Consider the following 55837-nt stretch of genomic DNA (forward strand, 5'->3'; position numbering starts at 1 on the left):
CAGCGAGTTGACGACCTGTCCCATGGTCTGCTGCATGGACTGGCTGATGTTGTCGATGTCGTTGGTGACCCGGCTGAGCACCTCGCCGCGCGGCTGCTTGTCGAAGTAACTGAGCGGCAGCCGGGCGAGTTTGGCCTCGACGTCCTGGCGCAGCCGGTAGCCGGCCCGCTGGATCGCCGCGGTGGCCAGCCGGCCCTGGACGATGCCGAACAGGGCGGAGGCGAGGTAGATGACCAGCACCCAGAGCAGCACGGTGCCGATGGCGCCGAAGTCCATGCCCTGGCCGGGGGTGAAGTCCACCGAGGAGAGCAGGCCGGCGACGCCGCCCTCGCCGTGGGCGCGCAGCCCCTCGACGATCTGCGCCTTGGAGGTGCCGGGTTCGAAGCGGGCGCCGACGACGCCGGCGAAGATCAGGTCGGTGGCGTTGCCGAGGACCTTGGGGCCGGTGACGGCGCAGCCGATGCTGAGCACGCCGAGGGCCAGCACGCCGGAGATCAGGTTGCGTTCGGGGCGCAGCAGGGCGAGCAGTCGCTTGCCGGAGCCCTTGAAGTCCATGGACTTCTCGGTGCCCTGGCCGCCCATGAAGCGGCCCGGTCCGGCGGGGCCGCGGCGGGCGGCGGCGGCCTGCGAGTCGCTGGGCAGTTCGTCGGCGGGGTCCGCGGCCTTGGTGTCCGGGTCGGGCTTTGCGGGGTCAGCGGCCTCGGGGTCCACGGTTCTGGTGTCCGTGGTCTCGGTGTCCGCGGTCCTGGTGTCCGCGTCGGGCTTGCCGGGGGTGGTCACGCCGCCTCCTGCTCGGTGAGCTGGGAGAGCACGATCTCCCGGTATGTCGGGTTGTCGGCCATCAGTTCGTGGTGGGTGCCGGTGCCGACGACCGCGCCTTCGTCGAGGACGATGATCCGGTCGGCGTCGCGGATGGTGGAGACGCGCTGGGCGACGATCAGCACGGTGGCGTCGGAGGTCTCGCGGGCGAGGGCCTTGCGCAGCCTGGCGTCGGTGGCGTAGTCGAGCGCCGAGAAGGAGTCGTCGAACAGGTAGACGTCGGGCTGGCGGACCAGGGCCCGGGCGATGGCCAGGCGCTGGCGCTGGCCGCCGGAGACGTTGCCGCCGCCCTGGGCGATCGGGGCGTCCAGGCCTTCGGTCAGTTCCGCGACGAAGTCCTTGGCCTGGGCGATCTCCAGGGCGTGCCAGAGTTCCTCGTCGGTGGCGTCGGGCCGGCCGTAGCGGAGGTTGCTGGCGACGGTGCCGGAGAACAGGTAGGGCTTCTGCGGGACGAGGCCGACGCTCTCGGCGATCGCCTCGGGGGCGAGTTCGCGCACGTCGACGCCGTCGAGCAGGACCTGGCCGGAGGTGGCGTCGAACAGCCGGGGCACGAGCCCGAGCAGGGTGGACTTGCCGCTGCCGGTGGAGCCGATGACGGCGGTGGTCTCGCCGGGGCGGGCGGTGATGGCGATGCCGCGCAGCACCGAGGCCTCGGCGCCGGGGTAGCGGAAGTCGACGTCGCGCAGTTCCAGGTTGCCGCGGCGCAGCACCTCGGTGATCGGCGCGGCGGGCGGGACGACGCTGGAGGAGGTGCCGAGGACCTCCTCGATGCGCTCGGCGCAGACCTCGGCGCGCGGCACCATCATGAACATGAAGGTGGCCATCATGACGCTCATGAGGATCTGCATCAGGTAGGAGAGGAAGGCGGTGAGCGCGCCGATCTGCATGCCGCCGTTGTCGATCCGGTGGGCGCCGAACCAGAGCACGGCGACGCTGGAGACGTTCACGACCAGCATCACGGCCGGGAACATGAACGACATCAGCCGGCCGACCTGGAGGGCGGTGTCGGTGAGGTCCCCGTTGGCCTTGGCGAAGCGGGCCTGCTCGTGGTCGTCCTTGACGAAGGCGCGGATGACCCGGATGCCGGTGATCTGCTCGCGCAGGACCCGGTTCACCGTGTCGATCCGGGTCTGCATGCTGCGGAACTTGGGGCGCAGCGAGCGGACGAGGAGGACGACGACGGCGCCGAGCAGCGGGATGACCGCGAGCAGCAGGCCGGACAGCGGCACGTCCTGGTTGAGGGCCATGATGATGCCGCCGACGCACATGATGGGGGCGGCCACCATGAGCGTGAAGCTCATCAGGGCCAGCATCTGGACCTGTTGGACGTCGTTGGTGGTGCGGGTGATCAGCGAGGGGGCGCCGAACTGGCCGACCTCGCGGGCGGAGAAGCTCTGCACCTGGTCGAAGACGGCGGCGCGGACGTCCCGGCCGAAGGCCATGGCGGTCTTGGAGCCGTAGTAGACGGCGCCGATCGAGCAGAGCGCCTGGACCAGGGTGATGCCGATCATCACCCCGCCCACCTGCAGGATGTAGCCGGTGTCGCCCTTGACCACGCCGTCGTCGATGATGTCGGCGTTGAGCGTCGGCAGGTAGAGCGCCGCCAGGGTGGACACCAGTTGGAGCCCCACGAGCAGCGCGATCGGTCGGGAGTACGGGCGCAGGTACGCCCTGAGAAGTCTGATCAGCACTGGCACACTCTTGTCGTCGACGGGTGGATTCGCATCCCGATTCTCGTTCTTTGGTGGACTCGTACAGGCGATTCACGAGTTGTGGATCGCAGGTTTGCCCAGTCCTTTGCCGAACCGTACGGCGGGCCCGATTGCACGGGTTCACCGGGGCGCGGGCGGAGTCGTCGTCGGGCACCGGCGGCGCGGCGGTGTGCCGGCCGGGCCCCGCCCTCTTACGGAATGACCGGTTTCCCCCTAGGCTGCTGATTGCCCCCTTGTTACTCGCCGGTATCGCCCGGGTTGACCGGGGGCCCGGCGGCCGCCCCCCACGGGCGCCGAGACCATCCCTCAGACGGCCACCCGCCCCCGGAGGTCCTCGTTGAGTTCCGCGCAGTCCCTGATCGACTCCGGCAGTGCCGACTTGGTCGCCGGGCGTCCCGCCTCCGTCGCCCACCTCTTCCTGGAGCGGGTCGCCGCCACCCCGAACGCCGAGGCCTACCGCTACCCGGCCCCGGTCGACGAGCACGCCGCGGACAGCGCCCCCGGCGCCGAGCAGTGGCGCTCGCTCACCTGGGCGCAGACCGCGGCCCGGGTCAAGGCGGTGGCCGCCGGCCTGATGGCGCTCGGCATCCAGCCGGAGGACCGGGTGGCCCTCGCCTCCTCCACCCGGCTCGAATGGATCATCGCCGACCTCGGGAACATGTGCGCGGGTGCCGCCACGACGACCGTCTATCCCAGCACCAACGCCGATGAGACCGCGTTCATCCTCTCCAACTCCGGTTCCAGGGCGCTGTTCGCGGAGAACTCCGCCCAACTCGCCAAGGCCGTCGGCCAGCTCGGACAGCTGCCCGAGCTGCGGACCGTCATCCTCTTCGACGCCCCCGAGGCCGACGCCCCCGAGGCCGACGCCCCCGAGGCCGACGCCCCACAGGCCAGTACCCCCGGGGCCGACGGCCTGAACGCCCTCACGGTGCTCACCCTCGCCGAGCTGGAGCAGCGCGGCGCCGAGTACCTGGAGCAGCACCCGGACGCGGTCGAGAAGGCCGTCGCCGCGCTCGACAAGGAACAGCTGGCCACCCTCATCTACACCTCCGGCACCACCGGCCGCCCCAAGGGCGTGCGCCTGGTGCACGACTGCTGGGCGTACGAGGCCCGGGCCCAGGAGGCCAGCGGACTGCTGCGCTCCGACGACGTCCAGTTCATGTGGCTGCCGCTGTCGCACGTGTTCGGCAAGACGCTGATCTCCGGCCAGATCGCCACCGGCCACGTGATGGCCGTGGACGGCCGGGTCGACCGGATCATCCACAACCTGCCGGTCATCCGGCCGACCGTGATGGCCTCGGCGCCGCGCATCTTCGAGAAGGTCTACAACGGCATCGCCGGCCGGGCCCGGGCCGAGGGCGGCGCCAAGTACAAGATCTTCCGGTGGGCCGCCAAGGTCGCCCGCGAGCACGCCCGCGCCGTCCAGGAGAGCCGGATCGCCACCGGCGCCGGCACCGCCCCGCTGGGCCTCAGGCTGCAGCACGGCCTGGCCGACAAGCTGGTCTACGCCAAGATCCGCGCGGCCTTCGGCGGCCGGCTGCGCGGCGCCGTCTCCGGCAGCGCCGCGCTCGCGCCCGAGATCGGCTACTTCTTCCTCGGCGCCGGCGTGCCGATCCTGGAGGGCTACGGCCTCAGCGAGACCAGTGCCGGCTCCTGCGTCAACCGTGAGGAGGACGTCCGGATCGGCACCGTGGGCCGCCCGCTGCCCGGCACCGAGGTCCGGATCGCCGAGGACGGCGAGATCCTGCTGCGCGGCCCCGGCGTCATGCGCGGCTACCACGACCTGCCCGAGAAGACCGCCGAGGTGCTGGAGGCCGACGGCTGGTTCCACACCGAGGACATCGGCGAGCTCGGCCCCGACGGCTTCCTGCGGATCACCGACCGCAAGAAGGACCTGTTCAAGACCTCCGGCGGCAAGTACGTCGCGCCCAGCGAGGTCGAGGGCAGGTTCAAGGCGGTCTGCCCGTTCGTCAGCAACATCCTCGTGATCGGCAACGGCCGCAACTTCTGCACCGCGCTGATCGGCCTGGACGAGGCGGTCATCATGCCGTGGGCCGCCGCGCACGGGCTGAAGGACAAGTCCTACGCCGAGGTGGTCGCCGACCCGCAGGTGCACCAGCTGATCGAGGGCTTCGTCAAGCGGCTCAACGCCGACCTCCAGCGCTGGCAGACGATCAAGAAGTTCCACCTGCTGCCACGCGACCTCGACATCGAGCACGGCGAGCTCACCCCGAGCCTGAAGATCAAGCGCCCGGTGGTCGAGCGGACCTACGCGGACGCCGTCACCGCGATGTACGCGGGCGCCAACGAGGCCTGATCGGCCCCGACCCCGTACGGCTCACCGGTTCGGGTGAGCCGTACGGGACAATGGGGTCATGCCCTCCGCACTCCCCGACGGTGAACCGGTGCCGTCCGACGGTTCCCTGCCCGCATCCGCCCGCACCGGTCTCGGGCAGCGGCCGTTCGGCTTCTACCTGCACGTGCCCTACTGCGCCAGCCGCTGCGGCTACTGCGACTTCAACACCTACACCGCGACCGAGCTGCGCTCCTCCGGGGCCGTCGCCTCCCAGGAGACCTACGCGGACAACGTGGTCGCCGAGATCCGGCTGGCCCGCCAGGTCCTCGGCCAGGTCGACCTGCCGGTCCAGACCGTCTTCCTCGGCGGCGGCACCCCCACCCTGCTGCCCGCTCGCGACCTGGTGAAGATGCTCGCCGCGCTGCGCGAGGAGTTCGGGCTCGCCGAGGGCGCCGAGGTCACCACCGAGGCCAACCCGGAGTCCGTCGACCCGGCCTACCTGGCCGAACTGCGCGAGGGCGGCTACAACCGGGTCTCCTTCGGCATGCAGAGCGCCCGCCCGCACGTCCTGAAGCTGCTCGACCGCCACCACACCCCGGGCCGCCCCGAGGCCTGCGTCGCCGAGGCCCGCGCCGCCGGCTTCGACCACGTCAACCTGGACCTCATCTACGGCACCCCCGGCGAGTCCGACGACGACTGGCGCGCCTCCCTGGACGCCGCCATCGGCGCCGGGCCCGACCACGTCTCGGCGTACTCCCTGATCGTCGAGGACGGCACCAAGCTCGCCGCCCGGGTCAAGCGCGGCGAACTGCCGATGATCGACGACGACGTGCACGCCGACCGCTACCTCATCGCCGAACAGGCCCTCAGCGCCGCCGGCTACACCTGGTACGAGGTCTCCAACTGGGCCACCACCCCGGAGGGCCGCTGCCGCCACAACGAGCTGTACTGGACCGGCGCCGACTGGTGGGGCGCCGGCCCGGGCGCGCACAGCCACGTCGGCGGCGTCCGCTGGTGGAACGCCAAGCACCCCGCCGCCTACGCCCAGGCCCTCGCCGAGGGCCGCACCCCGGCCCTGGGCCGCGAGGTGCTCGCCGAGGAGGACCGCCGGGTCGAGCGCATCCTGCTGGAACTGCGCCTCGCCGAGGGCATCCCGCTCACCCTCCTCACCGACACCGGCCGTCACGCCGCCGCCCGCCACCTCGCCGACGGCCTCCTCGCCGCCGAGCCGTACGCCCAGGGCCGCGCCGTCCTCACCCTCCAGGGCCGGCTGCTCGCCGACGCGGTCGTACGTGACCTGGTGGACTGACATTCGTTAACGTGGGTGTCAGCCGTCGGAGGGAGCGTGCGATGACCGCCATCGATGATCGGATGACCGGGATCTTCGAGAACCTGGAGGTGCCGGAGGGCATCAAGGCCGAACTCATCAGGGGGGAAATCGTGATGATGGCGGGGCCTGACATGGTCCACAATCTCATCGTCCTGGCGATTCAGCACCAGCTTCCGTACGGTCGGTGGCGTCCACTCACGACCCAGGACCTGGGGATCCCCGGCCAGGCGAGCGAACCCCAGCCCGACCTGGTCGTCTTCGAACGCGGGGCGGTCCAGGAGCACGGACGACTGCTGCCGTCGCCCGCCGTCACCCTGGTGGTCGAGGTGGTGTCGAAGACCAGTGTCGATCGTGATTACCGGACCAAGCGGGAGCTCTACGCCGAGGGCTCCGTCCCCGCGTACCTGATCGTGGACCCGATCAAGGGGGTCTGCGTGCTGCTGACCGAGTTGGGTAGGGATCCCGGGTCCGGCCTCCCGAGGTACATGTCCGAGCGGACCAGCAAGTTCGGCGAGCCCGTCCCCGTCAGCCTGCTTGAGATCGATCTGGACACCACGGACTTTCAGCAGTACGTCTGATCGGCCTCACTCCGGAACCGTCACGAAGTCGATCAACTCCTCGACCTTGCCCAGCAGTTCCGGCTCCAGGTCCTTGTAGCTGTCCACCGTGGAGAGGATCCGCTTCCAGGCGGCGGGGGTGTTCACCGGCCAGCCGAGGCGGCGGCAGACGCCCTCCTTCCACTCCTCGCCGCGCGGGACGGCGGGCCAGCCGGCGATGCCGACGGAGGCGGGCTTCACGGCCTGCCAGATGTCGATGTAGGGGTGGCCGACGACCAGGACGGCGTCGCCGGTGACCTGGGCGGCGATGCGCTGCTCCTTGGTGCCGGGGAGCAGGTGGTCGACCAGGACGCCGAGGCGCCGCCCCGGGCCGGGGGCGAAGTCGGCGACGATCGCGGGCAGGTCGTCCACGCCCTCCAGGTACTCGACGACCACGCCCTCGATCCGCAGGTCGTCGCCCCAGACCCGCTCGACCAGTTCGGCGTCGTGCCGGCCCTCGACGTAGATCCGCGACTCGCGGGCGACCCGGGCCCGGGCGCCGGGGACGGCGACGGAGCCGGAGGCGGTGCGGCCCGGCGTACGGGAGGGGGCGGGGCCGGCCGGGCGCACCAGGGTGACCGTCCGGCCCTCCAGCAGGAAGCCGCGCGGCACCAGCGGGAACACCCGGAGCTTGCCGAAGCGGTCCTCCAGGGTGACGGTGAAGCCCTCGGCGGTCTTCTCGCAGCGCACCACCGCGCCGCAGAAGCCGGTGGCGGCCTCCTCCACCACCAGGTCCCGTTCGGCGGTCACCTCCGGGGCGGGTTGCTGCTTCTTCCACGGCGGGGTCAGGTCGGGTCCGTACTGGCGGCTGCGCATGAAAGCGACTATACGGACGGACCGTCAGAGGCCCGGCGCGCCCCAGACCGGGAACCAGCGGCTGAGGTCCTTCTCCAGCCGCAGGTCGTTCCCGAGCATCGCGTTGACCTGGAGCTCCAGCGGGCTGTTGCGCCGCTCCCCGCCGCCGGGCATCGGGGCGAAGGGGTAGAAGGTGCCGCGCTTGTAGAGGTAGACCAGGGCCAGCGACTGCCCGTCCGGGTTGCGGAAGCCGACCAGCGAGCAGAGCAGCTGCGGCCCGAAGCCGTTCGCCTCCAGCTCGCTGTTGACCGCGTGCAGGTCGTTGACCAGGTCCGGCAGTTCCTCGGGGGTGTGCCGGGCGAGCAGCCAGGAGTAGCCGTAGCCGTCCTTGGAGGCCTCCACCGGGACGCCGCCGCGCTCGGTGTCGGCGTCGAGCAGCGCCCGCACCTGCTGTTCGACCTGACCGAAGGCCGCGCCCTCGACGGCGGCGAAGCAGACCGAGCCGAGCCCGGTGGGGGTGAACCCGGCCCCGGCCTCCAGGGTGAGGGCGGCGGACGGGACGCCGAACAGCTGGTCGAGGTCGGGCTTGACGGGCTTGGTGCGCCCGAACAGGGTGTCCAGGATTCCCACGGCGGTCCTTTCGGAGGAGGGAGTCGGGAGGGCGGCAGGGGGGCGGGGCCTCAGCGGCCGAGCTGCTCGGAGATCTTCGCCAGCTGCTCCAGGCGCTTCTCCAGCGTCGGGTGGGTGGAGAACAGCTGCGAGGCGGTCTCCCGGGCGCTCAGCGCGGGGGCGAAGTAGAAGGCGTTGTAGGGCTGCGCCTGGCGCAGGTCCTTGCTGGGGATGGCGGCGATCTGGCCGGTGACCTTGGTGAGCGCGGAGGCGAGGGCGCTGGGCCGGCCGGTGAGCTGGGCGGCGGCGCGGTCGGCGGCGAGTTCCCGGTAGCGGGACAGGAGCCGGGTGAGCAGGAAGCTGATGGCGTAGACGACCATCGACACCAGCGGGATGATCAGGGCGACGATGGCCGCGTTCTGGTCGTTGTTGTTGCGGTTGCCGCCCATGAACCCGCCGTACATGGCGATCCGGGTCATGGCCCCGGCGAGGACGCCGAGGAAGCCGGCGATGGTCATCACCGCGACGTCCCGGTGGGCGACGTGGGACAGCTCGTGGGCGAGGACGCCCTCCAGTTCCTCGGGCTCCAGCCGTCGCAGCAGGCCGGTGGTGACGCACACCACGGCGTTCTGCGGGTTGCGGCCGGTGGCGAAGGCGTTCGGCATGTCGTTGTCGGCGACCGCCACCCGGGGTTTGGGCATGTCGGCCAGCGCGCAGAGCCGGTCGATGGTGCCGTGCAGTTGCGGGTACTGCTCAGGGGTCACCTGGTGGGCGCCCATCGCCCGTTCGGTGATCTTGTCGCTGAACCAGAACTGGGCCACGAACAGCCCGCCGGAGATCAGGACGATCAGTGGCCAGGCGCCGCGCAGCAGCACGATCAGCAGACCGGTGAAACCGACGTACAGCAGCCCGATCACGAACATCGTCACGACCATGCGGCCGGTCAGACCGCGGTCGGGCGCGAAACGGGTGTGCTGGCCCGAGCTCGACATTGCTTGCTCCTCCATTCGCCGTCGTCTTCGATGCTGCCACCCGGACGGCCCCGCGGCACCACCCCCGCGCCGGGAACTGCGGGCAGGATCACTCCGGCCGGGCCGTTCCTGCCGTTGGGCCCGGGCCTTACACTGGCAGGTACGGTTTTGGCACTCGCAGGTTCAGAGTGCCAAAGCGGGTGCCGGAGCCGGGATCCTCCCGGAGCGGGCAGCAGCATGCGTGACACGAACGGACAACGTGCGAAGACGGAGGTGTGTGCCCCATGGCCGGTGAGGTTCGCCAGCTGGACGACCGCAAGCTCGCCGTGCTCCGCGCGATCGTCCAGGACTACGTGGGCACCGAGGAGCCGGTCGGCTCCAAGGCCCTGGTGGAGCGGCACAACCTCGGAGTCTCCCCGGCGACCGTCCGCAACGACATGGCGGCGCTGGAGGAGGAGGGCTACATCCACCAGCCGCACACCAGCGCCGGGCGCATCCCCACCGACAAGGGGTACCGCCTGTTCGTCGACAAGCTCGCCGAGGTCAAGCCGATGAGCGCCCCCGAGCGCCGGGCGATCCGGCACTTCCTGGACGGCGCCGTCGACCTGGACGACGTGGTCATGCGGACGGTGCGGCTGCTCGCCCAGCTCACCCGGCAGGTCGCGGTGGTGCAGTACCCCTCGCTGTCGCGGTCCACCGTCCGGCACATCGAGCTGGTGGCGCTGGCCCCGACCAAGGTGATGCTGGTCCTGATCACCAACACCGGCCGGGTCGAGCAGCGGATGGTCGACTGCCCGGGCCCGGTCGGCGAGACGGTCCTGGCGGACCTGCGGGCCCGGATCAACGCGCGGGCCGTCGGCCAGCGGCTGCCGGACGTGCCGGGGTTCCTGGAGGAGCTCCCGGCGGGTTTCGAGCCGCCGGACCGCCCGACCGTCAGCACGGTCCTGGCGACGCTGTTCGAAGCGCTCGCCGAGCAGAACGAGGAGCGGATCATGCTGGCCGGCACGGCCAACCTGACCCGCTTCGGGCACGACTTCCCCCTGACCATCCAGCCGGTGCTGGAAGCCCTGGAGGAGCAGGTCGTCCTGCTCCGCCTCCTGGGTGAGACGGCGGACGCCGCGATGACGGTCCGGATCGGGCGGGAGATCGCCTACGAGGGGCTGAATTCCACCTCGGTGGTGTCGGTCGGTTACGGTTCGGGCGACGAGAGCGTGGCCAAACTGGGTGTGATCGGTCCGACCCGGATGGACTATCCGGGCACAATGGGGGCGGTGCGTGCGGTGGCGCGGTACGTGGGCCAGATCCTGGCCGAGTCGTAGCACAGGCCGCCGTCGGAACCTCTGACGGCGGTGTCCAGTCGCAGCACTACTACAGGCGGAACAAGCGGAGCATTTGGTGGCCACGGACTACTACGCGGTACTCGGCGTCCGACGGGATGCGGGGCAGGACGAGATCAAGAAGGCCTTCCGGCGCCTGGCACGCGAACTGCACCCGGACGTCAACCCGGACCCGAAGACGCAGGAGCGGTTCAAGGAGATCAACGCCGCTTACGAGGTGCTCTCCGACCCGCAGAAGCGCCAGGTCTACGACCTCGGAGGTGACCCGCTCTCGCCGGGCGGCGGGGGCGCGGGCGGCTTCGGCGCGGGGGCGGCCGGCTTCGGCTTCTCCGACATCATGGACGCCTTCTTCGGCGCCGCGGCCGGCCAGCGCGGCCCGCGCTCGCGCACCCGCCGCGGCCAGGACGCCATGATCCGGCTGGAGATCACCCTGGAGGAGGCCGCCTTCGGCACCACCAAGGAACTCCAGGTCGACACCGCCGTCACCTGCACCACGTGCAGCGGCGAGGGCGCGGCCCCCGGCACCTCCGCGCAGACCTGCGACATGTGTCGCGGCAGGGGCGAGGTCTCCCAGGTCACCCGGTCGTTCCTGGGCCAGGTCATGACCTCCCGTCCCTGCCCGCAGTGCCAGGGCTTCGGCACCGTCGTGCCGACCCCGTGCCCGGAGTGCGCCGGCGACGGCAGGGTCCGCGCCCGGCGCACCCTGACCGTCAAGATCCCGGCCGGTGTCGACAACGGCACCCGGATCCAGCTGGCCGGCGAGGGCGAGGTCGGCCCCGGCGGCGGCCCGGCCGGCGACCTGTACGTCGAGATCGCCGAGACCACCCACACCGTCTTCCAGCGGCGCGGGGACGACCTGCACTGCACCGTCACCATCCCGATGACGGCCGCGTCCCTCGGCACCCAGGTGCCGCTGCAGACCCTGGACGGGCTGGAGGAGGTCGACATCCGGCCCGGCACCCAGTCCGGCCAGTCGATCCCGCTGCACGGCCGCGGCATCACGCACCTGCGCGGCGGCGGCCGGGGCGACCTGATAGTGCATGTCGAGGTGCAGACGCCCACCAAGCTCGACCCCGAGCAGGAGGAGCTGCTGCGCCGGCTCGCGGTGCTGCGCGGCGAGGAGCGGCCGTCCGGCCAGTTCGCGCCGGGCCAGCAGGGCCTGTTCTCGCGCCTCAAGGACGCGTTCAACGGCCGCTAGGCCCTAGGCCGGGGCCGCTACTGGGCCCTGGCCGTCCGCGCGGGGGTGCCGGGTTCTGCCCGGCGCCCCTTTCGCGTTCCCGATCCGCCCCACCCCCGGAGGTTCCCCGCATGACCGCCCCCGTCTTCGTCGTCGAGACCGAGCGGATCGCCGCCGCCGCGCCCGGCTCCGTGGTGCGCCTCGACGGGCCGGAGGGGCGGCACGCGGCCGCGGTGAGGCGGCTGGCGGCGGGCGAGGCGGTGACCCTCGCCGACGGGCTGGGCCTCGGGGTGGACGGGACGGTCGCCGCGGTGCTCGGCAAGGACGCGATCGACGTCACGGTGGCCGCCGTCCGCCGGGAGCCCGAGCCGGCGCCGCGGATCGTCGTCGTCCAGGCGCTGCCCAAGGGCGACCGCGGCGAGCTCGCGGTGGAGACCATGACCGAGGTCGGCGTGGACGTGATCGTCCCGTGGGCCGCCTCGCGCTGCATCACGCAGTGGAAGGGCGACCGGGGCGCCAAGGCACTCGCCAAGTGGCGGGCCACCGCCCGGGAGGCCGGCAAGCAGTCCCGCCGGCTGCGCTTCCCCGAGGTGCGCGAGCCGGCGACCACCCGGCAGCTGGCGCCGCTGCTGGCCGGGGCCGCGTTCGCCGCCGTGCTGCACGAGGAGGGCGCCGAGCCGCTGGCGCTGGCCGCGCTGCCCGCGGCCGGGGACGTGGTGCTGGTGGTCGGCCCGGAGGGCGGGGTCTCCCCGGAGGAGCTGGCCGCGTTCGCCGAGGCGGGTGCCGGGCCGTACCGGCTGGGCCCCTCGGTGCTGCGCACCTCCACCGCCGGGGTGGCCGCCGGCGCCCTGCTGCTGGGGCGCACCGGCCGCTGGTCGTAGCCGGCCCGCCCGTGCGGTCGGAGTCTGCCCGAACCGGCCCGCGCCGTGCGCGCACGTGCCTACGCTGACCGCGTGACGGAACCCCTGAGCACCTCCGCGGGCGCCTACCTGCGCCACCCCCATCTGCACGGTGACCTGGTCACCTTCGTCGCCGAGGACGACGTCTGGCTGGCCCCGCTGGACGGTGGCCGGGCCTGGCGGCTGACGGCCGATCACGTGCCCGTCCGGCACCCCCGGTTCGCCCCCGACGGGCGGCACATCGCCTTCACCTCCACCCGGGACGGCGCGCCCGAGGTGCACGTGGTGCCGGTGGACGGCGGGCCGTCCCGGCGGCTCACCCACTGGGGCAGCGAGCAGACCGAGGTGCGGGGCTGGACGGCCGACGGGCGCCCGATCGCCCTCACCACCGCCGGCGAGGCGACCCTGCGCCGCAGCTGGGCGCACGCCGTGCCGCTGGACGGCGGCGAGTCGGTGCGGCTGCCGTACGGGCCGGTCGGCGGGCTCGCCTTCGAGCCGGGCGGCGACCGCGTGCTGCTGGGCACCGTCAACAACCGCGAGCCGGCCTGGTGGAAGCGCTACCGGGGCGGCCGGGCGGGCAAGTTGTGGATCGGGCGGGACGCATTCGTCCGCGTCCACGAGGAGTTGGACGGCCAGCTCGACTCGCCGCTGTGGGTGGGGGACCGGATCGCCTTCCTCTCCGACCACGAGGGCGTCGGCGAGCTCTACTCCAGCCTCCCGGACGGCTCCGACCTGCGCCGCCACACCACCGACCCGGACGGCTTCTACGCCCGCAACGCCGGCACCGACGGCACCCGGACGGTGTTCCACCGGGCCGGCGACGTCTGGCTGCTGGACGACCTGGCGGGAGCCGCGCCCCGCCGCCTCGACATCCGGCTGGCCGGCCCGCGCAGCGGCCGTCGCCCCCGCCCGGTGCACGCCGCGCACTGGCTGGAGTCCGCCGCCCCCGACCGCACCGGCCGGGCCGGCGCCGTGGTGGTGCGCGGCGACGTGCACTGGCTGACCCACCGCGAGGGCCCGGCCCGGGTGCTGGACGAGACCCCGGGGGTGCGCGGGCGGCTGGCCCGGGTGGTGCCGGGCGAGGACGGCGCCCAGGGCGTGCTGTGGGTGTCCGACGCCGAGGGCGAGGACGCCCTGGAGTTCGCCCCCGACGCGCAGGGCGCCGAGCGCCGCCGGCTGGCCGCCGGGCGGATCGGCCGGGTCAACTCCCTGGCGGTGTCCCCGGACGGCAAGCAGGCCGCGCTCGGCGTGCACGACGGCCGGGTCCTGCTGGTCGCGCTCGCCGACGGCACCGTGCACGAGCTGGACCGCAGCGCCGACGGCGAGGTCAGTGGGCTGGCCTTCAGCCCGGACTCGGCCTGGCTGGCCTGGTCGCGGCCGGTGCACCGGCTGGGCCCGTACTCGCTGCGCCAGATCGTGCTGGCCGACCTGGTGGCCCGGACGGTCGGCGAGGTCACCCAGGAGCGCTTCATCGACACCTCGCCGGCCTTCACCGCGGACGGCCGCTACCTGGCGTTCCTGTCGGTGCGCAACCTCGACCCGGTCTACGACTCGCACGTCTTCGACCTGTCGTTCCCCAACGGCTGCCGCCCGTACCTGATCACGCTGGCCGCCGACACGCCGTCCCCGTTCGGGCCGCAGCGGGCCGGGCGCCCGCTCGGCGGGGAGGAGGACGAGCTGCGCGGCAGGAGGGCGGACGGCGAGGAGGCCGCCGGCGACGCCGCGCCGGTGACCAGGGTCGACCTGGACGGCATTGCGGACCGGATCGTCCCGTTCCCGGTCGAGGGCGGCCGGTTCGACGCGCTCAGGGCGGCCAAGGACGGCGTGCTGTGGACCCGCGCCCCGCTGCTCGGCGAACTCGGCGACGAGGCGGCCTCGCCCGAGGACGAGCGGCCCCGGCCGGTGCTGGAGCGCTTCGACCTGAAGAAGCGCCGCGTCGAGCAACTGGTGCACGGCGTGGACGGCTTCGCGGTCAGCGGGGACGGCACCCGGGTGGCCGTGCTGGACGGGGGCGAGCTGCGGATCGTCCCGGCCGAGCACAAGGCGGGTGGTGAGGACGACGAGGTGGGCGTCGACCTGGCCCGGCTGCGGGTCACCGTCGACCCGGCCGCCGAGTGGCGGCAGATGTACGCCGAGAACGGCCGCCTGATGCGCGACAACTTCTGGCGCCCCGACCTCGGCGGCGTCGACTGGGCCGGCGTGCTGGACCGCTACCGGCCGCTCGTGGAACGCCTCGGCTCGCACGACGACCTGGTCGACCTGCTCTGGGAGGTGCACGGCGAGCTCGGCACCTCGCACGCCTACGTCATCCCGTACGGCCGGTACACCGAGCCGGCCCGGCGCCAGGGCCTGCTCGGCGCGGACCTCGCCAAGGACGGCGACCGGTGGCGGATCGCCCGCATCCTGCCCGGCGAGTCCTCCGACCCCCGGGCCCGCTCGCCGCTGGCCGCGCCCGGCGCCGCGATCCGCCCGGGCGACGCGGTCCTCGCCGTCAACGGCCGCCCGGTGGACCCGGTCACCGGCCCGGCCCCGCTGCTGGCCGGCACCGCCGGGCAGCCGGTCGAGCTGACCGTGGCCGGCAAGGACGGCACCGACCGGCGCCACCCGGTGGTCGTCCCGATCGCCGACGAGGAGCCGCTGCGCTACCACGACTGGGTGGCCGGGCGGCGGGCCGCGGTGCGCGAGCTGTCCGGCGGCCGGCTCGGCTACCTGCACATCCCCGACATGCAGTCGGCCGGCTGGGCCCAGATCCACCGCGACCTGGCCGTGGAACTGGCCAGGGACGGCGTGATCGTCGACGTCCGGGAGAACCGCGGCGGCCACACCTCGCAGCTGGTGATCGAGAAGCTCGCCCGCCGGATCGTCGGCTGGAACGCCATCCGGGACACCGACCACCCGGTGCCCTACCCCCTCGACGCCCCGCGCGGGCCGGTCGTCGCGCTCGCCAACGAGTTCTCCGGCTCGGACGGCGACGTCGTCAACGCCGTCATCCAGACGCTCGGCATCGGCCCGGTGGTCGGCACCCGCACCTGGGGCGGGGTGATCGGCATCGACAGCCGCTACCACCTGGTCGACGGCACCCTGGTCACCCAGCCCAAGTACGCGTACTGGCTGGAGAACTACGGCTGGGGCGTGGAGAACCACGGCGTCGACCCGGACGTCGAGGTGCCGATGGCCCCGCACCAGTGGGCCGCCGGCGAGGACCCGCAGCTGGCCGAGGGCGTCCGGATCGCCCTCGCCGCGCTCGCCGCGGCCCCGCCCCGCACGGCCCCGCCGATGCCCTGGGCGTAGGGCGCGCCCCCGCCGCCCCGGCGGGCGGGAGAGCAGCCGAACGGGAGGTCGGCCCGGCCGACTTCCCGCTAGGCTGCGCCCGTACGGCCCCAGACCAGACACGAACCGAGGAGAAGCCGATGGCCGGCGAGCCGCAACCCGACTGCCTGTTCTGCAAGATCGTTGCGGGCGAGATCCCGGCGACCGTGGTGCGCAAGACCGAGCGCGTCCTCGCCTTCCGCGACATCGCCCCCAAGGCGCCGCTGCACGTCCTGGTCATCCCGCACGTCCACTACCCGAACGCCGCCGCGCTGGCCGCCGCCGAGCCGGAGATCGCCGGTGAACTCCTCGCCGAGGCGGGCGCGGTGGCCAGGGACGAGGGCATCGAGGACTACCGGCTGATCTTCAACACCGGCGCCGGCGCCGGCCAGACGATCTTCCACGCCCACGTCCACGTGCTCGGCGGCAAGCCGATGACCGAGAACATGGTCTGACCTACGTGTCACAGCGCGAACTCGTCGTCCTCGGCACCGCCAGCCAGGTGCCCACCCGGCACCGCAACCACAACGGCTACCTGCTCCGCTGGGACGGCGAGGGCCTGCTGTTCGACCCCGGCGAGGGCACCCAGCGGCAGATGCTGCTGGCCGGCGTCTCGGCCACCCAGATCACCCGGATCGCCGTGACGCACTTCCACGGCGACCACTGCCTGGGCCTCGCCGGGGTGATCCAGCGGATCAACCTGGACCGCGTCCCCCACCCGGTGGACGTCTACTTCCCGGCCTCCGGCGAGGTCTACTTCGAGCGGCTGCGGCACGCCACCGCCTACCACGAGACGGCCGTCCTGCGGCCCCGGCCGATCGACGAGCCGGGCCCGCTGCCCACGCCCGGTGCCCGCTTCGCGCTGGACGCCGTGCGGCTGTCGCACCCCGTGGAGTCCTTCGGCTACCGGCTGTCCGAGCCGGACGGCCGCCGCCTGGTGCCCGAACGCCTCGCCGCGCTGGGCGTCTTCGGCCCCGCGGTCGGCCGCCTCCAGCACGAGGGGGCGATCGAGGCGGACGGCCGGCGGGTCACCCTGGAGGAGGTCAGCGAGCCCCGGCCGGGCCAGCGCTTCGCCTTCGTGATGGACACCCGGCTCTGCGACGGCGTGTACGAACTCGCCGAGGGCGCCGACCTGTTGGTCGCCGAGTCGACCTTCGCCGACGCCGACGCCCGGCTCGCCGAGGAACACGGCCACCTCACCGCCGGGCAGGCCGCCAAGGCCGCCGCCGAGGCCGGTGTGCGCACCCTGGTGCTGACCCACTTCTCCCAGCGCTACCCGGACCTCGGCCAGCACCTGGCCGACGCCCGCAAACACTTCGACGGCGAGCTGGTGATCGCCGCCGACCTCACCCGGGTGCCCGTCCCCGTCCGGCGCCAGCCGTGAACCCGGCCCGCACCCCGTGAAAAGCGCTCGCGCCGCCCCCCGATCTGCCGCAGCATCGTCGGGTGCGGCCCCGCCGCCCGCCGCGGCGACCACGTGCGCGGCGTACCCTGGTGCCCCGGAGAGACCGATCGGCACACGACACCACGGATGGGATGAGGCAGGCCCAGCGCCGACCTATGAGTGACACATCGCAGACCCGTACGAACGGACAGTCGCGCCCCGAACCGGCCGACGACGGTCGCGTCAGCGCCCGGATCGTCATCCCCGAGAAGCACCCGATGGTCACCCTGCTCGGCACGGCGGACTCGCTGCTGCGCGTGATCGAGCAGGGCTTCCCCGCCGCCGACATCCACGTCCGCGGCAACGAGGTGACCGCCACCGGAGCGCGCGCCGAGGTCGCCCTCGTGCAGCGGCTCTTCACCGAGATGATGCTGGTGCTGCGCACCGGCCAGCCCTTGACGGAGGATTCCGTGGAGCGCTCCATCGCCATGCTCCGCGGTGCCGCGGAGGACCCGGACAGCCCGGCGCCGTCCAAGGTGTTCACCGCGAACATCCTGTCCAACCGGGGCCGCACGATCCGCCCCAAGACCCTCAACCAGCAGCGCTACGTCGATGCGATCGACAAGCACACGATCGTCTTCGGCCTCGGCCCGGCCGGCACCGGCAAGACCTACCTCGCGATGGCCAAGGCCGTCCAGGCCCTCCAGGCCAAGGAGGTCAACCGGATCATCCTGACCCGCCCGGCCGTCGAGGCGGGGGAGCGGCTGGGCTTCCTGCCCGGCACCCTCTACGAGAAGATCGACCCGTACCTGCGCCCGCTGTACGACGCGCTGCACGACATGATGGACCCGGACTCCATCCCGCGCCTGATGGCGGCCGGCACCATCGAGGTCGCGCCGCTGGCGTACATGCGCGGCCGCACTCTCAACGACGCCTTCATCATCCTGGACGAGGCCCAGAACACCTCGCCCGAGCAGATGAAGATGTTCCTCACCCGCCTCGGTTTCAACTCCCGGGTGGTGGTCACCGGCGACACCAGCCAGATCGACCTCCCGGGCGGCACCCGCAGCGGCCTCAAGGTCGTCCAGGACATCCTGGCCGACGTGCCCGACATCCACTTCTCCGTCCTCACCAGCACCGACGTGGTCCGCCACAAGCTGGTCGGCCGGATCGTGGACGCCTACGAACGCTGGGACGCCAAGCAGGAGGCCGAGGAGAACTCCTCGCCCGCCCGCAAGCCGGCCCAGCGGCGCGGCTCCCGCGCACCCCGTCAGTCCCATCGCACCGAAAGCTGAGTACGCAGCCCGTCATGTCGATCGACATCGCCAACGAGTCCGGTTGGGACGCCGATGAGGAAGCCATCCTCGACGTCGCCCGCTTCGCCCTGGACAAGATGCGGATCCACCCGCAGTCCGAACTGTCCGTGATCCTGGTGGACGGAGCGGCGATGGAGGAGCTGCACATCCAGTGGATGGACCTCCCCGGCCCCACCGACGTGATGTCCTTCCCGATGGACGAGCTTCGCCCCGGCAAGGAGGGCGAGGAACTGCCGCAGGGCCTGCTCGGCGACATCGTGCTCTGCCCGGAGGTCGCCGAGCAGCAGGGCAAGGCGGCCCCCTCCAAGCACTCGATGGACGAGGAGCTCCAACTGCTCACCGTCCACGGGGTGCTGCACGTCCTCGGGTACGACCACGAGGAGCCCGAGGAGGAGGAGGAGATGTTCGCCCTCCAGAAGCGCATCCTGGACGACTGGCGGGCGGGCCGGGGCCTCGGTGGTCTCTCCCCGGCCCCCACCACCCACTGAGCGCGGAGCCCGAACCCCTGTGAGTGGTGAAAGTACGAGCTTCATCCTCGGTGCCGTGCTCCTCGTCGTCCTCGGCTGGCTGGCCGCGTGCGCCGAGGCGGGCATCTCCCGGGTCTCCCGGTTCCGGGCGGAGGAGGCCGTGCGGGCCGGGCGGCGCGGCTCGGCCCGGCTGCTGACCGTCGCCTCCGACCCGATCCGCTACCTCAACCTGGCGACCCTGATCCGGGTGGCCAGCGAGATGGCGGCGGCCGTCCTGGTCACCGTGGTGTGCGTGCGCAACGTGGAGCCGATCTGGCAGGCCGTGCTGCTGGCGTTCGGCGTGATGGTGCTGGTGTCCTTCGTCGCGGTGGGGGTCTCGCCGCGCACGATCGGGCGCCAGCACCCGCTCACCACCGCGACCGCCGCCTCCTTCGTGCTGCTGCCGCTGGCCGCGGTGCTCGGCCCGATCCCGCGGCTGCTGATCCTGCTCGGCAACGCGCTGACCCCGGGCAAGGGCTACCGGGAGGGGCCGTTCGCCTCCGAGGCCGAGCTGCGGGCGCTGGTCGACCTCGCCGAGAAGGACGACCTGATCGAGGACGAGGAGCGCCGGATGGTGCACTCCGTCTTCGAGCTGGGCGACACCATCGTCCGCGAGGTGATGGTGCCGCGCACCGACCTGGTGATGATCGAGCGGCACAAGACCGTCCGGCAGGCGCTCACCCTGGCGCTGCGCTCGGGCTTCTCGCGGATCCCCGTGGTCGGGGACAGCGAGGACGACGTGGTCGGCATCGTCTACCTGAAGGACCTGGTCCGGCGTACCCACATCAACCGGGAGGCGGAGTCCGAGGAGGTCGGCGCGGTGATGCGCCCGGCCGTCTTCGTACCGGACTCCAAGCCGGCCGGCGACCTGCTGCGCGAGATGCAGCAGCGCCGCTCGCACGTGGCGATCGTGATCGACGAGTACGGCGGCACGGCCGGCCTGGTCACCATCGAGGACGTCCTGGAGGAGATCGTCGGCGAGATCACCGACGAGTACGACCGGGAGATCGCACCGGTGGAGGACCTCGGCGACGGCTCGTACCGGATCACCGCCCGGCTGCTGGTGGAGGACCTGGGCGAGCTCTTCGGCATCGAGCTGGAGGACGAGGACGTCGAGACCGTCGGCGGCCTGCTGGCCAAGCACCTCGGCCGGGTGCCGATCCCCGGCTCGGCCTGCGAGATCCCGCTGCCCGAGCCCGCGGGCACCGGGCTGACCGGCATCCTGCTGACCGCCGAGTCCTCGGCCGGGCGCCGCAACCGGATCGGCTCGATGGTCGCGACCCCGGTCCGCAAGGCCGCGGAGGCCGGGGCGGAGCCCGGCGAGTAGCGGTCGCGCCCCGGCGGAGCGACCATGGACAGCATGACGCATCAACTTCGCGCGGAGTACGGCCCGCAGGGTGCGACCGGCGGGGTCAAGGTCTGGCACGTGGTGCGCGACGGCGACCCCGCGACGGCGCTCTGCGGCCGTAGCCTGGCCGACGACGCCGAGACGCGGCCCGAGCAGGAGTGGGGCACCGGGCTGCGCTGCTGCCAGCAGTGCGGTTCGCTCTACATGCACGAGGTGCCGCACATGCAGGGGAGCCATCCCTACAGCTAGGCCGGCGTGGCCGGCAGGCCGGCCAGGCCATGGTGGAGGTCACCATGAAGCTGCAAGACGAACTGCCCGTGAACAGCCGGCTCGCCACGGTGTGGCGGATCGGGGCGGGGCTCGGGGGGATCTTCCTGATCGTGTTCGGGTGCCTGGGGCTGGCCGATCACCCGGGCTTCCTCGCCACCCACGGTGACCGGATCGCCGGGCTGTCGACCAACGGGGCGCTGAGCATCCTGTCCATCGTGGCGGGCGCGATCCTGGTGGCGGGGGCGGTGATCGGCGGCAACTTCGCGTCCAACCTGAACATGGTGGTCGGCGTGCTGTTCGTCCTGTCCGGCTTCTACGGCCTGGCGGTGCTCGGGCGGCCGGACGCCAACATCCTGAACTTCCGGATGTCGAACGTGCTGTTCGCCTTCATCTTCGGGGTGATCCTGACGACCTTCGGGATGTACGGCCGGGTGAGCAGCCACCTGCCGCACGACAACCCGTTCTGGCGCGAGCGCGCGGAGCACGAGACGGCGAGGCCGTCCGGGCCGAAGACCTTCGTCAAGGTCCTCAATCCGAACCCCGGTCCGACCCACCCGGTCGGCCACTGAGCGGCCGCGGGGGCCGCCTATGCTCGGCGGCATGAGTGACATCGTCGAGCTCGACCCCGAAGACAAGAAGATCATCACCCTGGCCCGCTCGGCCCGCGCCCGCAACGGCGTCGCCGAGGGGGCCGCGGTGCGTGACGAGACCGGCCGGACGTACGTGGCCGGGACGGTCGCGCTGGAGTCGCTCCGGCTGAGCGCGCTGCAGACGGCGGTGGCGATGGCGGTGGCCAGCGGTGCGAAGTCGCTGGAGGCGGCGGCCGTGGTGAGCGAGGCCGAGCAGCCGGCCGAGGCCGACCTGGCGGCCGTCCGGGACCTCGGCGGGGCCGGGACGCCTGTGCTGCTGGCCGGTGTGGACGGGACGCTGCGGGTGGCGGCCGAGGCCCGCTGAGGGCTGCTGGGGCCCGCCGGCCTGATGCCGCGGCCCGCTGAGGGCTGCTGGGGCCCGCTGTGGCGGGCGATGGCGGCGGCCTGGCGAACACCTGCCCGAACCGAGCCGATAGTCTCACCGGGGGAGTGAACTCGGTGAGGGGGCTGGGCACATGGGGGCGGTGGCGTTCTTCGCCGGGCTGCTGCTGTTCGTGATGGGGATGGGCAAGTGGCAGGAGACCGGCTCGCCGTACTGGCTCTGGGGTTCGGTCGCCTTCCTGGTGCTGCTGGTGGTGATGTCGGTGGTCACGCGGGGTGGCCGCAAGGGCTGATCGGGCGGTGCGGGCGGGCCCGGACAGCGCGACTCCGGTGATCAGGGAGAATGGAGCACATGAGTGCCCCTTCCTCCTCGTACCGCTCCGGCTTCGCGTGCTTCGTCGGCCGACCCAACGCGGGCAAGTCGACCCTGACCAACGCTCTGGTGGGGACGAAGGTCGCGATCACCTCCGACCGCCCGCAGACCACCCGGCACACCGTGCGCGGCATCGTGCACCGCCCGGACTCCCAGCTCGTCCTGGTCGACACCCCCGGCCTGCACAAGCCGCGCACCCTGCTCGGCGAGCGCCTCAACGACCTGGTCCGCAGCACCTGGGCCGAGGTCGACGTGATCGGCTTCTGCCTGCCCGCCGACCAGAAGCTCGGCCCCGGCGACAAGTTCATCGCCAAGGAACTCGCCGAGGTCAAGAAGACCCCCAAGGTCGCCATCGTCACCAAGACCGACCTGGTCGACTCCAAGCGGCTCGCCGAGCAGCTGATCGCCATCCACCAGCTCGGTGAGGAACTGGGCATCGAGTGGGCCGAGATCATCCCGGTCTCGGCCGTCGGCGACAAGCAGGTGGAACTGGTCGGCGACCTGATCACCAAGCTGCTGCCGGAGGGCATGCCGCTCTACCCGGACGGCGACCTCACCGACGAGCCCGAGCAGATCATGGTCGCGGAGCTGATCCGCGAGGCCGCCCTGGAGGGCGTCCGGGACGAGCTGCCGCACTCGCTGGCCGTCGTGGTCGAGGAGATGCTCCCGCGCGAGGGCCGCCCGGCGGACCGCCCGCTGCTGGACATCCACGCCAACGTCTACATCGAGCGGCAGAGCCAGAAGGCGATCGTCATCGGCGCCAAGGGCGCGCGGCTCAAGCACGTCGGCACCACCGCCCGCAAGCACATCGAGGCGCTGCTCGGCACGCCGGTCTACCTGGACCTGCACGTCAAGGTGGCCAAGGACTGGCAGCGCGACCCGAAGCAGCTGCGCAAGCTCGGCTTCTGAGCCCCGGTTCCCGCCGAAGGCCCGCCCGGATCCGTCGATCGGGCGGGCCTTCGGCGGGTCCGGGGGCCGGTGGGGCTACGCGCCCTCGCGCAGGACCAGCGACACCAGCTCGCGCTGCGAGTCGGTGAGCTTCGGGTCGGCGCAGTAGACCGTCCGGCCGTCGACGGTGATCTCGTAGTGGAAGCCGTCCGGCACCCCGTACGAGGGCGCCCGCAGCCCGCCCGCGACGGCCTCGCGGGCGAGCGCGTGGACGTGCGGGGCGTCCGTGCGGTCGACGGTGTCGAGTTCCGCATGGCGGACGATCCCCGCGAAGCCGCCGGTCCGGGTCACCTGGATACGCATGGTGTCCATGGTGCTACCAGGGGAGGGAGTTTGCCGGTCTTTTCCCGGACCGTGACCTTAAGCGCGGCTCAACCCGGTCTCAACCGGTCCTCGGTCGGGGCCGTCGTCGGGGCCGCCGCCGAGGCCTGAGGGGTTCGGCCGGGGCCGCCTGAGGGGTTCAGCCGGGGCTGACGCCCACCTGCGCCCAGGAGGCCGTCACGGTGTCCGCCACCGAGGACTGGTCGGGGTAGCGGGCCTTGGCGGCGGCCACGGTGGCCTGGGCGAAGGCGGTGAAGTCGGCGTCGGCGGCCAGCCGGCCGCCGGTCAGGGCGTCGTACCAGATCCGCCCGGCGCGGTCCCAGGCCTGGCCGCCGAGGGCGGTGGCCAGCAGGTAGAACGCGTGGTTGGGGATGCCGGAGTTGATGTGCACGCCGCCGTTGTCGTCGGTGGTGTCCACGTAGTCCCGCATGTGCGCGGGCTGCGGGTCCTTGCCGAGCCGGGGGTCGTCGTAGGCGGTGCCGGGGGCCTTCATCGAGCGCAGCGCCACGCCCTGGATGCCGGGGGCGAGCAGGCCGGCGCCGATCAGCCAGTCGGCGTGGGCGGCGTCCTGGCCCAGCGAGTGCTGCTTGACCAGCGAGCCGAAGACGTCGGAGACCGACTCGTTGAGCGCGCCGGGCTGGTCCTGGTACTGCAGGCCGGCGGTGAACTGGGTGACGCCGTGGGTGAGTTCGTGGCCGATGACGTCGACGCAGGCGGTGAAGTCGCCGAAGATCTCGCCGTCGCCGTCGCCGAAGACCATCTGGTGGCCGTTCCAGAAGGCGTTGTCGTAGTCCTGGCCGTAGTGCACGGTGGCGTCCAGGCGCAGCCCCCGGTTGTCGATCGAGCGGCGGCCGAAGACGGTGGCGTACAGGGCGAAGGTGTCGCCGAGGCCGTCGTAGGCGTGGTTGACGGACTGGTCGGCGACCGGGGCCTGGCCCTCGGTGCGGACGGTCCGGCCGGGCAGCCGCTGGCTGTGGGCGGTGTCGGCGATCAGCCGGCTGGGGGTCGGGCCGGTGCTGACGGGCGGGGGAGGGGCGAGGCGGGCCGCGCGGTGCGCGGTGTCGAGCAGGAGGGAGCGGACGGCGGGCTCGTGACCGGCCTCGGCGAGGCGGTCCAGGACGTACGGCGGGACGATCGCGCAGATCGGAACTGCTGCAGTCATGTGGCCCAGGGTGAGGCCTCGATGACCGGTTGTCACCACTCTTGGCGTGACCGGTCGGTGTCTCAAGGGGTGGAACGGTGGCCCGGATCACTTCGGGGGCGCGCGGCCCTGGGTTACGCTGGGGCCATCATGCGCAACGGGCTGCTTCTTCTTAGCTGCCGCGTCGAGGGCCTGTAGTCCACAGGGCCGGCTCCCTCGCCGCGGGGATCGAGCTGTGCGCGTCATCCGGCGATCCAACGGAGGGTCGCGAGCGGCAGCTGCCGGCCAGTCGGTGTTGACCACCCCGGCCCGCCCCCGCACCACGCATCACAGGAAGCCGAGAGTCATTCCATGACCGAGCAGAGCTCCGCCGCGCCCATCCCCGCCGGTCGCGCCTTCGTCGACCGCCCCACCCCGATCACCGCCGCGTCCGTGCGCCAGCTGCCCTCCGGCATGCGGTACGGGCGCTACCTGCCGTTCGACACCGTCGACCTGCCGGACCGCACCTGGCCGAGCAAGGTGATCACCAAGGCGCCGCGCTGGCTCTCCACCGACCTGCGGGACGGCAACCAGGCGCTGATCGACCCGATGTCCCCGGCCCGCAAGCGCAAGATGTTCGACCTGCTGGTCGCGATGGGCTACAAGGAGATCGAGGTCGGCTTCCCGTCCTCCGGCGCCACCGACCACGCCTTCGTGCGGTCGCTGATCGAGGAGGGGGCGATCCCCGAGGACGTCACCATCTCGGTGCTGACGCAGGCCCGCGAGGAGCTGATCGAGAAGACCGTCGAGTCGCTGGTCGGCGCCCCGCGCGCGACGGTCCACCTGTACAACGCGACGGCGCCGCTGTTCCGCCGGGTGGTGTTCCGCAACGACCGGGCCGCGACCAAGGCGATCGCCACCGACGGCACCCGGCTGGTGATGGAGTACGCCGAGAAGCTGCTGGGCGAGGAGACCGTCTTCGGCTACCAGTACTCGCCGGAGATCTTCGTGGACACCGAGCTGGACTTCGCGCTGGAGGTCTGCGAGGCGGTCATGGACGTCTGGCAGCCGGGCGAGGGCCGCGAGATCATCCTGAACCTGCCGGCCACCATCGAGCGGGCCACCCCGAACGTGCAGGCCGACCAGTTCGAGTGGATGTCGCGCAACCTGTCGCGCCGCGAGTTCGTCTGCCTGTCGGTGCACCCGCACAACGACCGCGGCACCGCCGTCGCCTCCGCCGAACTGGCCTACATGGCGGGCGCGGACCGCATCGAGGGCTGCCTGTTCGGCCAGGGCGAGCGGACGGGCAACGTCGACCTGGTGACCCTGGGCATGAACCTGTTCTCGCAGGGCATCGACCCGCAGATCGACTTCTCCGACATCGACGAGGTGCGCCGCACCGCCGAGTACTGCAACCAGATGGAGGTGCACCCGCGCCACCCGTACGCCGGCGACCTGGTGTACACCTCCTTCTCCGGCTCGCACCAGGACGCCATCAAGAAGGGCTTCGACGCCCTGGAGGCGGACGCCGCGGCGGCGGGCGTCCCGGTGGGGGAGCACACCTGGGGCGTGCCGTACCTGCCGATCGACCCGAAGGACGTCGGCCGCACCTACGAGGCGGTCATCCGGGTCAACAGCCAGTCCGGCAAGGGCGGTGTGGCGTACGTCCTGAAGAACGACCACAAGCTGGACCTGCCGCGCCGGATGCAGATCGAGTTCTCCCGGATCATCCAGGCCAAGACCGACGCCGAGGGCGGCGAGGTCACCCCGGCCGAGATCTGGCGGGTCTTCGAGGACGAGTACCTGCCGACCCCGGACAACCCGTGGGGCCGGATCTCGCTGAGCGGTTCGCGCACCCTGACCACCGAGGACGGCCGGGACGCGCTGATCGCCGGCGCGCTGGTGGACTCGGTACCGGTGACCCTGACCGGTGTCGGCAACGGCCCGGTCTCCGCCTTCACGGACGCGCTGGCCCGGATCGGCCTGGACGTCCGCGTCCTGGACTACGCCGAGCACGCGCTGAGCGAGGGCGGCGACGCCCAGGCCGCCGCGTACGTCGAGTGCGCGGTGGACGGCAAGGTGCTGTGGGGCGTCGGCATCGACGGCAACACCGTGCTGGCCTCGCTGAAGGCGATCATCAGCGCCGTCAACCGGGCACAGCGCGGGTAGTTCGTACGAGTGAGATGTGGCGGGGCCGTCCTCCGGGGCGGCCCTTCGCCGCGCCTGGGGCCAGTTGTGTCCTGCGCCACATTTTTTCGGGTCGGAAGCCGTTCGAGGTACTGACACGTGCCGGTAACCATGGCAACATCGATCCACCGGAAAGCCGGGTCGGTGGGACGGCCTCGGTGTCCGGTCGCGTGACCTGCCCATTGTTGTGCAGGCCGTCTGCCATGTCTGGGGAGTGGCGCCGTGACCAGGTTGTGGGGTGTTCGCCCGCGGTGGCGGACTGACGTTCTCGGTGACTTCTTCTGTCCGGGCTGTGGCGGGGACCGCAACTACCGCCGGCAGCACGGTCGGCGGTGGCTGCGGTTGCTGGGGACCCCGGTGGCCCCGCTCGGCCCGGTGATCGGCAGCGTGCAGTGCACCAGCTGCCACGGTCGCTACGGCGTCGAGAGCCTGGAACAGCCCACCTCCGTACGGCTCGGCGCGATGCTGCGGGACGCGCAGTACACCATCGCGCTCGCCCTGCTCGCGGCCGGCGGCACCGCGCACCGCGCGGCCCGCGAGGCGGCCTGCACGGCGGTGCGCGAGGCCGGGTTCGAGGACTGCGGCGAGGCCCAGGTGCTGGCCGCGCTCGCCGCGCTGTCCGGGCTCGGCGGCGAACTCTACGACGCCCACGGGATGGCCGGCGGCCTGGCCGTGGAACTGCACGCGGTGCTCGAACCGCTCGCCCCGCACCTGGCCCACCAGGGCCGGGAGCGGCTGCTGCTGCAGGGCGCGGCGATCGCCCTGTCCGACGGGCGCTACCTGCCGCAGGAGCGCGAGGCGCTGGCCGCGGTCGGGCGCTGTCTGGATCTACCGCAGTCGCGGGTCGGGGCGCTGCTGGAGGCGGCGACCCGGGCTCCGTACTAGACCTTCTCCGCAGTAACCCGGACGTCCTCCGCAGGACGGGACGTCCTCCGCAGTACCGGACCCGCTCCGCAGTGCCGGGCCCGCCGCGCAACCCCCGAGCCATCTCCGATCCCCCACAAAACGGGCCCGAAATCCCCCTCCGGGCCCGCCGTGACCCGCACCGATCGGTCCTCCCCCACGGACTCGGTGCGGGCAACACGGCTGTCGGCGGCCGGGGCGTGCCGTGGGGGAGAATGGCTCCCATGAGTCTTTTCCGGGACGACGGCGTCGTGCTGCGGGCGCAGAAGCTCGGCGAGGCCGATCGGATCATCACCCTGTTGACCCGGCACCACGGCAAGGTGCGGGCGGTGGCGCGCGGGGTGCGCAAGACCAAGTCCAAGTTCGGCGCCCGTCTGGAGCCGTTCTCGCACGTGGACGTGCAGTTCTTCAGCCGGGGGAGTGAGCTGATCGGCCGCGGGTTGCCGCTGTGCACCCAGGTGGAGACGATCGCGCCGTACGGCGGTTCGATCGTCACCGACTACGGCCGCTACACCGCCGGGACGGCGATGCTGGAGACGGCCGAGCGGTTCGCCGAGAACGAGGGCGAACCGGCCGTCCAGCAGTACCTGCTGCTGGTGGGCGCCCTGCGCACGCTGGCGGCCGGGCTGCACGAGTCGCACCTGGTGATGGACGCCTTCCTGCTGCGCTCGCTCGCGGTGAACGGGTACGGCGCGAGCTTCACGGACTGCGCCAAATGCGGGCTGGAGGGGCCGAACCGTTTCTTCTCCCTTCCCGCGGGCGGGGTCCTCTGCCCGGACTGCCGAGTGCCCGGATGTGCCGTACCCTCCCCTGAGACACTGGTACTGCTCGGGGCGCTGCTGTCAGGGGACTGGCAGACGGCCGATTCCTGCGAGCCGAGGTACTGGCGGGAGGGCAGCGGCCTGGTCGCGGCCTATCTGCAGTGGCATTTGGAGCGGGGCATCCGCTCGATGAGATACGTGGAGAAGTGAGCACATGGCAGCGCGACGGCTCTTCGGCGGCGGCAAACAGAGGGAGTACCTCCCCCCGACCCCGCACCCCAGTGGCGCACAGCCCCCGAAGATTCCCGGCGAGCTGGTCCCCGGCCACGTCGCCATCGTGATGGACGGCAACGGCCGCTGGGCCAAGGAGCGCGGACTGCCCCGCACCGAGGGCCACAAGGTCGGCGAGTCGGTCGTGCTGGACGTCCTCAAGGGCGCGATCGAGCTCGGCGTGAAGAACATCTCGCTGTACGCGTTCTCCACCGAGAACTGGAAGCGCTCGCCCGACGAGGTGAAGTTCCTGATGAACTTCAACCGGGACGTCATCCACCGCCGCCGCGACGAGATGGACGCGATGGGCGTGCGGGTCCGCTGGGCGGGCCGGATGCCGAAGCTGTGGAAGAGCGTCGTCCAGGAGCTCCAGGTCGCCGAGGAGCAGACCAAGGACAACGACGCCGTCACGCTCTACATGTGCGTCAACTACGGTGGCCGGGCCGAGCTCGCGGACGCCGCGGCGGCCCTCGCGGCCGACGTCGCCGCCGGGAAGCTGGACCCGAAGAAGGTCAACGAGAAGACCCTCGCCAAGTACATGTACCACCCGGACATGCCGGACGTGGACCTGTTCCTGCGCCCCAGCGGCGAGCAGCGCACCTCCAACTTCCTGCTCTGGCAGTCCGCGTACGCCGAGTTCGTGTTCCAGGACGTGCTCTGGCCGGACTTCGACCGCCGCGACCTGTGGCGTGCCTGCGAGCAGTACGCGAGGCGCGACCGCCGCTTCGGCGGGGCGATCCCGAACGAGGTGCCCGAGCCGCTGGACCTGCCCACCCAGCGCTGACGCGGTACGGCGGCGGTACGGCGAAGGGCCCGTGGGAATCGCTCCCACGGGCCCTTCGCCGTACCGCCGCTCCGCTGCTCAGGCCTTCTTGGCGCACTCCGCGCAGGTGCCGAAGATCTCCAGGGTGTGCGCGATGTCGCTGAACCCGTGCTCCGCGGCGACCGCGTTGGCCCAGCGCTCCACCGCCGGGCCCTCCACCTCGACGGTGGCGCCGCAGTGCCGGCACACCAGGTGGTGGTGGTGCCCGCTGCTGCACCGGCGGTAGACGGCCTCGCCGTCGGCGGTGCGCAGCACGTCCACCTCGCCGGCGTCGGCGAGCGACTGGAGGGTGCGATAGACCGTGGTCAGACCGACGGAGTCCCCGCGGTGCTTGAGCATGTCGTGGAGCTCCTGCGCGCTGCGGAAGTCCTCGATCTCGTCCAGGGCCGCCGAGACGGCGGCACGTTGCCGGGTCGAGCGGGCGCGCGGCGACGGGCCTGCGGTGGTCACCGTGGGTCCTCCTGGGGTGGTGGGCGTCTCGCACCTCATTGTGCCAGCCCCGCCCCCCGCTCCGGAGTGATCGCGTCGGAGGAACCGCGGCCCGGGAGTTGCCCCGGGATCTGTCCCGGGGACTGCCCCGGGAATTCTTCCGGGAGTTGACCCGGGAACTGTTCCGGCAGGGCGACGTCGCAGACCTTCGGTCCGGGGTCCGCGACGCCCCTGCGGTGGCGCCGCCGGGCGAGCGGCGCGGCGAGCAGGCTGAACACCGCGAAGACCGCGATGGCGAGCAGCACGATGGCCGGGCCGGAGGGCACGTTGAGGTGGTAGGAGCCGGTGACGCCGGCCAGCGAGACCACCACGCCGAGCGCGATCGAGGCCGCCTGGGTGGCGGCGAACGACCGGGTGAGCTGCTGGGCGGCGACCACCGGGACCACCATCAGGGCACTGACCAGCAGCAGCCCGACCACCCGCATCGCGACGGTGACGGTGACGGCGGCCATCACCGCGAGCAGCAGGTTGAGCGTGCGCACCGGCAGGCCGGTGACCCGGGCGAAGTCCTCGTCCTGGCAGATCGCGAAGAGCTGTCGGCGCAGGCCGACGGTGACCGCGACGACCACCGCGCCGAGCACCGCGATGGTGATCAGGTCGGTCGGGGCGACGGTGAGGATGGAGCCCCACAGGTAGCTCTCCAGCGAGCCGGCGCCGGCCTGGGCGGAGAGCGAGACGAGCAGCTTGCCGCAGGCCATGCCGCCGTAGAAGAGCATCGCCAGGGCGATGTCGCCGCGCTGGTTGCCGCGCGAGCGGACCAGTTCCATCGTGACGGCGCCGAGCACGCAGACCAGCACGGCCATCCAGACCGGGCTGGTCTGGAAGATGAAGCCGAGGCCGACGCCGGTCATCGCGACGTGTCCCATGCCGTCGCCCATCAGGGCCTGCCGGCGCTGCACCAGGTAGATGCCGACGGCCGGTGCGGTGATCCCGACCAGGACGGCGGCGAGCAGGGCGCGCTGCATGAAGTCGTAGGAGAGCATCTCGGTCATGCCAGCAGCCTCGGCGGGGTGTGGTCGGCGTGCGGGTGGACGTGGTCGTGGCCGGGCAGCGCGTGCAGGCCGGTGTTGGGCACGGGCGGGCCGTCGTGCGCGACGCAGCCGTCCCGCAGCACCACGGCGCGGTCGATCAGCGGTTCCAGCGGCCCGAGTTCGTGCAGCACGAGGAGGACGGCGGCGCCGCGGGCGACCTCGGCGCGCAGGGTGTCGGCGAGCACCTGCTGGCTGGCGGCGTCCACGCCGGCCATCGGCTCGTCCATGATCAGCAGGTCGGGGGTGCCGACCAGGGCGCGGGCGATCAGCACCCGCTGCTGCTGGCCGCCGGACAGGTCGGCGACGCCGTCCCCGGCCCGCTCCAGCATGCCGACGGCGGCCAGCGCGCGGTCCACCGCCGCGCGGTCCCGGCGGCGGAACGGCAGCAGCCGGTGCTGCGGCAGCCGCCCGGTGGAGACCACTTCGCGCACGGTGGCCGGCACGCCGGAGGCGGCGGTGGTGCGCTGCGGGACGTACCCGATCCGGTGCCAGGCGCGGAAGCCGGCGTACGGGATGCCGAACAGCTCCAGCGTGCCCTGCCCCAGCGGGACGGAGCCGATCACGGCCTTGACGGTGGTGGACTTGCCGGAGCCGTTGGCGCCGAGCAGGGCGACCACCTCGCCGGGCTGGACGGTGAGGTCGACGCCGCGCAGCACCGGCCGACCGCCGCGCGAGGCGACGGCGTCGCGGAGGCGGACGGCCGGGGGTATCGGGTGGGTCATGGTGCTGTCGTCCCGTCAGCTGGTGGGGGTGCCGGTCGTGGTGGGAGTGGTGCCGGTCGCGGCGGGGGTGGCGCCGAGGGCGGCCTGGAGGTTGGCCAGGTTCTGCTTCATGACCGAGAGGTAGTCCTCCTTGCCCGGGTCCTTGACGCCCTCCAGCGGGTCCAGTACGGCGGTCTTGAGGCCGAGGTCCTTGGCGACGGTGTCGGCGAGCTTGGGGCTGACCAGGGTCTCGAAGAAGATCGTGGTGACGCCGTTGTCCTTGGCGGCCTTCTGCACCTCGGCGAGGCGGGCCGGGGTGGGCTCGGACTCGGGGTCGACGCCGTTGATGGCGACCTGGGTGAGGCCGTAGTGGTCGGCGAGGTAGCCGAAGGCGGCGTGGCTGGTGACGAAGGTCTTGGACTTGGCGTCCTTCAGGCCGTCCCGGAACTCCTGGTCCAGCGCCGTCAGCCGACCGACCAGGTCGTCGGTGTTCTTGCGGTAGTCGTCGGCGTGGGCCGGGTCGGCCTTGGCGAACCCGTCGCCGACGCTCTTGGCGATCGCCGCGTAGCGGGTCGGGTCGAGCCAGATGTGCGGGTCGCCGGCCGGGCCGTCGTGCTGGTGGCCGTCGGCCTCGGTGCCCTCGTCGAGGTGGTGGTCGACCAGCGGGCTGGCGGCGGTGGCGTCGATCTTGTACTTGGCCGAGGACTGGCCGACGGCCTGGTCGACGGTGGGCTGGAGGCCCTTGAGGTAGATGATCGCGTCGGACTTCTGGACGGTGGCGACCTGCTTGGCGGTGAGCTCCAGGTCGTGCGGCTCGACGCCGGCCGCGGTGAGGTCGGTGACCGCGACATGCTCCTTGCCGATCTGCTGGGCCAGGTACTCCATCGGGTAGAAGGAGGCGACGACCTTCAGCTTGCCGTCGGCGCTCTGGGCGCTGCTGCTGCCACCGCAGGCGGTCAGGACGAGGGAGGCGGTGAGGGCGGTGGCGGCGATGGCTATGGAGCTGCGGGTACGTCGTCCGATCATCATGACAATCATTCTCATCTTATCTGGAAATGATTGTCAACTCACTCGGACGGGTGAACGGCAGGTAGCCGTGGCTGGGAGGGGCCGGACGATACCGATTTGAACCCCGTACCCATATGGCCGGTAACCTGAGGTATTCGGGTACGCGCAACCAGCCGTGCCCTGACCGTGCCGTACGTACTGAAGAGAGCACTGTGGCCGCCGACAAGATCGACACGATCGTCAGCCTGAGCAAGCGCCGTGGCTTCGTCTACCCCTGCAGCGAGATCTACGGCGGCACGCGTGCCGCCTGGGACTACGGGCCGCTGGGCGTCGAACTCAAGGAGAACATCAAGCGCCAGTGGTGGCGCGCGATGGTCCAGGCCCGTGAGGACGTCGTGGGACTCGACTCGTCGGTGATCCTCGCGCGCGAGGTGTGGGAGGCCTCCGGCCACGTCGCCACCTTCAACGACCCGCTGACCGAGTGCCTCTCCTGCCACAAGCGCCACCGGGCCGACCACCTGGAGGAGAAGTACGAGGCCAAGCACGGCTTCCCGCCGCCGAACGGCCTCAAGGACGTCAACTGCCCCGACTGCGGCACCAAGGGCCAGTTCACCGAGCCCAAGGACTTCTCGGGCATGCTGAAGACCCACCTCGGCGTCACCGAGGAGGCCAGCGGCCTGGCCTTCCTGCGGCCCGAGACCGCCCAGGGCATCTTCACCAACTTCAAGGCCGTCCAGACCACGTCGCGCAAGAAGCCGCCGTTCGGCATCGCCCAGACCGGCAAGAGCTTCCGCAACGAGATCACCCCCGGCAACTTCATCTTCCGCACCCGCGAGTTCGAGCAGATGGAGATGGAGTTCTTCGTCAAGCCGGGCGAGGACGAGCAGTGGCACGAGTACTGGCTCCAGCAGCGCTGGGACTGGTACGTCGGCCTGGGCCTGCGCACCGAGAACATGCGCTTCTTCGAGCACCCGAAGGAGAAGCTCTCCCACTACGCCAAGCGCACGGTGGACATCGAGTACCGCTTCAACTTCGGCGGCAGCGAGTTCTCGGAGCTGGAGGGCGTCGCCAACCGCACCGACTACGACCTGCGGGTGCACAGCGAGGCGTCCGGCCAGGACCTCAAGTACTTCGACCAGGAGAGCGGCGAGCGGTACTTCCCGTACGTCATCGAGCCGGCGGCCGGCCTCAACCGCGCCATGCTGGCCTTCCTGATCGACGCCTACTTCGAGGACGAGGCGCCCAACGCCAAGGGCGTCATGGAGAAGCGCGTCGGCATGCGGCTCGACCCGCGCCTGGCCCCGGTCAAGGTCGCCGTCCTGCCGCTGTCGCGCAACGCCGACCTCTCCCCGAAGGCCCGCGGCCTCGCCGCCGACCTGCGCACCGCGTGGAACGTCGAGTTCGACGACGCCGGCGCCATCGGCAAGCGCTACCGCCGCCAGGACGAGATCGGCACGCCGTTCTGCGTCACCGTCGACTTCGACACCCTCGAGGACAACGCGGTGACCGTCCGCGACCGCGACACCATGTCGCAGGAGCGCGTCTCGCTCGACCAGGTCAAGGCGTACCTGGGTGCGCGGCTGATCGGCTGCTGAGCCTGCTCAGCTCTTCTGGAGCCCTCGTTCGCCCCGGTCCGTCCGGGGCGGGCGGGGGCTCCCGCGTGTTCCCGCCGTTCCCGCCCTCCGCTCACCGTCTGCGCTTACCGTCTGCCCCAGCGGGAACGGGGGGCCGCGGCCGGTTCGGTCGGCAGGCCGGCGCTGCGCAGGGCGGCCAGCGTCGTCCGGTGCCGGGCGCCGTCGGCGAGCAGCGCGGCGAGCAACCGCCCGTACAGCTCCGGGCTGGTGTCCAACGCGGCCGCCAGCTTGACCAGCTCCACCGGCGGGCGCAGCGCCGCCAGCTCGTACAGCAGGACGGTCGCGAGCTCGGCCGGCAGCTCCGTCGCCAGCGCGGCCAGCTCCGCCGTCGGCCGGCCGGCCGCCTGGCGCAGCAGCGTCCGCACGTCGGCGTGCCGGCCCGTGCGGCGCAGACCGGTCGCCAGCGCCGTCAGCTCCGGCGTCGGTGCCGAACCCCACTCCCACAGCAGCGTCGCGCCGTCCGCGCCCTGCCCGGCCCGCTCCAGCGCGGCCAGCAGGGCGGGCAGGGCCGACGCCGGATAGCCCCAGAACGCGTGGAACAGTTCCGCCGCCTCCTCCGCCAGCCCCAGCTCGCGCAACTCCGCCAGCATCGCCACCGCCTGCTCGGGGGCGCACTGCGCGGCGCTCCTGGCCAGGTGCAGGGACGCGCCCGTCGGGCCGCGTCGGGAGAGCATGCCGGCCAGCAGCGCGGCGTCCGCCGGATCGAGGCCGGTGGCCGCCCGGGACAGCAGCTCCGTCGCCTCGGCGAAGGCGCCGGCGCGGTGCAGGGCCGCCACCCGCTCGGCGAGGGCGCCGATGTCGGGTCGGGCGGGTCGGGCGGGTCGGTCCTGGGGCGGCGGGGCCTGGGCCGGTTGCGGCTCCGGCTGTCGGTTCCGCAGTCGGTTCTCCAACGCCTCCAGTCGATCGCTCAGTTGGAGGCAGCGGGCGCCCAGGCCCTCGCGCAGGGCGCGCGCCTGCGCCAGCTGCCGCAGCAAGTCCCCGTCCGGCCGCTGGCGGCCCGGCGCCGCCCGGATCGCCTCGTTCAACCGCCGCTCCCGCTGGCTCGCGTAGCGGCTCGCGCGCAGTAACTCGTCCAGCTCCGACCGGAGTTCGTACGCCTGTTGCTCGCCCTCCGGGTCCTGGCCCGCGGATTGTGCCGTCGGCCGCATGCGCATGATCGCCCCACCCCGTCCATCTCTCCCCTGACTGCGGGACATCCTGGCGTCGCTATATGGCGGGGGAGTTAAGGGAGCGCGTCCAGTCGTGCGCGACTGGTGTCAAGGAGCGCGCAGACGGCGGTCGTTGCGAGAAGTGCGCCGGTCGCGCTCCGCGGCGGGCCGACCGCCCTCATGCGGCCAGCCGTGCCCGCGCCTCCATCAGGGCGAAGCCGAGCAGGTTCAACCCCTGCCACTCGTCGGGCCGTTCCGCGCGGATGTCGTCGGCCGCGAGCCCGATGCCCCAGATCCGGTCCACCGGGCTGGCCTCGACCAGGACGCGGTCGCCGGTGCCCAGCAGGTAGGCGCGCAGCGCCTCGTCCTGGCCGAACTTCGCGACGTTCCCCTCGACGACCAGCTCGAACCGGCCGGCCGTCCAGGCCGCGTCGTCGAACCCCTTGACCAGCCGCCCCAGCTTCTTCGCCTCGGCCGGCGTGCGGGCCGCCAGCACCTGCTGCTCGATGGCCTCGTCCCCGAACATCCGGGCCTTCCCCGCCATCATCCAGTGCTCGGCGGACGCGTACGCCACCCCGTCGACGGTGAACTCCCCGGGCCACCACTGGCTCAGGCACTCCTGCCGCGTCCCCCCGCCCTTCCGTTCGGTGTGCCCCCAGAACATCAGCCACTTCGGCCGCACCCCGGTGGCCATCAGTGCCGCCAGCTCCACCCGGCTACGGACGTCGGCAGAGGTCCCCACGCGCATCTCGCTCATATCGTCATTCTGACGCAAAGGGGGCCGTCGGGCCAGCGGGTTTTCGGTGGCCGGCCGGGTCAGTTGACGGGCAGGGCGTTCGCCATGTCCCGGAAGCGGGGCGACACGCGCATCAAGCCGTCCGAGCCGACGTTGAGGTTCTCGATCCAGCCGTCCCGGTACCAGAAGAGCGACGGGGTCAGCGGGGCCGGATCGCCGGCCGCGAGCTCCTTCGACAGGTCGATCAGGAAGCGGATGGCGTTCAGCGACAGGCTGGTGCGGATCGGCACGGCGCAGAGCGCGTTGTTCGTCGGCAGGGCGACCAGGGCCCCGTTGGGCAGCTCGACGCCCCCTCCCAGGGCGTTCTCCAGGCGCAGCGCGTGGGCGGCTCCGGGCCAGGCCCCCATGCCGTTGACGGTGTGGATGGTGTCGCCGTTGGACGCGTCGAAGACCTGCCGGTTGAGTTGCTCGGTGGCCAGGTTCGCGAAGGCCCGCTCCCACAGCTCGGCCCGGCTGATGCTCCACTGGTCGGCGGCGTGTTCGGCTATCGACAGGGCCTCGGTCTTGCCGGCCCGCTTGCCGGCGTCCACGCAGAGGACGACCGACAGCTCGTCGTCGATCTGCCGTGCCATCGGATCGGGCCCCAGGCCGCGGCTCCTGGTGATCAGGAGCCGCAGCCGGTCCCGGACCTCGAAGACCGAGATCGTCGCGAGCGCCTGGCACGGGCCGTGCTCGTCGCACAGCGGCCTCGGAAGGTTCTTGCGGCTGCCGAACAGTGGCATGGGTGACTCCCCGGGTGGTTGCGGTGGTCGGACCGAGCCACAGCATTCCATCGGTTGGCCCTGCCGTCCCGAGATCACCCCATTCCCGGAAGTGTTCTGTCGAGCCGTCAGGTAGTGGTGTGCTCCCAGCGGAGGGCGGGGTGGCCGTCGACCCAGTAGTGGGTCGCCCGGTCGGTGATCCGCAGGCGGACGGCGGTGAGGTCGGGGCGGCCGGCCTCCTGCCAGGCGGTGAGGATGCGCTCGACCTCGTCCCACAGGGCGACCGGGCCGCTCTGGTGGACCGTCCAGCCGTAGGTGTCGTCGGCGACCTCGGCGACGGATCCGGGGATGGACAGGCAGTAGATCGACTCCAGATCCTCCCCGATTGAGACGGTGAACTTGGACTCTGGGAAGGAGAGTTGGGCGAGAATGGCCGGCGCTGGGTTGTTGAGGAGGGTGGGGGAGACGTGCGCCAGTCGCTTCGGCTCGGTGGTTGCCGCCCGGGCCGTGAGGTTGCCGACCGGGGGCACCGGGCGATCGGGCCGGACGGGAGGGAGGGCGGAGCGGCCGATGATCCGGCCGTCGGCGGTGCCGTCCGCGTGGACGGTGACCTTGGCCAGGCCGGCGCCCTCGGGCCAGGTGCCGACCGTGGCCAGGATCGTGCCGCCGGGTTTGGTCTGCCGCACCCAGGTGTGGGGGATGCGGCGCACCGCGTGGGTGGCGATCACCCGGTCGTGCGTGACCTCGGGGTCGCCCTCGGCGGTGGTGACGTTGCGCTCGCCGAGGAGGTGGCGGAGCAGGGCCGTCGAGTAGCCCGTGCCGGCGCCGATCTCCAGCACGGTGTGCCCGTCCTCGGCGCCCAGGGCGTCGATCATGCGGACGGTGGAGGCCGGGGCGGTGGTGGAGGCGGTGGGGAAGCCCCGGACGGGCGCGGAGACCTGGTCGGCGGTCAGATGCCCGTTGAGCTGGGTGACCAGCGACCGATTGCTGTGCGCGAGTTCGACCCACTCCGCCGGATCGGCGCCGCGCTCGGTCACCGGCCGCCAGCGGCGCCTGCCGGTGGACACGAACACCCCGGGCCGCAGGAACGGCTCCCGGGGCACGGCCTCCACGGCGGCGCGCAGTGCCGGGCTGGTCAGGGCGCCGTCCGCCTCAAGCCGGTCGGCGAGTGTTCGGCGCGCGGCTGCGGTGTCCGGGGTCACGGTTCTCCCTCCTGGGGCGGGTGTGTACGTCTGTGCTGGATCGCCTTGCTGAGTGCGGAGTTGACCAGCACGGTGACAACGCAGAGTACGAGGAGGAAGAAGAGGTTCGCCATGCTGGGGTCGCTGTGGCGAAGCGGGCGGGAGGCGAGTGCCCCTGCGCCCGCCCCGGTCGCGATGGAGAACGCTGCGGCGGCGACCAGGGCGGGGTGGGGGCGGGTCGGTAGCGCCACGAGTTCTGCGGGGGCGGCGGGCCGATGTCCTCGGGTCGGGCCGTCCACTCGACGCCGCCATGGGGAGGGCGGAGGTGGAGGAGGCCGGCGACGAGGTCCATGACGACGCCGAGTCGCCCGGTGCGGCTGTCGTGGACGAGAGCGGCGTCGGGGGCGGTGGGGGTGGCGGCCGTCACGGGGTGAGCCAGCTGTCGAGCCGCACGGTGACCAACTTCCCGTTCGCACCCACGACTTTGGCGGCGAGGGGCACGCCGCCCGGCGCGTTGAGCGTGACGGTCGCACCGACGGAGGGGTGCCACGGCTGCTGGTCGGCCTGCTCGCGACGGGCGCGGACGCCGGCGCGGAGCACGTCGACGATCTGGACGACTACGGAGGTCGGGGCGGCGCCGAGGTCGATCAGGACGATGCCGGTGACGGAGGCGCACGCCCAGTCGATTCCGGGGGAGGGGAGTTGGGTACCGGCGTAGGCGAGGGTCGCCTTGAGGTCGTCGAGGGCGTCGGCGGCCTCGCGGCGGTCCTCGGCGGTGATTTTTCTGAGCATGGAAGCCATGGCGTTCGGATTTCCTTGCGTGACGAGACTGTCCGGAAATATGGCAATCGACTGACCGGCAATGATCGCGCTGTGTCATCGCTCGATCACGATCCGATGCTCCACCTTGGCGTGGGCCGTTCCTACTGTGTTTGCGGGACGTTTGGGACACTTCGCGGCTATGGTTCGTCCCGTCCCCGATGTGCTGCGGAGATGGAATATGAACCATGGTCTTCGACGCGCCTTGGCCAGTGCCAAGATGACGGAAGCGCAGCTGGCTGAGGCGTGTGGAGTCGACGCCAAGACCGTCAGCCGATGGATCGCCGATCCCGGCCGTACTCCCCATGCTCGACATCGATGGGCGGCTTGTAGGGCGCTAGGTGAGGAGGAAGTCGCTTTGTGGCCTACTACTGCCCGCTCGACCCTTAGGACTGGCCCTGACCGAGAGGTTGTCCAGGTATTTCCGTACCGCTCGGCGGCGCCGTCCTCGCTCTGGCGATCGCTGATTACCAAGGCCGAGCGTGAGTTGACGTTCGCCGGCTACACCAACTACTTCCTGTGGCTTGAGCAGGCGAACCTTGCCGGTGCGTTGCGGCGGAAGGCTCAGGGGGGCTGTCGTGTGAGATTCCTCATCGGTGATCCTGGCAGTCCAGTGACGAGAGCCCGTGAGTTTGAGGAGGGCGTTCCCCTCACGCTGGCTACACGTATCGCTGTGACCATCAGCGAGTTGGAGCGATTGCGAGATGTCTCGAACGTCGAGGGTCGGTTCGAGACCGGGCATGTGAACCTGTCTGTCTTCCGGTTCGATGACGAGATGCTGGTGACTCCGATCCTTGCCCGCAGGGTCGGCCACGACTCGCCCATGTTCCATCTTCGACGCACCCAGTCGGATGGCATGTTCGACCGATTCGCGGATCATGTCGAAGAGTTGTGGAGCCGAGGTCGAAGCATCTGGGAGGTGGCTGCGCATGGCCAGGCGTGATTTCGAGAACGACCCGCATGCGCCGAAGGCAAACAGCCTGGTGCCGGCGGCCTCTGTCGTCGTGGTCGACGGCGATGGCCGCGTACTCCTTCAGCGTCGTACCGACAACGGCATGTGGGCCTTGCCCGGCGGAAAGATGGAGCTCGGGGAGTCCCTCGCGGACTGCGGCGTCCGCGAAACCCGTGAGGAGACCGGTATCGACGTCGTCATCACCGGCATTGTGGGCACCTACACCGACCCTGGCCATGTTTTCGCCTATGACGACGGCGAGGTGCGGCAGGAGTTCTCCATTTGCTTGCTCGGTGAGCCGCTGGGTGGCGAACTCCGGGTCTCCGGCGAGTCGTTCGAGGTCGGCTGGTTCTCCCCAGCCGATGCCGACGGCCTGCCCATGGTGCCGAGCATCCGCAAGCGCCTCGCCGACTGGCGCAGCGGCCGCACCCCCGTCGTGCGCTGAGGCCTAGGAGTAGTGCTTGTGCAGGTCGTCGCTGATCAATCCGGTGCCGTGGTGGACGGCCTGGCTGGAGTAGGTCCCGCGCAGTTGGGCGGCGTGCGCGGTTCGCTGGTGTTCGATCAGCAGCCCTTCGGTGTCGTCCGAGTGGCCGCTGCGGGCCCGCTCTCGGCGGCCCAGGAGGACGGTCGTGCCGATGATGGCGGTCACGAGTGAGACCAGGAACGCGATGACGAAGGTCATGAGGTCTCACCTTTCCCCCGGTCCTGGATCGTCCCATGACGAACCATCTCCACGGAAGGGTCAGTTCCACCTGACCCGGCGCACGAGAAGTCGACCAGGTCGACTTCTCGTGCCGCGCGCCACGGGTTTCGGAGCCCGCCCCATCGAGCAGATCGGGAAGGGGGCATGACAACTCCCCTTTCCAGAAGCCGATGTGAGGAGCACTCATGAGCCCCACCCGTCGTGACGTCCTGCGCTGGGGAGCCGGTGCCGGTGGCGCCCTCCTGGCCGCCGCCGCGTTCAGCCCGTCTGCCGCCGCCGCCACCGTCAGCCCGTCCGCCTGGATGAGCGCCCTGGGCGACGCCACGCCGCTGACCGCCCTGACGATCCCCGGTACCCACGACTCCTGCTGCACCGACCCGATGCACGGCACCGAGTGGTCCCACACCCAGAACTGGGGCCTGCCCGAGCAACTCCAGCGCGGCATCCGCTTCCTCGACATCCGCTGCAACGGACTCGCGGGGACGGCCGACGAACTCGGCATCTACCACAGCGACAACTACCAGTACGTCCGGCTCCAGGACGTCCTCGACCAGTGCCGCTCCTTCCTCGCCGCCAACCCGCGCGAGGCCCTGGTCATGCGGGTCAGGAACGAGTACGCGGGCGGGAACCGGCTCGACGACACCGAGTTCCAGCGCCGGATCAACCACTACCTGGACGACCTCGGCTACCGGGGCCTGTTCTGGACCGACCCCTCGTGGCCCACCCTCGGCCAAGCCCGCGGCCGCGTCGTCCTCGCCGCCGACTTCGCCAACCCGTGGTCGGTCATCCAGTGGTCCAGTGGCACCAACACCTGGTTCGCGACCCAGGACACCTTCCAGGGCATCAGCCTCGCCGCCAAGTCCCAGGCCGTCGTCGACTGGTTCGACCATGCCTTCCTCGACCAGGGCTCCCCGCGGATGTACGTGAACTTCACGAGCTACGCCAACGGCGGCTGGCCCAAGGTCAACGCGGCCGCCATCATGCCCCCCGTCCGCGACTACCTGAACGCCCGCCGCCAACAGGCCGCCCACTTCGGCATCGTCCCGATGGACTTCCCCGACTTCCACACCGACGTCCTGCAACTGCTCATCGACAAGAACTTCATCGGCCGCTGACCGGGGCCGCCGACCCGACCGCTGGGTAGCCTGCCGGCATGCCTGATCCCTCACCCTTCGCGGTCCCGAATCGCTTCGACGGTGACCCTGCCCGTGTCGCACTCGTCATTCCCGGAGTCGGTTACTCGCCCGCCAGGCCGCTGCTCCACTTCGCCCGCGCCGTGCTCCTCCAACACGGCTGGACGGTGCAGGAGTTGTGGTGGCAGGTCCCGGGCGACTTCTCCCGGTTCACCGTGGACGACCGGATCGCATGGGTCGAGCGGCAGGTCGGCCGGGCCGTCGCCGCGGAGGAGGGGGCCTGCGGTCTCCTGGTCGGCAAGTCCTTGGGCTCGCTCGCCTGTGGCATCGCAGCCGATCGGGGGATGGCGGCGGCCTGGCTGACGCCCGTCCTGACCCTCGACCAGGTGGCCCGCTCGCTGCGCCGATCCGAAATGCCGACGCTCCTGGTCGGCGGGAGCGCCGACCAGCTGTGGGATCGACAGGTCGCCGGGTCGGTGGGGCACGAGGTCCTGGAAGTACCCTCGGCGGATCACTCCCTTGAGCTGGCGGATGATCCCGTGGGGTCGGCCGGGGTGCTGCGGCAGGTCGTCTCGCGGCTGGACCGCTTCGTCGGCTCGCTCGACGTCTAGAGAGCGCCCGGAGCCGGTCGGCGGACGCCGAACCGGGGTGGGCGGCCCAGGCGGCGGGTTGCTCTTCGGCGTCGGTGGTGCTGGCCGGGGTGTCGCAGGTGAGGGCGGGTCCGCCGGTGTCCGGGCGGTGCAGGACCTTGGCGCGACGCCCTGGACGGCCCCGCGATCGGGTGTCGATCGCGGGGCCGCTGCCGTCGCCGTGGCCCGTGGGGCCGGTCGGCTCAGCCGATGGAGCGGGGGAGGCGGGTGGTCAGGTACAGGATGACGAAGGAGCCGATGAGCTGGAGGCCCAGGCAGAGGGCGAGGGCGCGGTCCATGCCGAGGCTGGGGGAGAGCGACAGGTAGAGGGTGCCGAGGGTGGCGACGCCGAGGGCGAGGCTGGACTGCTGGCCGGTGGCCAGGACGCCGCTGCCGACGCCGGCCCGGGCGGCGGGCACCTTGGCGAGGACGACGCGGAACAGCGGGGTGCCGATCAGGCCCTGTCCGATGCCGGCGAGGGCGACGCCGGGCGCCATCCGCAGCGGGGAGAAGTGCGACCAGTCGGCGAGGACGGTGACGGCGAGGGTGGCCAGGCCGGCGGCCTGGATGACGGCGCCCGCGCTCAGTACCCGGCTGCCGTAGCGGCCGATCAGGCGGGGGCCGGAGAGCGAGGCGGTGAAGTAGCCGACGGCCATCGGGACGAGCGCCCAGCCGGCCGCGACCGGACCGAGGTGCAGGCCCTGCTGGAGGGCGACGGCGATGACGAACATGAAGCCGCCGAAGCCGGTGAAGTAGGGCAGGGCGATGCCGAGGCCGCGCCGCATCTCGGGGATGCGCAGCAGGGACGGCGGCACCAGCGGGGTGGCGCCGCGCTGCTCCGCCCGGCGTTCGACCAGGACGAAGGCGGCGGCGAGGACGGGGAACAGTCCGAGCAGCACCCAGGACCAGAGCGGCCAGCCGGCGGCGCGGCCCTCCATCAGCGGGACGAGCAGGGCGAGCAGCGAGGCGGTGAGCAGGACGGTGCCGGGCACGTCGACCCGGGCGGCCTGGGTGGCCCGGCTCTCCGGGACGTAGCGGACGGCGAGGACCAGGGCGAGCAGCGCGAACGGCACGTTGAGCAGGAAGACGGAGCGCCAGCCGGTGCCGAACAGGTCGGCGGCGACGAGCATGCCGCCGAGCACCTGCCCGATCACCACGGAGATGCCGCCGACGGCGCCGTAGATGCTGAGGGCGCGGCCGCGCCGGGCGCCGTCGGTGGCGGCGGTGATGGTGCCGAGGACCTGCGGGATCAGCAGCGCGGCGGAGGCGCCCTGGGCGGCGCGGGCGGCGACCAGCGTCCAGGCGCCGGGGGCGAGGCCGCAGGCGAGCGAGGTGACGGCGAAGGTGGCGGCGCCGACGACGAAGAGCCGGCGGCGGCCGAAGATGTCGCCGAGGCGCCCGCCGAGGACGAGTAGGACGGCGAAGGCGATGCCGTAGCCGGCGGCGACGAGTTCGAGGACGGCGGGCCCGGCGGCCAGGTCGTGGTCGATGGTGGGGAGCGCGACGTTGACGATGAAGAAGTCGAGCATCGGCAGGAAGGCCCCGAGCAGGACGGTGACCAGCCCGGCGGTGCCGAGGGAGGGGGCAGCGGTGCGGGCGGCGGTCGCGGTCGCGGCGCCGGGGGTGGTGGCGGTGCGGACCGGGTCGGGGGCGACGGCGAGTTGTTGGGTCACGGGTCCTACGATCCGCCTGGCCGTACCCTGGTACCAGAGTGTGGTTATCCAGGTATAAGAAGTACCTGGCAACAGGCTCCGGGCTGGCGCATGCTAGGAACCATGAGCCTCACCACCCCGGCCGCGCAAGCCCGGTCCGCCTCGGTCGCGCAAGCCCGGACCACCCCGGCGACGCAAGCCCGGACCACCCCCGACGACGCCCGCCGGCACGACCTGGCGGCCTTCCTGCGCAGCCGCCGCGAGCGGATCGCGCCCGACCAGGTGGGCCTGCCCCCGACCGGCCGCCGCCGCACGCCGGGGCTGCGCCGCGAGGAGGTCGCGCAGCTCGCCGCCGTCGGGGTGACCTGGTACACGTGGTTGGAGCAGGGGCGCGACATCCAGGTGTCCACCCAGGTGCTGGACGCGGTCTCCCGCGCCCTGCTGCTGGACCCGAGCGAGCGCGCGCACCTGTTCACCCTGGCCGGCGCGGAGGATCCGGCGCCGGTGAAGGAGTGCCCCTCGGTCACCCAGAGCGTGCGGCTGGTGCTGGAGCAGATGGCGCCGTACCCGGCCGTGGCCGTCAACCCCCGCTACGACGTGCTCGCGTACAACGCCCAGTACACCGCGATCGTCGGCGATCTCAACGAACTTCCGCCCGAGGACCGCAACTTGATGTGGATGGCGTTCACCCCCTCGCGGTTCCGTGAGGTGCTGATCGACTACCGGACCGAACGCCTCGGCATGGTGGCCCGGTTCCGTGCCGCGATGGCCGACCACAGCGCGGAGCCCGCCTGGAAGGCACTGCTGGCCCGGCTGCTCAAGACCTCGCCGGACTTCGCGGAGGTCTGGCAGCGGCACGAGGTGATGGGGCCGAGCAACGGGATCAAGCGGTTCCAGGTGCCGGGCGTCGGGCTGCTGCGCTGCGAGTACACCAGCTTCTGGCTCGGCCCCCGACTCGGGACGCGGATGATCACGTACACCCCGTTGGACGAGGAGACCCGCGCGCTGATGAACCGGTTGCCCAGCAGCTTCTAGCCCTGCCCGACGGCTTCTAGCGGGGGGTGAGGACGGCACGCCCGAGCAGCACGCACACCACCGCGAGCGGCAGTTCGACGCCGAGCGCCATCACCAGGGCGGCGAGCACCGCGTGGCCCGGGCCGGCGCAGGCGATGTCGGCCAGCGCGTCCCCCGCGAGCAGCAGGGCCACCGCTCCGCCGGCCCAGCCGGCGGCGGCGCTGCGCCGGCGCAGCAGGGCGTCGAGCGAGAGCAGCGCGGAGAACTCCAGCAGGTCGAGCACCACCCACGGGGTCTCGTGGCAGGCGGCGAGGACCGCGAGCCAGGGCAGCAGCGCGACGGCGGCCACGACCGGCACCCGCTCGAAGCGGGCGGGCAGGACGAGGGCGGCGGCCGGGCGGCCGGCGAGGACGGCGGTGCTCATGCAGCCCCTCCGACGACTGCGGCCTCGCCCCGGCGCCGCACCCGCTCCAGCGGCTGCCGCTCGGTGGTGTCCCCGCCGGGGTGCCGGACCAGCACCCCGGTGTACGGGCCCTCGGCCCAGGCGAGCCAGAACCGCCCGGCGACCGTGACCACCTCGGCGCCGACGGCCGGTCGCTCGAACCGGAACGGCCCGGCCGACCAGAGCGACCGCACGGACCCGAGCGACCGCACGGACGGGAACGACCGCACGGACCGGAGCGGCCCGGCCAGCCGCCCGGCGGTGAACGCCACCGCGGGCGCACCCCCGTCGGCCGCCAGCCGGCCCCAGGCGAGCACGTGGTGCGCCCGCCCGCCCGCCGGGCTGCGCCGAGCACCGCGCAGCAGCTGTGGGGTGAGCCGGGCGGCGACCAGGACATCGGCCAACTCGCCGTCCTGGTACACCTCCAGCGCGGCCCGGCCGCGGCGGCCGACCAGGCTGCGGACCGACCAGGGCCCGGCCCCGACCGGCAGCGTCCCCTCCGGCCCCGCCGTCCGGCGGAGCGCGTCCCCGGGAACACCCCCGTGGCTCCCGGGGACGGGCCGCCGGTGCGGCGGGGTGGCGGAGTGCGATGCGGTGCTCGTCATGCCGTCCAGCTTCCCGTCGATCATGGGCCGCTGTCGGTGGTGCCGTGCTCCGAATCCGGGGTGTACCTAGATACACCCCGACCGTGAGCCCCCCTTCATGGTGGCCGTTGATCATCGCGCCCTACGCTGTCGGTCATGCCCTCCACCACGTTGCGCCGAGCGCTCGTCAGGAGCCTTCGGCGCCACCCGTGGTCGCCCGAGGCCTGGCGGGACACCCGCTTCATAGCCGCCGGCCTCCCGATGGCCCTGCCGGTCTGGCTGGCCGTCACCGAGTCCAAGCTGCTCTTCCCGATGACGGCCCTGGTCCTCATCTGCACGCGCCCGCTCACCGCCGCCCAGCGCGGCCGGCTGCGCGCCCTGCGCGGGGTGGAGGTGTCGCCGCCGCGCCCGGGCGAGCCGTGGGCCTGGCTGCCGGGCCGGCTGCTGCTGGGGCTGACCTGGCGCCAGAGCGTCCACCACCTGCTGGCCGGCCCGCTGCTGGCGGCGGGCGCGCTGGTGGTGCTGTACGCCTGGGGCGCCGGCGTGGTGATGGCGAGCGTGTACGGCTGGGTCTGGCTGATGCCCGTCGGCAGCCCGCTGCGCTCGGAGCTGGCCGGGCTGGACGTGGTGATCACGGTCGCCGGGGTGCTGCTGCTGGCCGTGATGCCCTGGCTGGCGGCGCTGGCGGCCTGGCTGGAGGTGCGCACGGCCCAGCTGCTGCTCGGCCCCAACCGCGCGGAGGCGCTGGAGCGGCGGGTCGAGGAGATCGCCGAGAGCCGGGCCGGGCTGGTCGACGTGGTGGACGCCGAGCGCCGCCGGATCGAGCGGGACCTGCACGACGGTGCCCAGCAGCGCCTGACCTCCCTCGCGATGAACCTGGGCCTGGCCCGGCGCACCCTCAAGGACGTCCCGCCCGAGGTCATGCAGGTGATCGTGGACGCGCACGAGGAGGCGCAGGCGGCCATCGACGAGCTGCGCGACCTGGTCCGCGGTCTGCACCCGGCGGTCCTGGAGGACCGCGGCCTGGACGCGGCGCTGTCCGGCATCGCGGCCCGCGCCCCGCTGCCGGTGCGCCTGGACGTCCACCTCGCCGAGCCGGTCGCCCCGACCGTCGAGGCGGTCGCCTACTTCACCGTCTCCGAGGCCCTGACCAACGTGGCCAAGCACGCCCGCGCCCAGCGGGTCGACCTCTCGGTGCGGACGGTCGGCGGCCGGCTGCGCCTGGTCATCAGCGACGACGGCGTGGGCGGCGCGGACGCCTCGCGCGGCACCGGGCTGACCGGCCTGCGCAAGCGCGCCGCCTCGGTCGACGGCACACTGTCCGTTCTCAGCCCCCTCGGGGGCCCCACCACCATCACCGTGGAGTTGCCGTGCGCGCTGTGATCGCCGAGGACTCGGTCCTGCTGAGGGTCGGCCTGGTCAAGGTCCTGGAGGCGGTGGGCTTCGAGGTCGCCGCCGCCGTCGGGGACGCCACCGAGTTGCTGGCGGCCGTCGAGGAGCACCGCCCGAAGGTGGTGGTGGCGGACGTCCGGATGCCTCCGGGCTTCACCGACGAGGGTGTGAAGGCCGCGCTGATGATCCGCCGGCAGTGGCCGGAGGTCGCCGTGCTGCTGCTCTCCCAGTACGTGGAGGAGCGCTACGCCGCCGACCTGCTGGCCACCAACACCAGCGGCGTCGGCTACCTGCTCAAGCAGCGGGTGGCCAACGTGGACGACTTCGTGGAGGCGCTGCAGCGGGTCGCCGCGGGCGGCACCGCGCTGGACCCGGAGGTGGTGGCCCAGCTGCTGGTGCGCCGCCACCGGGACCCGCTGGAGAAGCTGACCCCGCGCGAGCGGGACGTGCTCGGCCTGATGGCGGAGGGCCGCTCCAACGCCGCGATCGCGGCCGCCCTGGTGGTCAGCGACAGCGCGGTGGCCAAGCACATCAACTCGATCTTCACCAAGCTCGACCTGCCGCCGGCCGACGACAGCCACCGCCGGGTGCTGGCGGTGCTGCGGTTCCTGGAGGTCGGGTAGCCGTGGGCGGACCGACGAAGGCGTGGGGGCGGAAGGCCTGGCGGACCACCGGCACGCTCGCGATCGCGGTCGTCATGATCGGCGCCGGGATGCAGACCTGGGCGATGGTGGTGCAGCAGCAGACGACCTCGACGCAGCCGTACAACGTCGTCATCCACAAGCTCCGGCTGGACACCGGCAGCGCCTCGGTGCGGATCAGGGCGGGCCGCGACGGCCGGGTGGTGGTCCGGCAGAACCTGGACTGGATGGTGCGCAAGCCGTCGGTGTCGACCACCTTCGACGGCGACGTGCTCACGGTCGGCATGGAGTGCCGGAAGTTCCTGCCGTTCGCCGACTTCGGCTGCGGTGCCCAGATCGAGCTGGAGGTGCCGGCCGGTACCGACGTGTCGGGGCAGGTGAGCTCGGGCAGCGTCGAGGTGGACGGCCTGAGCGGCGGCGTCCGGATGGACCTCACCTCGGGCGAGCTGAAACTGACCGGCACGTCCGGACAGGTGTACGCGCACGCCACCTCCGGGATGGTGCAGGGCACCGGCCTGAGCTCGGAGCAGGTGTACGCGGAGACCACCTCGGGGGCGGTCGACCTGGCCTTCTCCAGGGCGCCGCGGTCGGTGGACACCAGGAGCGGGTCGGGCTCGGTGAAGCTGGCCCTGCCGCAGGACTCCCACTACGCCTTCAGCGGCGAGGTCGGCAGCGGCAGCCGCCACATCGACCCGAGCCTGGCGGACCCGGCCAGTCCGAACCGGATCCACGGCTCGGTCACCTCGGGCTCGATCACGATCGACCCGGCCTAGAGAGGCCCGGAGGGCCCTGGGGAGGCCCGGAGCGGCCCGGAAACAGGGGCTGACCCGAGTGGGGGACAATGGAGAGTCCCGTTCCCCTGCCCCGAGGTCAGCCGCGCATGACTGCCACGCCCGCACCCACCGCGCCCGACGCCGAGTTCGCGCCGCTGGACATCGGCCCGATCCGGGTGTGGCCGCCCGTCGTGCTGGCGCCGATGGCCGGCATCACCAACGCGCCGTTCCGCACGCTCTGCCGCGAGCAGAGCGGCGGCAAGGGCCTGTACGTCTCCGAGATGATCACCACCCGGGCCCTGGTCGAGCGCAACGCCAAGACCATGCAGCTGATCAAGTTCGACGCCAGCGAGAAGCCGCGCTCGATCCAGCTGTACGGCGTGGACCCGGTGACGGTCGGCAAGGCCGCCCGGATGATCGCGGACGAGGGCCTGGCCGACCACATCGACCTCAACTTCGGCTGCCCCGTCCCCAAGGTGACCCGCAAGGGCGGCGGCTCGGCGCTGCCGTACAAGCGCAACCTGCTGCGCGAGATCCTGCGCGAGGCCGTGGCCAACGCGGGCGACCTGCCGGTCACCATGAAGATGCGCAAGGGCATCGACGACGACCACCTCACCTACCTGGACGCCGGCCGGATCGGCGCCGAGGAGGGCGTGGCCGCGATCGCCCTGCACGGGCGCACCGCCGCCCAGCACTACGGCGGGACGGCCGACTGGTCGGCGATCGCCCGGCTGCGCGAGTCCGTTCCGGCGCACGTCCCGGTGCTGGGCAACGGGGACATCTGGTCGGCGGACGACGCGCTGCGGATGATGCGGGAGACCGGCTGCGACGGCGTCGTGGTGGGCCGCGGCTGCCTGGGCCGGCCGTGGCTGTTCAGGGACCTGGTCTCGATCTTCGAGGGCGAGGTCGACTACGCCCGTCCGGACTTCGGCTACGTGGCGCGGGCCATGGTGCGGCACGCGCAGCTGCTCGGCGAGTGGATCGGGGACGAGGCGCGCGGCGTGATCGACTTCCGCAAGCACGTCGCCTGGTACACCAAGGGCTTCTCGGTCGGCTCGGAGCTGCGGGTGAAGCTCGCCAACTCCTCCTCCCTGGTCGAGCTGGCCGGAACCCTCGCCCTGGTGGAGCAGTCCCAGGCCTGGCCGGCGGGTGCGGACGGGCCGCGCGGGCGTACCGCCGGCAACAACCGGGTGGTGCTGCCCGAGGGCTGGTTGGACGATCCGTACGACTGCGCCCGACCGGGGGCGGATGCCGAATCGGACACCTCTGGCGGATGACCTGTCCATAGTGGCGAAATCGGCCCCCTGGGGCCCATCGCCACTCGGTCCCAGCCCTCTTGTCCAACCTGGACAGGAGGGCTCCTTTTCGGCGATCCGATGTCACGGAACGGGCACGTTTCTGGACGGAGTGCGACGATCGGCGGAGGCGGACTACGTTCGACCGGTGAGATGCGCTGGTGACGCTTGCCACATGCGGTGGCGCCTGGCGGCGGGTCAGTGGACGAAATGGACAGGTCGACTGTGAATCGCTTCCCGAAGCCGGTGGGCCGGTGATCGGCCGATCCGAGTGCAGGAAATCAAGCCGGGGCAACGCGGGCGACCCGCGACCGCTACCCAGCGTCCGAATCATGCGATCTTCGTGTTTCTATTCGTTCAAGACTTGAAGGTTGGCTAGCGTCATCCGGACGATTTCACCAACAGAGGTGAACGCCTTTATGTGCATTCGATCTATCGGGTTACCCCCGGGTACCAGCCTCGTACGGCCCATTCGGGGCAGAGAAGAACCTTCGAAATGGGTATGTTCTCCGGCGTCAGGGCAACCGCGTACGAGGAGACCGACCCGTGCCGTCCCAGCAGAAGTTTGTTTACTCCTTCACTGAAGGAAACAAGGACCTCAAGGACCTTCTCGGCGGCAAGGGCGCGAACCTGGCCGAGATGACCAACCTTGGCCTCCCCGTCCCTCCGGGGTTCACCATCACCACCGAGGCCTGCAAGGTCTTCCTGGAGACCGGCAGCGAGCCGGCCTCGCTGCACCAGGAGATCAGCGCCCACCTGGACGCGCTCGAGCAGGAGATGGGCAAGAAGCTCGGCCAGCCCGACAACCCGCTGCTGGTGTCGGTGCGCTCGGGCGCGAAGTTCTCCATGCCCGGCATGATGGACACCGTCCTGAACATCGGCCTCTCGGACGCCTCGGTGGTCGGTCTCGTCGCCCAGTCCGGCAACGAGCGCTTCGCCTGGGACTCCTACCGCCGCCTGGTCCAGATGTTCGGCAAGACCGTGCTGGGCGTCGACGGCGAGCTGTTCGAGGAGGCCCTGGACGAGGCCAAGCACGCCAAGGGCACCGCCAACGACCTGGACCTGGACGCTTCCGACCTCCGGGCGCTCGTCGAGGTGTTCAAGGGCATCGTCGAGCGCGAGACCGGCCGGGCCTTCCCGCAGGACCCGCGCGCGCAGATGGACCTCGCCATCCACGCCGTCTTCCACTCCTGGAACGGCGACCGCGCCCGCCTGTACCGCCGGCAGGAGCGCATCCCGAACGACCTCGGCACCGCGGTCAACGTCTGCAGCATGGTCTTCGGCAACCTTGGCGAGGACTCCGGCACCGGTGTCGCCTTCACCCGCGACCCCTCCACCGGTGCCCAGGGCGTCTACGGCGACTACCTGTCCAACGCCCAGGGCGAGGACGTCGTCGCCGGCATCCGCAACACCCTGCCGCTGGCCGAGCTGGAGAAGCTCGACAAGAAGTCGTACGACGAGCTGATGACGATCATGCAGACGCTCGAGAACCACTACCGCGACCTCTGCGACATCGAGTTCACCATCGAGCGCGGCAAGCTCTGGATGCTGCAGACCCGCGTCGGCAAGCGCACCGCCGCCGCGGCCTTCCGGATCGCCGTCCAGCTGGTCGACCAGGGCCTGATCGACCTGGACGAGGCCCTCATGCGGGTCACCGGCGGCCAGCTCTCGCAGCTGATGTTCCCGCGCTTCGCCCCGAACGCCGAGTCCCAGCAGATCGCCTGGGGCCTCGCCGCCTCGCCCGGCGCCGCCATCGGCAAGATCGTGTTCGACTCCTACACCGCCGTCAAGTGGTCCCGTTCCGGCGAGAAGGTCATCCTGGTCCGCCGCGAGACCAACCCGGACGACCTGGACGGCATGATCGCCGCCGAGGGCATCCTCACCTCACGCGGCGGCAAGACCTCGCACGCCGCCGTCGTTGCCCGCGGCATGGGCAAGACCTGCGTCTGCGGCGCCGAGGAGCTGGAGGTCGACACCAAGCGCCGCCGGATGACCACCGTCGGCGGCCTGGTGCTGGAGGAGGGCGACGTCGTCTCCATCGACGGCGCCACCGGCAAGGTCTACCTCGGCGAGGTCCCCGTCCTGCCGTCCCCCGTCGTCGAGTACTTCGAGGGCACCCTGCACGCCGGCGCCGACGTCCAGGGCGGCCTCGTCCAGGCCGTCCACCGGCTGATGGCGCACGCCGACGTCCGCCGCCGGCTCGCCGTGCGCGCCAACGCCGACAACGCCGAGGACGGCGGGCGCGCCCGCCGCTACGGCGCCCAGGGCATCGGCCTGTGCCGCACCGAGCACATGTTCCTCGGCGAGGAGCGCCGCAAGGAGGTCGAGCACCTGATCCTGGCGGACAACGACAAGGACCGCGAGCTCGCCCTCTCCACCCTGCTGCCGCTGCAGAAGGGCGACTTCCTGGAGCTCTTCCAGGCCATGGACGGCCTGCCCGTCACCGTCCGGCTGCTCGACCCGCCGCTGCACGAGTTCCTGCCGGACATCACCGAACTGTCGGTGCGCGTCGCCCTCGCCGAGGCCCGCAAGGACCCGAACGAGAACGATCTGCGCCTGCTCCAGGCGGTGCACAAGCTGCACGAGCAGAACCCGATGCTGGGCCTGCGCGGCGTCCGCCTCGGCCTGGTCATCCCCGGCCTGTTCGGCATGCAGGTCCGCGCCATCGCCGAGGCCGCCGCCGAGCGCCGGCTGGCCGGCGGGGACCCGCGCCCCGAGGTGATGATCCCGCTGGTCGGCACCGTCCAGGAGCTGGAGCTGGTCCGCGACGAGTGCGAGCGCGTGCTCGCCGAGGTCGCCCAGTCCACCGGCGTGCAGCTGGACATCAAGCTCGGCACCATGATCGAGCTGCCGCGCGCCGCGGTCACCGCCGGTCAGATCGCCGAGGCCGCCGAGTTCTTCTCCTTCGGCACCAACGACCTCACCCAGACCGTGTGGGGCTTCTCCCGGGACGACGTGGAGGCCTCGTTCTTCACCGCGTACCTGGAGAAGGGCATCTTCGGGGTCTCCCCGTTCGAGACCATCGACCGCGACGGCGTCGGCGCGCTCGTCAAGCACGCCGTCGAGGCCGGCCGGGCCACCCGCCCCGACCTCAAGCTCGGCGTCTGCGGCGAGCACGGCGGCGACCCGGACTCGGTCCACTTCTTCCACGAGGTGGGGCTGGACTACGTCTCCTGCTCCCCCTTCCGGATCCCGGTGGCGCGCCTGGAGGCAGGCCGCGCCGCCATCGAGACGGCGGGCAGCGACCCGCGCTGAGAGAGGGTAGGCATCCCCTCCTCGGCCGCGGGCCGGACTGACCGCTTCCCTCCCCGTCGGGAGGGCGTACACCGGAGCTCGGCGCAGGAGAACCGGCGTACGTAACAACGGCCGGGCGGGAACGGACAATGGCGTCCGTCCCCGCCCGGCCGTCCGTCTGTCCCCGGCCGCCCGTCCCCGGCCGGCCGGATGTGGCGGCGGCCACGTGTGTAGCTGGCCGGGCGGCGCCCGCGGGCCTGCCAAGCTGGGGCGCATGACCAGACGTAAAAGCCCGCTCGTCGTCGTGGCCGTCCTGATCCTGGCCCTCGTCGCCGGCATCGGGTACCTGCTCGCCGGCAAGGGCGGCAGCAGCCACCCCAAGGCCGCCGCGAGCTCCACCGCCACCTCGGCGGGCGCCTCGGCCCCCAAGTCCTCGGCCCCCAAGCCGTCCCCGCCCGCCGGCGGCACCCCCGCCCCGAGCGGCACCTGGGTGCCCGCCGACCCGGCGCTCGCCGACGTCTGCCGCAGCAAGCTCCCCAGCCAGGCCCAGGACACCCTCGGCCTGATCGCCAAGAACGGCCCGTACCCGTACAACCGCGACGGCATCGTCTTCGAGAACCGCGAGAGCCGTCTGCCGAAGAAGTCCGGCGGCTACTACCACGAGTTCACCGTGGTCACCCCGGGATCCAACGACCGCGGCACCCGCCGCGTGGTCACCGGCGGCTCCGGCGAGCAGTACTGGTCGCCGGACCACTACGGGACCTTCCAGGAGATCGATCCGCGCTGCTGACACCCCGAGCCGCGTGACACCCCGCACCCCTCACCGGGCCCGGCGCCAGCTGATCCGGCGGTGGGGGCCGTGCGGGCCGGTGGTGAGGAGGGCGGTCAGCTCGTGGAACACCGGGACGGGGTCGCGCCGGAGCTGGACCGGGGTGGTGCGGACCACGGGGAGCCCGACGGCGGTCAGCCGGTTGGCGCGGGCCAGGCCGCGTTCGTGGTCGGCGGGGCGCAGGTGCCAGGCGCGGGAGTCGATCTCCAACGCCACGCAGGCGTGCGGCCAGTAGGCGTCCGGGACGGCGAGGAAGCGGCCGTCCAGGAAGAGCACCGGGTTCCACAGCGGCTCGGGCAGGCCCGCGTGCGCGAGGAGTTCGCGGGCCTCGCCCTCCACCACCGATCGCACTCCGGCGGTGAGGTCCTCCACCACCCGGGCCACCTGCGGCAGTCCGAGCGCGCCCGGCCGGGCCAGCAAGTGGTCCAGCAGCTCGCCGAGTTCGCAGTGCCGCCGCTGGACGGCCTCCGCGCACAGCGCCCGGAACCGGCGCTGCCCGGTCTCGCCCGGCGCGAGGTCGGCCAGCGCCCGGGCGACGGTGGTGCTCCACAGCCCGTCGTCCCGCTCGAAGCCGCCCGGCAGTGGCCCGACCGACCGGTGGATCCGGACGAACTCGCGGTCGCGGACCCGGCGTTGGGCGGGAATCAGGACGTCGATCCGGGCCAGGTCGGTCGGGTGTCCGGCGCTCGGCAGCCCCACGTCGGCCAGCACCGCGTCCCCGGTCAGCAGCACCTCCCCGGCCTGCGGCGCCCGCCCCTTGGGGCTCGCGTACGCCAGCGCGGCGCGCAGCCGTTGATGCGCCGTCAATCGGCCGGACTGCAGGCAGATCACCCGGGGCAGCACCTGTTGCCAGGGCCCGTCGGGGCGCAGCCGGTGGGCGATGGTGCCGGACGGCACGCCGAGCCGGCGCAGTTGCGCCCGGGTGACGATGTGCTGCTGGTCGGCGCCGAGCAGCACGACGGGGTCGAGCGGGTTCACGCGGGTCATGCCCCGGGTGCTGCCCACCATGATCGGATGTATGCGAAACATCGCTCGTCGGGGGAGCCTACGAGAATGAGGTTGACGGAGCGCCGGTCGAACCACTGAGCTGAGGGCCATATGACGACTCCACCCACCGGCCCCGCGCTCGACGCGCTCAACGGCCTTTCGGTAGGCGATGCCTACGGTGCACAGCTCTTCGTCCCGGCCACCGCCGCCGCCCATTTCGCCGCCCGCACCGACCCGCCCGGCCCCTGGCCGTGGACCGACGACACCGAGATGGCGTGCTCGGTGTACGCCGCGCACACCGAACGCGGCACGATCGACACCTTCGACCTCACCCACGCCTTCGCCCGGCGCCACGACTTCGACCGCGGGTACGGTCCGGCCGCCAACCGGATGCTGCGGCTGGTCCGGGAGGGCGGTGACGCGAAGGCCCTGGCGGCCGAACTCTTCGACGGCCAGGGCTCGTACGGCAACGGCGCCGCGATGCGGGTCGCCCCGCTGGGGGCGGCGTACGCCGAGGACCCGGCCGCCGCGGTCCGGCCCGCCGCCGACACCGCCGTGATCACCCACACCCACCCGCAGGCGGTGGACGGCGCCATCGCGGTCGCGGTGGCCACCGCGTACGCGGTGCGGGCGCGCACCGAGGCGATGACGCCGGAGTCCTTCCTGGAGGCGGTGATCTCCCTCACCCCTTACGGCGCCGTCCGTGACGGCCTCACCG

Annotated in this window: 56 protein-coding genes (2 of these 56 only partly in view); 34 read left to right on the plus strand and 22 right to left on the minus strand. The window is 72.1% G+C overall.

The window, feature by feature from the left end:
* Together AB0P03_RS15035 and AB0P03_RS15040 are read right to left on the minus strand one after the other, a co-directional pair.
* A protein-coding gene (locus AB0P03_RS15035; protein ID WP_363588280.1) for an ABC transporter ATP-binding protein crosses the window boundary here: on the minus strand, positions 1-582 show its 5' end (the start). Its footprint begins 1317 nt before the window's first position; the window shows 582 of its 1899 coding nt (coding positions 1-582); the start codon lies at positions 580-582; its stop codon lies off the left edge, out of view.
* 194 nt (positions 583-776) lie between these two features.
* Complete coding sequence (locus tag AB0P03_RS15040; protein WP_363629205.1) at positions 777-2510, minus strand: ABC transporter ATP-binding protein; 1734 nt, start codon at positions 2508-2510, stop codon at positions 777-779.
* A 358-nt stretch (positions 2511-2868) separates the two neighbouring features.
* Here AB0P03_RS15040 and AB0P03_RS15045 point away from each other — a divergent pair, with 358 nt between their 5' ends.
* From AB0P03_RS15045 to AB0P03_RS15055, 3 genes are read left to right on the plus strand one after another with little or no spacing between them, the layout of a single operon-like run.
* Positions 2869-4848: a long-chain fatty acid--CoA ligase gene (locus tag AB0P03_RS15045; RefSeq protein WP_363629207.1), complete on the plus strand. Its 1980-nt coding sequence runs from the start codon at positions 2869-2871 to the stop codon at positions 4846-4848.
* 58 nt (positions 4849-4906) lie between these two features.
* Positions 4907-6136: a radical SAM family heme chaperone HemW gene (hemW, locus tag AB0P03_RS15050; protein ID WP_363588262.1), complete on the plus strand. Its 1230-nt coding sequence runs from the start codon at positions 4907-4909 to the stop codon at positions 6134-6136.
* Positions 6137-6177: 41 nt separating this feature from the next.
* Complete coding sequence (locus tag AB0P03_RS15055) at positions 6178-6735, plus strand: Uma2 family endonuclease (RefSeq protein ID WP_363588260.1); 558 nt, start codon at positions 6178-6180, stop codon at positions 6733-6735.
* A 6-nt stretch (positions 6736-6741) separates the two neighbouring features.
* On the opposite strand, the gene AB0P03_RS15060 is transcribed toward AB0P03_RS15055, so the two are convergent.
* From AB0P03_RS15060 to htpX, 3 genes are read right to left on the minus strand one after another with little or no spacing between them, the layout of a single operon-like run.
* The gene (locus AB0P03_RS15060) at positions 6742-7569 is read right to left on the minus strand and encodes a DUF3097 domain-containing protein (protein WP_363629209.1); all 828 of its coding nucleotides are present in this window, start codon (positions 7567-7569) and stop codon (positions 6742-6744) included.
* A 24-nt stretch (positions 7570-7593) separates the two neighbouring features.
* On the minus strand, positions 7594-8178 hold the full coding sequence (locus tag AB0P03_RS15065) for a hypothetical protein (RefSeq protein WP_363588256.1): 585 nt from the start codon (positions 8176-8178) through the stop codon (positions 7594-7596).
* Between the two features lie 50 nt (positions 8179-8228).
* The gene (htpX, locus tag AB0P03_RS15070) at positions 8229-9149 is read right to left on the minus strand and encodes a zinc metalloprotease HtpX (RefSeq protein ID WP_363588254.1); all 921 of its coding nucleotides are present in this window, start codon (positions 9147-9149) and stop codon (positions 8229-8231) included.
* A gap of 263 nt (positions 9150-9412) precedes the next feature.
* Here htpX and hrcA point away from each other — a divergent pair, with 263 nt between their 5' ends.
* The 14 genes from hrcA (at position 9413) to era (ending at position 22927) form a co-directional block, all read left to right on the plus strand.
* Positions 9413-10447 carry a heat-inducible transcriptional repressor HrcA gene (gene hrcA / locus AB0P03_RS15075; RefSeq protein WP_063347523.1) on the plus strand — a complete coding sequence of 345 codons (1035 nt, stop codon included), beginning with the start codon at positions 9413-9415 and terminating at the stop codon, positions 10445-10447.
* 76 nt (positions 10448-10523) lie between these two features.
* The gene (gene dnaJ / locus AB0P03_RS15080; protein ID WP_350878218.1) at positions 10524-11663 is read left to right on the plus strand and encodes a molecular chaperone DnaJ; all 1140 of its coding nucleotides are present in this window, start codon (positions 10524-10526) and stop codon (positions 11661-11663) included.
* A 110-nt stretch (positions 11664-11773) separates the two neighbouring features.
* Entirely contained in the window at positions 11774-12523 is a 750-nt protein-coding gene (locus AB0P03_RS15085; protein WP_363588252.1) for a 16S rRNA (uracil(1498)-N(3))-methyltransferase, read from the plus strand.
* A gap of 72 nt (positions 12524-12595) precedes the next feature.
* On the plus strand, positions 12596-15832 hold the full coding sequence (locus AB0P03_RS15090; RefSeq protein ID WP_363629211.1) for a PDZ domain-containing protein: 3237 nt from the start codon (positions 12596-12598) through the stop codon (positions 15830-15832).
* A gap of 119 nt (positions 15833-15951) precedes the next feature.
* Complete coding sequence (locus AB0P03_RS15095; protein ID WP_363588248.1) at positions 15952-16305, plus strand: histidine triad nucleotide-binding protein; 354 nt, start codon at positions 15952-15954, stop codon at positions 16303-16305.
* A 5-nt stretch (positions 16306-16310) separates the two neighbouring features.
* Complete coding sequence (locus AB0P03_RS15100; protein ID WP_363629213.1) at positions 16311-17234, plus strand: ribonuclease Z; 924 nt, start codon at positions 16311-16313, stop codon at positions 17232-17234.
* A gap of 278 nt (positions 17235-17512) precedes the next feature.
* Positions 17513-18529 carry a PhoH family protein gene (locus AB0P03_RS15105; protein ID WP_363629280.1) on the plus strand — a complete coding sequence of 339 codons (1017 nt, stop codon included), beginning with the start codon at positions 17513-17515 and terminating at the stop codon, positions 18527-18529.
* Positions 18530-18543: 14 nt separating this feature from the next.
* A complete protein-coding gene (gene ybeY / locus AB0P03_RS15110; protein WP_063347517.1) occupies positions 18544-19038 on the plus strand; it encodes an rRNA maturation RNase YbeY in 495 nt (164 codons plus the stop codon).
* Positions 19039-19057: 19 nt separating this feature from the next.
* Entirely contained in the window at positions 19058-20383 is a 1326-nt protein-coding gene (locus AB0P03_RS15115; protein ID WP_063347516.1) for a hemolysin family protein, read from the plus strand.
* A gap of 33 nt (positions 20384-20416) precedes the next feature.
* Positions 20417-20653 (plus strand): hypothetical protein, encoded by a 237-nt coding sequence (locus AB0P03_RS15120; RefSeq protein ID WP_063351092.1) that lies wholly within the window; start codon positions 20417-20419, stop codon positions 20651-20653.
* 44 nt (positions 20654-20697) lie between these two features.
* On the plus strand, positions 20698-21243 hold the full coding sequence (locus AB0P03_RS15125; protein ID WP_363588245.1) for a DUF4383 domain-containing protein: 546 nt from the start codon (positions 20698-20700) through the stop codon (positions 21241-21243).
* A gap of 31 nt (positions 21244-21274) precedes the next feature.
* Positions 21275-21628: a hypothetical protein gene (locus AB0P03_RS15130; protein WP_063351091.1), complete on the plus strand. Its 354-nt coding sequence runs from the start codon at positions 21275-21277 to the stop codon at positions 21626-21628.
* 151 nt (positions 21629-21779) lie between these two features.
* Entirely contained in the window at positions 21780-21938 is a 159-nt protein-coding gene (locus AB0P03_RS15135) for a hypothetical protein (protein WP_363629215.1), read from the plus strand.
* 59 nt (positions 21939-21997) lie between these two features.
* On the plus strand, positions 21998-22927 hold the full coding sequence (gene era, locus AB0P03_RS15140) for a GTPase Era (RefSeq protein ID WP_363588241.1): 930 nt from the start codon (positions 21998-22000) through the stop codon (positions 22925-22927).
* Positions 22928-23002: 75 nt separating this feature from the next.
* On the opposite strand, the gene AB0P03_RS15145 is transcribed toward era, so the two are convergent.
* Positions 23003-23269, minus strand: a complete 267-nt coding sequence (locus AB0P03_RS15145) for a protealysin inhibitor emfourin (RefSeq protein ID WP_063351090.1) — start codon at positions 23267-23269, stop codon at positions 23003-23005.
* Between the two features lie 157 nt (positions 23270-23426).
* Positions 23427-24449 (minus strand): M4 family metallopeptidase, encoded by a 1023-nt coding sequence (locus tag AB0P03_RS15150; protein ID WP_363629217.1) that lies wholly within the window; start codon positions 24447-24449, stop codon positions 23427-23429.
* 330 nt (positions 24450-24779) lie between these two features.
* On the opposite strand from AB0P03_RS15150, the gene leuA reads away from it, so the two are divergent.
* The 4 genes from leuA (at position 24780) to AB0P03_RS15170 (ending at position 29312) form a co-directional block, all read left to right on the plus strand.
* Positions 24780-26576, plus strand: coding sequence for a 2-isopropylmalate synthase (gene leuA, locus AB0P03_RS15155; RefSeq protein WP_350878208.1), 1797 nt, complete (start codon positions 24780-24782; stop codon positions 26574-26576).
* Between the two features lie 360 nt (positions 26577-26936).
* On the plus strand, positions 26937-27479 hold the full coding sequence (locus AB0P03_RS15160) for a TerB family tellurite resistance protein (RefSeq protein ID WP_350878207.1): 543 nt from the start codon (positions 26937-26939) through the stop codon (positions 27477-27479).
* A gap of 242 nt (positions 27480-27721) precedes the next feature.
* The gene (gene recO, locus AB0P03_RS15165) at positions 27722-28468 is read left to right on the plus strand and encodes a DNA repair protein RecO (protein WP_063347510.1); all 747 of its coding nucleotides are present in this window, start codon (positions 27722-27724) and stop codon (positions 28466-28468) included.
* A gap of 4 nt (positions 28469-28472) precedes the next feature.
* Positions 28473-29312 carry an isoprenyl transferase gene (locus tag AB0P03_RS15170; RefSeq protein WP_363369948.1) on the plus strand — a complete coding sequence of 280 codons (840 nt, stop codon included), beginning with the start codon at positions 28473-28475 and terminating at the stop codon, positions 29310-29312.
* A 78-nt stretch (positions 29313-29390) separates the two neighbouring features.
* Here the strand turns inward: AB0P03_RS15170 and AB0P03_RS15175 are convergent, their stop codons facing one another.
* The 4 genes from AB0P03_RS15175 to AB0P03_RS15190 are packed head-to-tail and all read right to left on the minus strand — an operon-like array spanning position 29391 to position 32601.
* Positions 29391-29801, minus strand: coding sequence for a Fur family transcriptional regulator (locus AB0P03_RS15175; RefSeq protein ID WP_350878206.1), 411 nt, complete (start codon positions 29799-29801; stop codon positions 29391-29393).
* A gap of 35 nt (positions 29802-29836) precedes the next feature.
* Positions 29837-30832 (minus strand): metal ABC transporter permease, encoded by a 996-nt coding sequence (locus tag AB0P03_RS15180; protein WP_363586346.1) that lies wholly within the window; start codon positions 30830-30832, stop codon positions 29837-29839.
* On the minus strand, positions 30829-31593 hold the full coding sequence (locus tag AB0P03_RS15185; RefSeq protein ID WP_350878204.1) for a metal ABC transporter ATP-binding protein: 765 nt from the start codon (positions 31591-31593) through the stop codon (positions 30829-30831). Before AB0P03_RS15185 ends, AB0P03_RS15180 begins: the two co-directional genes overlap by 4 nt.
* Before the next feature lie 15 nt (positions 31594-31608).
* On the minus strand, positions 31609-32601 hold the full coding sequence (locus AB0P03_RS15190) for a metal ABC transporter substrate-binding protein (protein WP_363629219.1): 993 nt from the start codon (positions 32599-32601) through the stop codon (positions 31609-31611).
* Between the two features lie 191 nt (positions 32602-32792).
* Here AB0P03_RS15190 and AB0P03_RS15195 point away from each other — a divergent pair, with 191 nt between their 5' ends.
* Positions 32793-34175: a glycine--tRNA ligase gene (locus tag AB0P03_RS15195; protein WP_030233601.1), complete on the plus strand. Its 1383-nt coding sequence runs from the start codon at positions 32793-32795 to the stop codon at positions 34173-34175.
* Between the two features lie 104 nt (positions 34176-34279).
* On the opposite strand, the gene AB0P03_RS15200 is transcribed toward AB0P03_RS15195, so the two are convergent.
* The 6 genes from AB0P03_RS15200 to AB0P03_RS15225 form a co-directional block, all read right to left on the minus strand.
* Positions 34280-35368 (minus strand): hypothetical protein, encoded by a 1089-nt coding sequence (locus tag AB0P03_RS15200; RefSeq protein WP_363586344.1) that lies wholly within the window; start codon positions 35366-35368, stop codon positions 34280-34282.
* 172 nt (positions 35369-35540) lie between these two features.
* Positions 35541-36110 (minus strand): NADAR family protein, encoded by a 570-nt coding sequence (locus AB0P03_RS15205; RefSeq protein ID WP_363586350.1) that lies wholly within the window; start codon positions 36108-36110, stop codon positions 35541-35543.
* A gap of 68 nt (positions 36111-36178) precedes the next feature.
* A complete protein-coding gene (locus tag AB0P03_RS15210; RefSeq protein ID WP_363629221.1) occupies positions 36179-36880 on the minus strand; it encodes a hypothetical protein in 702 nt (233 codons plus the stop codon).
* 107 nt (positions 36881-36987) lie between these two features.
* Positions 36988-38061: a methyltransferase gene (locus tag AB0P03_RS15215; protein WP_363629223.1), complete on the minus strand. Its 1074-nt coding sequence runs from the start codon at positions 38059-38061 to the stop codon at positions 36988-36990.
* Complete coding sequence (locus AB0P03_RS15220; RefSeq protein WP_363629224.1) at positions 38058-38291, minus strand: hypothetical protein; 234 nt, start codon at positions 38289-38291, stop codon at positions 38058-38060. Before AB0P03_RS15220 ends, AB0P03_RS15215 begins: the two co-directional genes overlap by 4 nt.
* A gap of 172 nt (positions 38292-38463) precedes the next feature.
* Complete coding sequence (locus AB0P03_RS15225; RefSeq protein ID WP_363629226.1) at positions 38464-38841, minus strand: hypothetical protein; 378 nt, start codon at positions 38839-38841, stop codon at positions 38464-38466.
* A gap of 238 nt (positions 38842-39079) precedes the next feature.
* Between AB0P03_RS15225 and AB0P03_RS15230 the strand changes: the two genes are divergently transcribed.
* Positions 39080-39802, plus strand: a complete 723-nt coding sequence (locus AB0P03_RS15230; RefSeq protein WP_363629228.1) for a DUF5919 domain-containing protein — start codon at positions 39080-39082, stop codon at positions 39800-39802.
* A complete protein-coding gene (locus tag AB0P03_RS15235; RefSeq protein ID WP_363620312.1) occupies positions 39789-40256 on the plus strand; it encodes an NUDIX domain-containing protein in 468 nt (155 codons plus the stop codon). The genes AB0P03_RS15230 and AB0P03_RS15235 overlap by 14 nt, the downstream gene beginning before the upstream one ends.
* Positions 40257-40259: 3 nt before the next feature.
* On the opposite strand, the gene AB0P03_RS15240 is transcribed toward AB0P03_RS15235, so the two are convergent.
* Complete coding sequence (locus tag AB0P03_RS15240) at positions 40260-40493, minus strand: hypothetical protein (protein ID WP_363629230.1); 234 nt, start codon at positions 40491-40493, stop codon at positions 40260-40262.
* A 206-nt stretch (positions 40494-40699) separates the two neighbouring features.
* Here AB0P03_RS15240 and AB0P03_RS15245 point away from each other — a divergent pair, with 206 nt between their 5' ends.
* Positions 40700-41629 carry a phosphatidylinositol-specific phospholipase C gene (locus AB0P03_RS15245; protein ID WP_363586341.1) on the plus strand — a complete coding sequence of 310 codons (930 nt, stop codon included), beginning with the start codon at positions 40700-40702 and terminating at the stop codon, positions 41627-41629.
* Positions 41630-41667: 38 nt separating this feature from the next.
* Positions 41668-42258 carry an alpha/beta hydrolase gene (locus tag AB0P03_RS15250; protein WP_363629232.1) on the plus strand — a complete coding sequence of 197 codons (591 nt, stop codon included), beginning with the start codon at positions 41668-41670 and terminating at the stop codon, positions 42256-42258.
* 221 nt (positions 42259-42479) lie between these two features.
* On the opposite strand, the gene AB0P03_RS15255 is transcribed toward AB0P03_RS15250, so the two are convergent.
* Positions 42480-43949: an MFS transporter gene (locus AB0P03_RS15255; RefSeq protein ID WP_363629234.1), complete on the minus strand. Its 1470-nt coding sequence runs from the start codon at positions 43947-43949 to the stop codon at positions 42480-42482.
* A 102-nt stretch (positions 43950-44051) separates the two neighbouring features.
* On the opposite strand from AB0P03_RS15255, the gene AB0P03_RS15260 reads away from it, so the two are divergent.
* The gene (locus AB0P03_RS15260; RefSeq protein WP_363629236.1) at positions 44052-44963 is read left to right on the plus strand and encodes a helix-turn-helix transcriptional regulator; all 912 of its coding nucleotides are present in this window, start codon (positions 44052-44054) and stop codon (positions 44961-44963) included.
* Between the two features lie 16 nt (positions 44964-44979).
* Here the strand turns inward: AB0P03_RS15260 and AB0P03_RS15265 are convergent, their stop codons facing one another.
* A complete protein-coding gene (locus tag AB0P03_RS15265; RefSeq protein WP_363586338.1) occupies positions 44980-45366 on the minus strand; it encodes a hypothetical protein in 387 nt (128 codons plus the stop codon).
* Entirely contained in the window at positions 45363-45989 is a 627-nt protein-coding gene (locus AB0P03_RS15270) for a hypothetical protein (protein ID WP_363629238.1), read from the minus strand. The genes AB0P03_RS15265 and AB0P03_RS15270 overlap by 4 nt, the downstream gene beginning before the upstream one ends.
* Before the next feature lie 135 nt (positions 45990-46124).
* Between AB0P03_RS15270 and AB0P03_RS15275 the strand changes: the two genes are divergently transcribed.
* The 6 genes from AB0P03_RS15275 (at position 46125) to AB0P03_RS15300 (ending at position 54093) form a co-directional block, all read left to right on the plus strand.
* Complete coding sequence (locus AB0P03_RS15275; RefSeq protein ID WP_363629240.1) at positions 46125-47351, plus strand: sensor histidine kinase; 1227 nt, start codon at positions 46125-46127, stop codon at positions 47349-47351.
* A complete protein-coding gene (locus tag AB0P03_RS15280) occupies positions 47339-47983 on the plus strand; it encodes a response regulator transcription factor (protein WP_363620326.1) in 645 nt (214 codons plus the stop codon). The genes AB0P03_RS15275 and AB0P03_RS15280 overlap by 13 nt, the downstream gene beginning before the upstream one ends.
* Positions 47984-47985: 2 nt before the next feature.
* Positions 47986-48774 carry a DUF4097 family beta strand repeat-containing protein gene (locus AB0P03_RS15285; protein ID WP_363620328.1) on the plus strand — a complete coding sequence of 263 codons (789 nt, stop codon included), beginning with the start codon at positions 47986-47988 and terminating at the stop codon, positions 48772-48774.
* A 107-nt stretch (positions 48775-48881) separates the two neighbouring features.
* On the plus strand, positions 48882-50051 hold the full coding sequence (gene dusB, locus AB0P03_RS15290; protein WP_363586333.1) for a tRNA dihydrouridine synthase DusB: 1170 nt from the start codon (positions 48882-48884) through the stop codon (positions 50049-50051).
* 564 nt (positions 50052-50615) lie between these two features.
* Positions 50616-53324, plus strand: coding sequence for a pyruvate, phosphate dikinase (gene ppdK, locus AB0P03_RS15295; RefSeq protein WP_363629242.1), 2709 nt, complete (start codon positions 50616-50618; stop codon positions 53322-53324).
* Between the two features lie 253 nt (positions 53325-53577).
* Entirely contained in the window at positions 53578-54093 is a 516-nt protein-coding gene (locus tag AB0P03_RS15300; RefSeq protein ID WP_363586331.1) for a ribonuclease, read from the plus strand.
* Between the two features lie 30 nt (positions 54094-54123).
* On the opposite strand, the gene AB0P03_RS15305 is transcribed toward AB0P03_RS15300, so the two are convergent.
* Positions 54124-55119: a hypothetical protein gene (locus tag AB0P03_RS15305; RefSeq protein WP_363629244.1), complete on the minus strand. Its 996-nt coding sequence runs from the start codon at positions 55117-55119 to the stop codon at positions 54124-54126.
* 111 nt (positions 55120-55230) lie between these two features.
* Here AB0P03_RS15305 and AB0P03_RS15310 point away from each other — a divergent pair, with 111 nt between their 5' ends.
* On the plus strand, positions 55231-55837 hold the 5' portion of the coding sequence (locus AB0P03_RS15310) for an ADP-ribosylglycohydrolase family protein (protein WP_363629246.1). 653 nt of this gene lie beyond the right edge of the window; the window shows 607 of its 1260 coding nt (coding positions 1-607); it begins with the start codon at positions 55231-55233; its stop codon lies beyond the right edge, outside the window.

It is taken from the genome of Kitasatospora sp. NPDC088779, from assembly GCF_040685395.1.
Lineage (GTDB): Bacteria > Actinomycetota > Actinomycetes > Streptomycetales > Streptomycetaceae > Kitasatospora.

Bases quoted from the DNA above. Each gene is read 5' to 3' on its own strand.
- AB0P03_RS15150 (WP_363629217.1), bottom strand. From the start codon at position 24,449: ATGACTGCAGCAGTTCCGATCTGCGCGATCGTCCCGCCGTACGTCCTG.
- AB0P03_RS15055 (WP_363588260.1), top strand. From the start codon at position 6,178: ATGACCGCCATCGATGATCGGATGACCGGGATCTTCGAGAACCTGGAG.
- AB0P03_RS15190 (WP_363629219.1), bottom strand. From the start codon at position 32,601: ATGATGATCGGACGACGTACCCGCAGCTCCATAGCCATCGCCGCCACC.
- AB0P03_RS15145 (WP_063351090.1), bottom strand. From the start codon at position 23,269: ATGCGTATCCAGGTGACCCGGACCGGCGGCTTCGCGGGGATCGTCCGC.
- dusB (WP_363586333.1), top strand. From the start codon at position 48,882: ATGACTGCCACGCCCGCACCCACCGCGCCCGACGCCGAGTTCGCGCCG.
- AB0P03_RS15135 (WP_363629215.1), top strand. From the start codon at position 21,780: ATGGGGGCGGTGGCGTTCTTCGCCGGGCTGCTGCTGTTCGTGATGGGG.
- AB0P03_RS15305 (WP_363629244.1), bottom strand. From the start codon at position 55,119: ATGACCCGCGTGAACCCGCTCGACCCCGTCGTGCTGCTCGGCGCCGAC.
- AB0P03_RS15120 (WP_063351092.1), top strand. From the start codon at position 20,417: ATGACGCATCAACTTCGCGCGGAGTACGGCCCGCAGGGTGCGACCGGC.
- ybeY (WP_063347517.1), top strand. From the start codon at position 18,544: ATGTCGATCGACATCGCCAACGAGTCCGGTTGGGACGCCGATGAGGAA.
- AB0P03_RS15170 (WP_363369948.1), top strand. From the start codon at position 28,473: ATGGCAGCGCGACGGCTCTTCGGCGGCGGCAAACAGAGGGAGTACCTC.
- leuA (WP_350878208.1), top strand. From the start codon at position 24,780: ATGACCGAGCAGAGCTCCGCCGCGCCCATCCCCGCCGGTCGCGCCTTC.
- AB0P03_RS15260 (WP_363629236.1), top strand. From the start codon at position 44,052: ATGAGCCTCACCACCCCGGCCGCGCAAGCCCGGTCCGCCTCGGTCGCG.
- AB0P03_RS15125 (WP_363588245.1), top strand. From the start codon at position 20,698: ATGAAGCTGCAAGACGAACTGCCCGTGAACAGCCGGCTCGCCACGGTG.
- AB0P03_RS15095 (WP_363588248.1), top strand. From the start codon at position 15,952: ATGGCCGGCGAGCCGCAACCCGACTGCCTGTTCTGCAAGATCGTTGCG.
- hemW (WP_363588262.1), top strand. From the start codon at position 4,907: ATGCCCTCCGCACTCCCCGACGGTGAACCGGTGCCGTCCGACGGTTCC.
- AB0P03_RS15210 (WP_363629221.1), bottom strand. From the start codon at position 36,880: ATGCCACTGTTCGGCAGCCGCAAGAACCTTCCGAGGCCGCTGTGCGAC.
- AB0P03_RS15300 (WP_363586331.1), top strand. From the start codon at position 53,578: ATGACCAGACGTAAAAGCCCGCTCGTCGTCGTGGCCGTCCTGATCCTG.
- AB0P03_RS15185 (WP_350878204.1), bottom strand. From the start codon at position 31,593: ATGACCCACCCGATACCCCCGGCCGTCCGCCTCCGCGACGCCGTCGCC.
- hrcA (WP_063347523.1), top strand. From the start codon at position 9,413: ATGGCCGGTGAGGTTCGCCAGCTGGACGACCGCAAGCTCGCCGTGCTC.
- recO (WP_063347510.1), top strand. From the start codon at position 27,722: ATGAGTCTTTTCCGGGACGACGGCGTCGTGCTGCGGGCGCAGAAGCTC.
- AB0P03_RS15105 (WP_363629280.1), top strand. From the start codon at position 17,513: ATGGTCACCCTGCTCGGCACGGCGGACTCGCTGCTGCGCGTGATCGAG.
- AB0P03_RS15060 (WP_363629209.1), bottom strand. From the start codon at position 7,569: ATGCGCAGCCGCCAGTACGGACCCGACCTGACCCCGCCGTGGAAGAAG.
- era (WP_363588241.1), top strand. From the start codon at position 21,998: ATGAGTGCCCCTTCCTCCTCGTACCGCTCCGGCTTCGCGTGCTTCGTC.
- AB0P03_RS15270 (WP_363629238.1), bottom strand. From the start codon at position 45,989: ATGACGAGCACCGCATCGCACTCCGCCACCCCGCCGCACCGGCGGCCC.
- AB0P03_RS15085 (WP_363588252.1), top strand. From the start codon at position 11,774: ATGACCGCCCCCGTCTTCGTCGTCGAGACCGAGCGGATCGCCGCCGCC.
- htpX (WP_363588254.1), bottom strand. From the start codon at position 9,149: ATGTCGAGCTCGGGCCAGCACACCCGTTTCGCGCCCGACCGCGGTCTG.
- AB0P03_RS15245 (WP_363586341.1), top strand. From the start codon at position 40,700: ATGAGCCCCACCCGTCGTGACGTCCTGCGCTGGGGAGCCGGTGCCGGT.
- AB0P03_RS15275 (WP_363629240.1), top strand. From the start codon at position 46,125: ATGCCCTCCACCACGTTGCGCCGAGCGCTCGTCAGGAGCCTTCGGCGC.
- AB0P03_RS15205 (WP_363586350.1), bottom strand. From the start codon at position 36,110: ATGCGCGTGGGGACCTCTGCCGACGTCCGTAGCCGGGTGGAGCTGGCG.
- AB0P03_RS15200 (WP_363586344.1), bottom strand. From the start codon at position 35,368: ATGCGCATGCGGCCGACGGCACAATCCGCGGGCCAGGACCCGGAGGGC.
- AB0P03_RS15130 (WP_063351091.1), top strand. From the start codon at position 21,275: ATGAGTGACATCGTCGAGCTCGACCCCGAAGACAAGAAGATCATCACC.
- AB0P03_RS15180 (WP_363586346.1), bottom strand. From the start codon at position 30,832: ATGACCGAGATGCTCTCCTACGACTTCATGCAGCGCGCCCTGCTCGCC.
- AB0P03_RS15230 (WP_363629228.1), top strand. From the start codon at position 39,080: ATGACGGAAGCGCAGCTGGCTGAGGCGTGTGGAGTCGACGCCAAGACC.
- AB0P03_RS15250 (WP_363629232.1), top strand. From the start codon at position 41,668: ATGCCTGATCCCTCACCCTTCGCGGTCCCGAATCGCTTCGACGGTGAC.
- AB0P03_RS15240 (WP_363629230.1), bottom strand. From the start codon at position 40,493: ATGACCTTCGTCATCGCGTTCCTGGTCTCACTCGTGACCGCCATCATC.
- AB0P03_RS15225 (WP_363629226.1), bottom strand. From the start codon at position 38,841: ATGGCTTCCATGCTCAGAAAAATCACCGCCGAGGACCGCCGCGAGGCC.
- AB0P03_RS15265 (WP_363586338.1), bottom strand. From the start codon at position 45,366: ATGAGCACCGCCGTCCTCGCCGGCCGCCCGGCCGCCGCCCTCGTCCTG.
- AB0P03_RS15235 (WP_363620312.1), top strand. From the start codon at position 39,789: ATGGCCAGGCGTGATTTCGAGAACGACCCGCATGCGCCGAAGGCAAAC.